The sequence below is a fragment of the Kordiimonas sp. genome (assembly GCF_048260245.1).
GTDB lineage: Bacteria > Pseudomonadota > Alphaproteobacteria > Sphingomonadales > Kordiimonadaceae > Kordiimonas.
The window spans coordinates 1-57,671 of the sequence record NZ_JBLXGZ010000005.1; the positions used below are offsets into that span (position 1 = coordinate 1).

Genomic DNA, 57,671 nt, shown 5'->3' on the forward strand with positions numbered 1-57,671 from the left:
AGCACTCCAGCCCTGCCCCACACCCTGCTGCACCGCTTCCTGTGACAGCACCAGCGCCAGCGCATCAGTGGCAAACGCCCGCGCGTCATCCCTGAACATGTTGCGCGGAAACTGATCCAGCACGATAATCTCGGCCAGCCTGCCCTCAGGCCGCGCGCGCCAGCGCCACAACTCGCCCTTTGCCGCAGCACCGTAAAGCGCACCAAACCGCCGCCTGATCAGATCGTCAAACGCCTTTGATTTTTTCCACCATGCTTCCGGCCCGGCCTCCGTGAACCAGAAATAGAGAATATCATCTGCTGTCATGGTCTGCTCCCTCGCGTCTTGCGCTGTTTTTGCGCCCGTTTTGGCACAAGGCGGATGATCGCCTCGCCAAAGCCTGCGGCCTCTTCCACCCGGTCAAGGTCCACCTTTTCCACGCTGTCTTCCATGGTGTGGATATGCGGCATATGGCCGTGCTCGTCATAAGCCGCAAGTGTCAGTGCGGAAATACCGTCCCGCACAAACCACACGCTGTCAAAGTCCCCCACCTTGTGGCGCGCGGGGCCGATATGCTCAAATTTCTTGTTTAGTTTCACCAGTGCGTGGGCGGCATGTGCCAGCGGTGTGTCATAATAAACCGGCGTAAAGCCCCCGCTTTCCACGACATACCCCAGCCTGCCAGAACCTACGGTGTCGAAATTCAGCACATGGGTATCACGCGTATGCAGTTCTTCTTCATGCTGTTCCCAATAATGCTGTGCGCCCAGCATGCCTGCTTCTTCCGCAGTGGTGATAACCAGTCGCACCTCGGCATCATCGGGCATATTGGCCCACAGACGGCTTGCTGCTTCCGTCGCAGCGGCAACACCTGTCAGGTTGTCATTGGCGCCGGGCGTATAGCCAAAACGCCAGCAATCAATGCTTGCCATCACCACCTGCGCCAACAGCGCAAGCGCACAAAAGCCCTGCACCGCCATGGGCACATCAATACCCGACAGGTCCGCCAACGGCACACACACACCAAAGGAGACAATACCAGTCGCCAGCCAGATATTAAGCTTGAAGTGTTTCACCTGCTGCGGCCGGTAGGCAAAGGACGCCGGGGCGCTGTCGATATGCGCCATCAGGATGAAAAGTCGCTGGCCCGCGCCCTTGCGCGCCACAAGGTTCGCCGTTGTGGACCGCGCTGTCAGCCACACAAGCCGCGCCACGCGCCAGTCAAAAAACCACAGGTGACTCAGAAGCAGCATTAACCCGCCGACCATCATCACCAGCGGGGCAAAACCCGCCAACAGCACAAAAAAGCATTGGCCCAGGGCGATCAGCCAAAAAAACGGCAGGTAACTGCGCGGGGTGAAAAAGCCTTCTTCATTCACGTCCACATCAATCTCGCCGGACAGCTTCGCCATCAGCATTTCGCGCGCTTCCATTTCCTCTTCCGTGCCCACACCCCGGTGTGGCCATTCACTTAAGGTCTCGAATATATCGCGTGCAGAAAGCGCCACGCCATCCCCCTTGATAAAGCCGCAACCACTATGGTGGTCATGACAGCCTTTTTGGCTTACATATTGGCCCAAAGTCCAGTAAACATGCGCGCAAACTAGGCATGTTTGATGCGAAAAAGAGTAAGGTGTAACGGTATGACAAATGCGTTAAAGGAAATCCACATCATTGGTGGCGGGCTTGCGGGCAGTGAGGCGGCGTGGCAGGCGGCAGAGGCAGGCGTGCCCGCGGTGTTGCATGAAATGCGTCCGGTACGCAAGACCGACGCCCACCACACCGATGGTCTGGCGGAGCTTGTATGCTCGAACTCGTTCCGCTCGGACGACGCCGTCAACAACGCCGTGGGCCTGTTGCATGAGGAAATGCGCCGCCTTGGCTCCATCATCATGACAGCGGCGGAAAAGCACAAGGTGCCCGCGGGTTCCGCCCTTGCGGTGGACCGCGACGGTTTCTCGGAAGAAGTTACCGGCCTCCTCAACAGTCACCCCAATATCACTATCGAGCGTGGCGAGATTGAGGGCCTGCCGCCCGCAGAATGGGACAATGTGATCATCGCCACCGGCCCGCTCACCAGCCCCGCGCTCAGTGAAGCCGTGCTGGAACTGTGCGGTGAAGACAGCCTTGCGTTTTTTGACGCCATCGCCCCGATTGTGGACAAGGACAGCATCAACTTTGATGTCGCATGGTTCCAGAGCCGGTACGATAAGGGCGACGGCGCGGACTATATCAACCTGCCAATGACCCGCGCGCAGTATGAAGAGTTCATCCATGACCTCAACACCGGCGAGAAGACGGACTTCAAACAGTGGGAGAAAGACACGCCCTATTTTGAAGGCTGCATGCCCATCGAGGTGATGGCCGAACGCGGGCCGGAAACCTTGCGCTATGGCCCGATGAAACCGGTGGGCCTCACCTGCCCGCACTGGGACGAAAAACCCTATGCCGTGGTGCAGCTCAGGCAGGATAACAAGCTGGGCACGCTCTACAACATGGTCGGCTTCCAAACCAAGCTGAAGTATGGCGAGCAGCAGCGCATTTTCAAGAAGATCCCGGGGCTTGAAAACGCCACCTTCTTCCGCCTTGGCGGCTTGCACCGCAATACCTTCCTCAACAGCCCCAAGGTGCTGGACGGCATGATGCGCATGAAGGCAGACCCGCGCCTCAGGTTCGCGGGGCAAGTGACTGGCGTTGAGGGTTATGTGGAATCAGCCGCCATGGGGCTTATGGCGGGCCGTATGGCCGCAACAGAGCGCAAGGGCGGTACACCCACCACCCCGCCCGCGACCACGGCTTTTGGCGCGCTTATCAGCCACATCACCGGCGGCGCCGACGCCAAGACCTTCCAGCCAATGAATGTGAACTTCGGCCTGTTCCCGCCCCTTGAAGGCAAGGTCTACAAGAAAGAACGCAAACCGGCGATGAGCCGCCGGGCGCTGGAAGCCCTTGAAGCTTGGAAAGCGACGGTTGAGGGGTAATGGCCTCAGCCACTACTCTCACGTCTTAACCGTCGTTCGTGCTTTTCTTGGTGTCACTCCCACGCCGGCAGGTGTCCTGGCGGGGTTTCCCCTTGGTTCATCTGCCTTTCTCTCTCCGGCATGACGGTGCGAATGTAGCATTCTAGCTCTGATACAGCGCAAAATGGCAGCCAGCAGGGTCACGCAGGACCGCCATGGTGCCGCCGCCTGCACCGCGCGGACCGTCAACGATGGTGCCGCCGGCCGCCTCAGCCACTTTCAGCGCGTCATCCATCGATGCCACGGTGAAATATGGCATCCACCCCGGCGGCACACCCTTGTTGCCGCCACGCGCGTGGCAGATGCCGCCGACGGCGTCGCCCGCGCTATCCATCATGACATAGTCGTCATAGTCTCCCATGCTGACGGCCTCAACACCCCAGCCGACTACATCCTTGTAAAAATCCTTCAGCCCTGACGCGTCATCAGTCGTGATGTCCAGCCAACCAACTTTACCTAATGCATCCGCCATTGTGATCCTCCCTTTTTCCACAAGCCAAACTCCGCCTACATTAACCAAGTTACAAGTCAAACGGTAGACATTGCTCAAGTCTCCCCCCCCACCACGCGCCACTCCCGCGCAGGCGGAAGACCAGACGATGTTTTCGTCCCGCCCCATGCCGACCATTCTGGATACCTTTCACACGCGAGCATGATGGCTGGTAAGGCCTCGGTACATAAGGCCGGGGGCTTCTCACACCCTCGTGATCATCCCGCTCTCTTGACCATCCCCCATTTCCACGCCACTCTCCCGTCTTTCTTGCACAGACAGATTGAGGGCATTCATGACAATGAAAAATATTCTGACGGCAGCCGCGCTGAGCATGGCACTGGGCGGCATGGCGACCGCGGCAGAGCTTGTGCCACTGGCCGATGAAAGTGTCGAAACAGCCAAAGTGCTGCGCGACAAGGCGCTGGAGAATGACGAGGCCTATGAGCTTCTGGCCTCCCTGACCACCGAGGTGGGCGCGCGCCTGGCCGCCAGTCCGAAGGAAGCCGAAGCGCAAGCCTGGGCCGTGGCCAAATTCCTCGAACTCGGGTTTGACCGGGTTTGGAAAGAACCGGTGATGGTGCCCAAATGGACCCGCCTGTCTGAGAGCGCCCATGTGGCAGAGCCGTTTGCGCAGCCGCTGACGATCACGGCGCTTGGCAAGTCTGTCTCCACGCCCGAGGGTGGTGTGCAGGCCGAGGTGGCGCATTTCGCCACCTTTGAGGACCTCAAGGCCGCCGACGCATCTGAGGTTGAAGGCAAGATCGTTTTCATCTCCAACCGTATGGAACGCTTCAAGACTGGCGCGGGCTACGGCCCTGCCGTCAGGGCACGTGGCGCCGGGGCGTCCGAAGCCGCCAGAAAGGGGGCCAAGGCCATCCTTATCCGCTCAATCGGGACAGACACACACCGCCTGCCCCACACAGGCGGCGTGAACTATGAGGAAGACGCTCCCAAAATTGCGGCAGCTGCGCTCTCCAACCCCGATGCAGACCAACTGGTGCGCATCCTCGGCTATGGTGAGACCGTCCAGCTGGACCTGACGATCCAGACAACGATGGAAGAGCCGGTTGAGATGTTCAACGTGATCGGTGAGGTCACCGGCAGTGAAGCACCGGACGAATTTGTTGTGCTGGGCAGCCATCTGGACAGCTGGGACCTGGGCACCGGTGCCATTGATGACGGCGCGGGCGTTGCCATCACCATGGCCGCCGCCAATCTCATCCAGGATATGGCGCCAAAGCGCCCGCGCCGGTCTATCCGCGTGATTCTGTTCTCGGCTGAAGAGCTGGGCCTTATTGGTGCACGCCAATATGCCGAAGCCCATGAAGGCAAGGACATCGACAAGCACATCATCGGCGGTGAATCCGATTTTGGTGCCGGGCCTGTGTGGGCTTTGGCCTCAACCGTGAACCCCGCCTCCTTGCATGTGGTGGACAAAATGGCCGCACTCATGGGGCCCCTTGGCGTGGTGCGCGCGGACCGCAAGGCATATGGCGGGCCTGACGTGGGCCAGCTTGGCAAGGTCGGCATGCCGGTTGTGGACCTGATGCAGGACGGCACCGACTATTTTGACCTGCACCACACCGCCGACGACACGCTCGACAAAGTGGACCCGGTCGCGCTCCGGCAAAATGTAGCGGCATGGGTAGTGTTCACCTATCTCGCCGCTGACTGGCCGGGCAGTTTCCGCTAGGTCTTTTAACGTAAGAAAAAAAAGAAGGCAGCTTTTGCTGCCTTTTTTTTGTGACATTATCCGCTTGCCTGCTACCATAGGAGGAATGAAAGCCAACTTACCGTGAGGAAAATGCGTCCACTACCTGAGACATGGCCCACCATGCCTATAAACCTGTGCCGCTTCTATGATGTCTGGCAGGCCGCGCGCGAGGCTAATCGCGGCGGCATTCCTCATCGTCATCAATTGGGCTTGCCTCAACTCAGAGCGCTAACCTCAAACCTTATGATTTATGAACGCGTCGCCTCAGGGAATCTACAGATTAAAATGAGCGGTACAAATCTTGATGCACAATTTGGGCGTAATCTAACCGGGGCTTGCGGTCACGAAATGGCGGAGCCAGAAGCCAACGCTGCTATGACTGCATTTCATCAAGCTCTTATTGATCACCCAGCGGGAGGACACGCGCAGGATATTCTCGTTAATCAGGTAGGAAAACGCGTTAAGGCAGAATATCTTATTCTGCCTTTGCTGAACCGCGAAGGAAAGAGGATTCAGTTTGCTTCGATGTGCGAAGCGGAAACTCAGGGCTTTGGCCAACCTGCGGACAGACCCGGCACCCGTATCACCTATAATGAGCTATTGAGTGCTCGGCATCTGGACATCGGGTTCGGTATTCCCGATTATAATTTCTTGATCACAACGAAGACTAACTCAATGAGCGAGGCGTAATGTTTTGGTCTTCAACTTTAAAAAATATGTTCGTGTACGAGACTATGACTAAACCCTTTGGGCACCTGTGAGGTAAAAATGCATTCACTGGCACCATTACCCGCCAAACTACAGATCTTTTATGAAGTTTGGTCAAAGGTACGAGACGGTAATCAAGGGGAAATACCCTTTCGTCATCAGCTCCAGATCAAGCACTTGTATAGCTTGGCATCAAACATGTTGGTCTACTGCCGCCTTCCTGATCGCGACCTTCAGGTCACCATGAGCGGTACGGCCTTTGATGAGAAATACGGACGTAATCTCACAGGCATGAATATTCAGCATATGGCGACCCCACGAGCTGCTAAAGCTTTCATCGCCTTTAACGGACCACTGCTGGAGTACCCAACGGCTGGATACACATGCGATACACTTGTTACCAAAAGCGGCAAACGCCTGAGGGATGAATATCTAATGCTGCCGCTACAAGATAAAAATGGGAAACGAACAGTGTGTGCGATGGTGTTTGAGACCCAGTCCGTAAGCTATGGCCTTCCCCCCGAGGGAAAGCATACTCACGCCACCTATGACGAACTGCAGGTCGCTCGACATATAGACATCGGATATGGAATTCCTGGTTGCGATTGCCCGATATTACGCGAAAATAACGCGGTCAACTCCGAAGTTAAAAAATCGAACCCAATTGTAAGTTAGCCGTTTTACACGTAGATAATATGCACCTATGTATTTCAGGTATTTACCATCATTCATCTAAGGTGTAACCGGCAGAAGTTGCCAGCATAACAAGATGAACATCGGGTTTTAACTGGAATACTGCTGCAGATTAGCCTTCGCTGGCCAAATCTGCACTAGCCTGCCTGGCACGGTATTCTTCAATAGCGGTGCTGACGGCCTCAAGCTCTGCGCAACCGCTCTGACACAACCGTGCAAGCTTTTCCCTGTTACCTTCAGCTTTTGTAGCCAGGTTGCGCTTCAAGAATGCGATTGCCTGCACTTCAAGAGCATCTTTATCGTTGGGCTCAATCTCCAGAGCCTTACGATAATATTTCAAGCCACTGCCGACATGTCCCTGCGCTTCGTGTGCACGGCCAAGCCCAATCAGTGCGTCAACATTAGCTGGATTGGCAACCAAGGCACGCTCATACAGAGCTTGAGCTTCCTGAGCTTTTTCTGCAGTCAGCGTTACTCGAGCTTCGACCACCAAGTCATTGGATAGAATGCGGTATCTCTCAGCGGTTTGCGCAAATGCACCACCGCCGGTGTGTACTAATATCGCAATCAAAAAGAAGTGCCTGAAACGCATACTTACCTCACTACTGATCTAATTTCACAGCCTACCCGCAATAACACGTGTTGTCTTCTCTTTTAGATAAAACGTGCTTATCAAGCGATAAAGTCACTATTTCTTGAGTGTATGCTGGATAGTCCAAAGAATTGGTAAACGAAGCGCTCTTATTAAGGATATTACTGGCGCTCCAGAATTGCGATGAAAAATCCATCTGTATCGTGTATATGCGGAACCAACTGCAAACACTTCAGCTCTAGGGCTGACGTATCCGGCCGATTACCGTCAAAAACTTTTCGCCAAACATCCCTATAGTCAAGAAGCTGCCAATCATCCTTGCTTTGTTCTATAAAGCTTTGAACTATATGCTCATTTTCTGATGGCAAAACGGAACAGGTCATGTAAACAAGCCAGCCCCCTACTTTAACCAAAGCTCCACCTTCCCGTAGCAAGTCGGCCTGCTGGACGTTTAATTCGGCAAGAGCCTTGTTGTTGTAACGCCAGCGCTGATCCGGATTGCGCCGCCATGTACCCGTGCCGGTACAAGGCACGTCCACCAACACCCGGTCCGCTTTACCCTGCAGACCATTTATAGCGGTTTTCCTGCCTTCACCCTGTGGCGCGATACGTGTCACCTGTATATTGCGCGCCCCAGCTCGCTGGATACGGGCGCGGAAGTTCGCAAGGCGCTTGCCGGATATATCAAATGCGTGAATTTGGCCTCTGTTTGTCATGTCAGCCGCGACCGCAAGGCTCTTGCCGCCGCCGCCGGCACATTGGTCTATAACCTGATGTCCAGGCTGCGCCGCCACCAGCGCAGAAGCGACTTGTGCCGCTTCATCCTGAATTTCCACAAGACCGTCGCGGTAGGCTTTTTCCGCACCAAGATTTACTCGGGTCGCAATGCGATATCCAAATTGAGAATACCTATTTTTTTCAATATATTTTGCAGAAACATTAATGTTTTTACTTAAATCAAAATCAACATTTTTCAACGCATTGATGCGAACGTCCAATGGTGCCGAGCGCAGGAACGATGCCATTGCCACGGCAAAATCATCTCCAAAACGCTCCTTGAGGCCTGACACGGCCCATGCTGGCACATTTAATTGCGCTTCAACGGGCGCAGTAGCCCAATCGAGGTCAAGCAGCTTGCCAACGGTGAGCGCCTCGTCTTCGGTGATAGCCACAGGTGCAAACTTGTCTTCCGCCCCGAAAAGGCCTAGCATTTCAGCATCATGATGCGCCAAATAGGCAAGTAACAGTGCACGCGCCTCAACAGGCAAGCCCACCGTCTGAAGCCCCCATGAGAGCCACTCGCGCTCTCGCAGAGTGGCATAGACAAGGTCGGAAATGGCGCGCTTGTCCTTAGAACCTGCAAAACGGCGGGCGCGGAAATACTCAGCGCTAATGCGATCGGCAGGTAAGCCCCTCGACACGATAGCAGCCTCGATTGAAGCCAATATCTCGATAACGGCAGCAAGTCGCGCTGAGAGTTGCATTCTATTCGCTTATTTTGCCGGGTAATTAGGCGATTCACGTGTAATGGTAACATCATGCACGTGACTTTCCTTTAGACCCGAGTTGGTAATACGCACAAAACTGGCGTTTTTGCGCATTTCATCCACGGTACGGTTACCCGTATACCCCATGCTGGCGCGCAAGCCGCCCACAAGTTGATGAAGCACATTAGCGGCAAGGCCCTTGTAGGGTACCTGCCCTTCAACGCCTTCCGGCACAAGCTTCAGCGTGTCCTTCACGTCGTCCTGGAAGTAACGGTCTGCGGAGCCCCGGGCCATCGCGCCCACAGAGCCCATGCCGCGATATGCCTTGTAGGAGCGGCCCTGATAGAGGAATACCTCGCCCGGCGCTTCTTCTGTACCCGCGAGCAGCGAGCCGACCATACAAGCGCTTGCGCCAGCAGCAATCGCCTTGGCAACGTCACCCGAGGTGCGCAAGCCACCATCCGCAATTATGGGTATGCCGTGTTTTGCGGCCACGCCTGCAACGTCACTGACAGCGGTAAGCTGTGGCACACCAACGCCTGCCACCACACGTGTCGTACAGATAGAACCCGGACCTATACCCACCTTAATGCAGTCCGCGCCCGCACCGATAAGTGCTTCAGCGGCCGCAGCTGTCGCCACATTACCTGCGACAAGTTGCACATGGCCCCAGGTTTTCTTAATTTTTTCGACTTGCTCGATCACGCGGGATGAATGACCATGTGCTGTATCAAGCACGATCAGGTCACATTCCGCGTCTGCCAGCATGCCAGCGCGCTCATAGCCCTTGTCACCCACTGTGGTGGCAGCCGCGACCCGGAGGCGACCCTGCGCGTCCTTACAGGCGTGCGGGTTTGCGACTGCCTTTTCCATGTCCTTCACGGTGATCAGGCCCACACAGCGATAGTCGTCATCAACGACAATGAGCTTTTCAATGCGGTGATGATGGAACAGCCGCTTTGCCTCCTCAGAGGAAACCCCCTGTTTGACGGTCACAACCTCGCGAGTCATAAGCTCGGAAACCGGCTGGTCCATATGGGTCGCGAAGCGCACGTCGCGGTTGGTGGCGATACCAACCAGTTTTTTTGGGCCAGCCCCTTCCGCGCGCTCCACGATCGGAATGCCGGAAATCTTGAACCGGGTCATCAACTCCATCGCGTCAGCCAGCGTTTGATCAGGGAACATAGTCACCGGATTGACGACCATACCGGATTCGAACTTCTTGACCTGACGAACCATCTCGGCCTGTTCTTCTTCTGTCACATTGCGGTGCAGTACGCCAATACCACCAGCCTGCGCCATCGCAATTGCCATAGGCGCTTCTGTTACCGTATCCATCGCCGCACTCAGGAGCGGCATATTAAGTTCGATTGACTTGGTGATTTTAGTGCGAACGTCAACTTGTGCCGGCATCACATCGCTGGCTGCGGGGACAAGAAGAACATCATCAAAAGTAAGACCGAGGCGAATATCCATTAGCTTTCCTGCTCATCAGTGGGCGCCGTAGGAGGCGCGTGACCAAGCCACTTTTGATGCGACTTCAGGCCAACCCTGGTTCGAGATATTCGCCGTTCAATAACCCCAAGCTGAGACAAAAATCAACGCTAAACTTGTTACTGGGGGAAACTAATGCGGCCAGAAGCTTTTCAGGTACCTCGTTCGTCTTGCTTTTCCCCTGGGGCGTGCCGCCGAAAGCCCTGCGCCACAACAAACCATTCTACACTATCCTGTCTACTGGCTGGCGGTTTCGTATGTTTAACCTTACGAAAATGGCGCCGCATCCTCTTCATCAGTTCATTGTCAGAGCCACCTTGCAGCACCTTGGCCGCAAAAGTTCCACCTTCTGCCAATACCTTGATCGCAAAATCAAGCGCTGCTTCACACAACGCCATAGTACGCATATGATCCGTCTGCTTGTGCCCTGTTGCCGAGTTCGCCATATCTGAGAGCACGATGTCCGCAGGGCCATCCAGAGCCTCGATCAAACGCTCTTCTGCTCCCTCGTCCAAAAAGTCCATCACCCAGATATCGGCTCCAGGTATCGGCTCCACTTCCTGCAAATCAATCCCGACAACCTGCGCGCCTTTAGGACACCGTTCGGTAATCACTTGGGTCCATCCACCAGGAGCACAGCCCAGATCCACAATGCGCATCGCCCCTTTTAGAAGGTCATAACGTTCATCAAGCTCTGCGAGCTTGAACGCCGCTCGGCTGCGATAGCCCAATCTGCGAGCTTCCGCAACATAGGGATCGTTGAGCTGTCGCTGGAGCCAACGGGTAGAAGAACTCTTGCGGCCCCGAGCGGTTTTCACTCTTACCTTGGCCCCACGGGCACGACTACGTGTATTCGATTGTGTGTTCCATCCCTTAGACATTCGTTTTTACCTTGTCTTGCCGTCTGCCACCCTGCCCGCGGCGACGGTTCCGGTGCCGCTGTGGCGGTTCGTCAAATTGCATCATGCCGCGCAGGATACCTTCTCGAATACCTCTGTCCGCCACCCGCAGGCTCGGTACATTCCACATCCCAAGGATCGCCTCAAGGATTGCACATCCCGCGACAACCAGATCCGCGCGCTCGGGCCCTATGCATGGCTGTTCGGAGCGTTCCAGATGAGTCATCTCTGCAACCTGTCGTGAGAGAGCATGAATATCACGGGACTTCATCCAGGCGCCGTCCACCTTTTCACGCATATACCTTGGTAGCTTAAGGTGTAGGCTCGCTAGGGTAGTCACCGTGCCAGATGTACCCAAAAACTGGGTTTGGCGCCGCGTTACCACCTCAGAGACACGGTGCGCATCTTCAAAAGCTTTCAAATGTCTCTCAACAATGGAAACCATTTGAGCGTAATTCTCCGGTGATACAGTTTGTCCAACTGTACCATAGCTTTCCGACAAGTTGACGACGCCCCATGGAATCGACATCCAACCGGTAATTTCTGATTTGTTCCCAGGCAAGACTCTTACCCATATCAGTTCCGTGCTACCGCCACCGATGTCAAACACCAGCGCATGCCTATTGCCTGGCGCGATAAGGGACTGACACCCCATAACGGCTAGCCGAGCCTCCTCCTTCGCGGAAATGACGTCGAGATTCAGACCCGTTTCTTCTTTAACCCTTGCAATAAATTCTTGAGAATTGTCCGCTACACGACAGGCTTCGGTAGCTACATGGCGCATACAGGTTACACCGCGCCGGCTGATTTTATCCGCACACACTTTCAGTGCCTCTATGGTGCGCTCCATCGCGGCATCCGACAGCCGGTTGCCGTTAGAAACCCCCTCACCTAGGCGTACAATCCGCGAAAACGCATCAATCACACGAAAACCGCCCTTGGTGGGGCGTGCAATTAGCAGGCGGCAGTTATTAGTGCCTAGGTCAATCGCACTGTAGATGTTCCGTGGTGGCCCCGTCACGTGCCGGCGTTGTTCATGGTGCGATCTCTGCCGTTGTGTTGCATTAGCCACAGTAGGCTGGTGAACCATGGTTTTTTGTTTACCGGAAAGTGAGGCCGATTGTTCAAGGCTCTGCTTATCAAACGACAATGCACCGCGCTCAGCCAATTTTCCGTCCGTGGGTTGGTTTGCCGTACTCCCCACAACTTCGGAAGCTGACACAGCTTCTTTCTTCGGGCTCCGCCTACGCGACCGACGCTTACGACGTTTATGGACATTACTCTTGGCGTGCTGGCGGTTTTCTTCTTTGCCTTCAACCGCCTGCCCTGGGCCTGCTGCCCCTGGGTCTAACGACATATTTTATCTCATTTTATAATTTTTATCACTGCTCACCGGCAGCTCACTTGGCTCCTGTCTATCATCCATTGACACATATATACAACAAAATTGCGCGGAGCATGAACGTGCAGCCGGATATATGTTCACATTTTGTTCTTGACACGCTCAACCCCAAACGTATAGAACATTTCAAGAACGGAGACCGAAATGACAGACTTATTTCACATCGTCACATTGCTGCTATTCGTCCTGATTGGTGGTGCAGGTATGGCCTCTATGCAAGACGGGGCCTCCTTGGTTCACCGCAGGCTAATGATGCTGTTTCGTAAACATCCCGACACCCAATCTTTTGATACCATACACCCTCAGAATGGGTTCATCGCAGATTAGACCACATATATTATCCGAGAATCCCTGCTACGCATTTACATAGTCGCGGAAGGGCTCAATCATTACAATCAGCTTGGAAATGGCATTGCCCTAAATGACGAAAGGCGCGGCGAACAACCAATATATGGTCGTAACACCGCGCCTAATCCGAGCGAACCCCCAGGTATGCCCGGCCTGCGCTATTCAGTGGCTGCTCTAAAGCGCCTTGGTCAGTCGCACCTCCCCAAGTTGACTAACCACGCCTGAGTGTAGCGAAGGTTGCAGCATCCGACAAGATTTGCAGCTTTCTGTCAAGGGTGCATGCACGATCAATTGCGATTTAATGACATTTTTTTGAAAATGCCCGCAAAAAAGGGGCATTTCAGCCCCTTATAATACTTATAGGTCAGATTTATTGACATTTAATCAATAGGTTCGCCTTGATACTCGGACACACGACAATACTGCTCACCACCTGTTTCACGAATACGGTTGCAAAGGCTCTCTGCAGCGCTTTCGCTTTCAAGGGGCCCCACGATAAGACGCAAGAAGGTACCAATGCCCTCCTGGCTTTGGGTGTAAATTACCGGATTGAGGTCTTTCAACGGTCCGCTAAAGGCTTTGAGAAGGCTGTTCCATCCCGATGCAACCTGATCCTTCGAACGGTAAGACGCCAGATGGGCACCATAGTATATCTTTGTTTCGGCAGGCGCACTATTTTGAACTGGCGTAGGAAGAGATGAGCCTGCGTTACCGGTCATTGGACCGGGAGCAGCATCTGCTCCTGTCTGAGAAACTCCCGTCGGAGCAACAGCGTCGTTACTCTTGGAGAGATATGCAGCCTGCCTGTCTGTCACCTCAACTGAATAAAGACGATTTTCCATAGCCTTGATGTTTTTGCGAACAGTATCCAACTCGCCTTTGACCCTTGTTAGGCTTGCGGCAACTTCCGGATCTTTCTGAAAGTTGGCGAGTTTCTGATCGATGACTTCGAGATGCTCGCTCTGGCTACGTACGCTCCGAACAAGATCAACATACAACCGCTCAAGTGCGTTGAACCTGTCTTTCAGCTCCCTATGGTTTTCGGACACATTCCCAACACTGAGCTCAAGTGTCGTTTGCCTAGCTTCAACCAACACTTCTTCGCCCTGCCATAAATCCTCGGTGGATTTGCACCCTGCAAGGGAAAATGCAAAACAGGCAACTATTGCCGCTTTGGAGACAGGCCCGGCGGGAAATTTATTTGCTGCGATCATTTTCTGTACCTCTTTTCAATCTTTCCATCAGGCACAAGCTGTATTTTGTGCGGTGCCAACGGAAAGTCAGATGACTTATGACAAGCAAAGCAAAATAAGTGCCAATTATGGACAACAACCAACAATGATGGCCAGCATCTTTACATTGCTTAAAAGGTCCCCACCTCATATATCTCTAAACGATATAATAATTTTGAAGGCAGTCATGGATATACGCACCCTATGCCTCGGCATCCTTAGCCTTGGCGACACAACAGGATATGATATCAAGAAAATGGTCGCTGAAGGAGCCTTCAGCTTTTTCTCCGAAGCTAGTTATGGCTCGATTTATCCGGCACTCACCAAGTTGACAGACGAAGGATTGATTGATTGCCGTACCGAATTACAAGACAATCGCCCGGATAAAAAAATATACAGTTTGACGGCTGCTGGGCGCAGCGCACTTGAGGCGTCCCTAACCCACACGCCAAAACCGGACAGAAACCGCTCAGAATTCCTCGCCGCACTCCTTTTCGCCGAGGCCGTCTCACCCAACCGAATTGATGCTTTGATCTCTGACCGGATCAACCATCACCACGCCCAGATCAAAATGCTGCAAGCCCTGCTTGCCAAGGAAGACGGCAAAGCGGCTCAGTTTGTACTGCGGTACGGAATTGTAATGCAAGAAGCTGCAACCCGGTTCCTAGAAGAGTACGGCACCGAACTCCAGAACTGATACACCCATTCTACACGCCTCCATCACGATGGTTTCTGTCAGTCCATCCGTTTATGTTTCAGGCGCTTCTCGTAAGCCATATAAGACCACGGCATACTGGCAACATAAATACCTGCAATAATGATGAGCACCAACCATGTGCGTACGAACAATCCAGCAATAACGATGCCGATCAGCAACATGACAGGTACAAACCACTCACGCCGTATACGCAAGGCTTTGAGCGAAACTGTCGGAATTGTAGAAACAATAAGCATGGCGACCAACACCGCATATATAGACACGGCTGCGCCTAAGTCCTTAAGAAAATTATCACCAAGCGCAAAGTCCAGCATCAGGGGAATAAGCATCAGCGCAGCCCCCATGGGCGCAGGAACGCCGGTCAGGAACCCTAATCGCTTCCTTGGCTCTTCTTCATCATCCAATCGAGCGTTGAACCGAGCGAGCCGCAATGCCATTGCAGTTGCATAGACAAGAGCAACCCCCCAACCGAGGCGGTCAAGACCCTGCAGCCCCCAGAGATAAAGAACAACAGCAGGCGCCACACCAAAAGCAACGACATCGGAGAGCGAGTCGAGTTCAGCACCAAAGCGACTAGTGCTCTTCAGCAAGCGCGCTACGGTACCATCAAGACCATCAAAAACGCCTGCCAGCAGGATGGCAAATACAGCAAGCTCCCATTTCTCTCCAAGGGCGAAGCGGATAGAAGTCAGACCGGCCATAAAGGCAAACAGAGTCACCGCATTCGGTAGTATCGTCCGAATAGAAAATGCTTTGAACAGCAATGCTTTTTCTTCAGCCAACCTGCCCTCCTTCTACGCGCAATGGTGACACCTTCAAACCTACTATAGAGCAATCCGTGCAATCACGGTTTCTCCACCGATCATTGTCTGTCCCACCTTTACAGTAGGCACAAGAGCCTTGTCGAGGTAGACATCTGTCCTGCTACCGAAGCGAATAAGGCCGAAATGCTCACCTCGAGCCACTGTCTGACCAATTTCAAGGTCACAGAGAATGCGCCTTGCCACAAGTCCGGCCACCTGCGCATACGCGATGTCATGGCCATCAACTGTTGTCATGCGAATAAGCTGACGCTCGTTCTCCTCACTGGCTTCTGTAGCTGCGGCATTCAGGAACTTACCTGGCACATGTGCAAGGCCGGTAATGTCACCGGAAGCAGGTGTGCGATTAACGTGAACATTAAAAACCGACAAAAATATCGACACACGCATCCGCGGCTCATCCCCCATGCCCAGCTCGGCTGGCGGTGCGGCTTCGCATATAGCACATACGGTTCCATCAGCGGGACTTACGAGCACCCCCTCTTCATCCGGGATCACTCGCTCAGGGTCGCGGAAAAAATAAAGGCACCATCCAGTGAGAATCAATCCGATCCATCCCAGCGGCTCAGCAAGAAAAAACAGGCCAAACGATATGGCAAAAAATATTACTACAAAGATATGCCCTTCCTTATGGATTGGCGTCATCACGACATCTGTTGCCTTCATTTTTAGACCCTCTAGGTAACTGAAATTGCGCACACACTGGCGATTTGCACCCTCCCCGTCAAGTCGTGCCTGAGCGAGGCGGGCGTTTTAATATCCAGCAAACAATCGTTTGCGCTATTGCAACTGTATAGTTCAAAACAGAAAGATACTGTCATTAACACTTGCTTAAACAGAAGGCGCGATTTTAATTGGTAAAGCACTCTATATTTGTGACGAGGGATATCAGGCGCGATGAAATTGCACGAAACGCTGGAAAAGGTTCAAGGGCATCTTGATAATCTCGACAATCCACAATTCGATAAAATCGACTTTGAGTGGGAAGGCATCAAATTCCATGCCTATGCTGGTGACGATGCCGATGGCGGAAAAATTTATCTTTCTGCAAAGCTAGGTAAACTGTATTTCTCGATTGAAGACTCTGTCCAGCGAACCATGGCAATAGAGCGTATCTATGCAACCAATCGCGGCATAGACGGCGCATATCGAATAGAAAAAAATGGGACGATCAGTTTCAATAGCATCACGAGCACCGATAAAATGCTCACGGGGGCTGGTCTAATGGGCGCCCTTACGCTTATTTTGCTCGAATCGGAGACCCATCTCCGAGCACTCAGAGCCCATCTCAAGCCGCAGGATCTAGACCCTTAGTTCGCTGGCTTCATCGGGGCGTTTCAGTAGTCTGATTTGGCAGCCTAAAGATTTGCCCCGGATAGATCAGGTTCGGATCTCGGATCTGCTCGCTATTTTCCTTAAAGATAACAGTATACCGAACACCTGAGCCATAAAGCTGTCGAGCGATCTGCCAGAGCGTGTTCCCTGGCTTGACAAAGACGCCCCCCTCTGCAGATGAAGGGTCTATTGGCGTACCTGTTTCGAAGGGCTGTTCAATACGCAACTGGACTTGACCGTCACCTATTGTCTGGTCAACTCGGATACTGTGCGAGCCGCTTTTTAGCACTTTTCCCGCCAATGGAATGGTCCAGCGTCCGTCATCAGTAGCCCGCACACTACCGACATAGTCGCCATCAAGATATAGACGCACATCAACCCTGGGGAGCGAACGACCCGCAAACACGGCTGCGCCGCCGTCCCCATAATCAATGGTGTCAACACTCAAGCTTTCCCCAACCTCGCCAAAAGCCGCAACCCCGGGCTTTTGCAGAACTGTACTCGCGCCTTGGCCGCTTTTAGGGGTTAAAACCGCGACCACGCCGTTTTGTTCACGCTCTACAAATCTTTTATCGTCACGCTCCGGGACCGACACAACGACGACGTTATCCGCTTCAGCAATCTGATTTTTGTTCTTGTCGACGGCCTTTAGGTTGAGCTCCACAGATCCTGCTTCAAGGGGCTCCTGCAGGATCATTACCCATTCGCCATCATCATTCGCCACTACCTCAGAAATTTTCCGGCCATTGGCGTATAATTCCACCCGCGCACCAGGTGTCATACGCCCTGCTATCACACCGGTACCACCACGCGATATTCGTACAAGGTCAAATTCGGGTACAACTTTATCAGGCGTGATCGCTTTCAGGTCGGAACCGGCTTGCTCATGGGGCGTTGGTGCCGTCTCATTTTCCGGCTTAGGGCCACCACCAAATGCAACGTACAGAATTGCAGTAATGGCGACCAATACGGTAATCGCTATAATCGCTATCCTGCGCATGTCGTCACTTTTGCTTTCCAGTGGACCCATATCACACCATACTAGTCTTTCCACAAAGCCTTAACAATCGGGCCTTTATAAAGAAAGATGATTTTACTAAAAACATGTCAAAACTTTGTTCGAAATCATTTTCTCTTCTTCTATATCTGTGAAGGATAAAAAAGTGCAAGTCTTGTCCAGTGTATCTGCATCATCCCACACCAATATCAAAACAGTATGTGTTTATTGTGGATCGCGCATGGGGAAAGGGCGCGAATACGAAGCGTTGGCCAATAAACTGGGCACCCTTATTGCCTCAAATAGAATGAACCTCGTGTATGGAGCAGGCAGCATCGGCCTGATGGGCGTTGTGGCGCGGGCCGCGCGAGATGCCGGCGCCGATGTCATCGGCATCATACCGGAACACCTTGACGCGATTGAGATTACACAAGATGGGCTTACTGAGCTTCACGTCACACGTAACATGCATGAGCGTAAAAAGATGATGTTTGACCGCTCTGATGCATTTGTTGTTCTACCGGGTGGCCTGGGTACACTCGATGAAACGCTGGAGATAATGACATGGGCGCAACTGAGCCTTCACAAAAAGCCCATAATTTTATTGAATCACAAGAATTATTGGTCACCTTTAATCCAGTTGGTTGATCATGTTGTCAAAGAGGGTTTTGCAGCAGAAGAAAACGCGAAGTTATTGCAGTTGGCTGAGACCGCTGAAGAAGCTGTCGAGATTCTGGCGAGTGCCTCGGCGGAAAATGCACCTTCCAGCAGCGAATTGATGTAAAAAGAGATTGATCAGTAAAATTTGCCCGTGTTCACTCTTCAACTATATGAATTGTGATGATAGGGTGCGCGCAAATTTCGCGCCGACTTCTCCAGGGCGCACAGTTACCCCATGGGACAAAAACTAGCTTGAGGGACCAATGAGCAAAATTACCGTAAAAAATCCTATTGTGGAAATCGATGGCGACGAGATGACACGGATCATCTGGCAATGGATCAGAGAGCGTCTTATCCAGCCATATCTTGATGTTGATCTTCTTTACTACGACCTATCGGTTACCAAACGCGATGAAACAGACGACCAGATCACAATCGACGCAGCAAACGCGATCAAAGAACATGGAGTTGGTGTAAAATGCGCCACCATCACACCAGACGAACAGCGCGTTGAAGAGTTTGACCTCAAGAAGATGTGGCGTAGCCCGAACGGTACAATCAGAAATATCCTTGGAGGTACCGTTTTCCGTGAACCAATCATCATGAAAAACGTCCCCCGGCTGGTCCCAGGCTGGACCAAACCGATCGTGATTGGCCGCCATGCTTTTGGTGACCAATACCGCGCAACCGACTTCTTGGTACCCGGCGCCGGCAAGTTAACCATGAAGTTTGAGCCTACTGATGGCGGTGAGTCCATTGAGCGTGAGATATACGAATTTGAAGAGGCCGGCGTTGCGATGGGTATGTATAATGTGGATGCTAGTATCCGCGATTTCGCCCGCGCCTGCATGAACTATGGCCTCAATCGTCAGTGGCCGGTTTACCTCTCCACCAAAAACACCATCCTAAAAGCTTACGATGGCCGCTTCAAAGATTTGTTCATGGAAGTGTTTGAAAACGAATTCCAAGACAAGTTCAAAGATGCCGGCATCACCTATGAGCATCGGCTGATCGATGACATGGTAGCATGTGCCATGAAATGGGCAGGTGGCTTTGTCTGGGCATGTAAGAACTATGACGGCGACGTACAGTCTGACACCGTAGCGCAAGGTTTTGGCTCGCTGGGTCTGATGACTTCCGTTCTGATGACACCCGATGGGAAAACCGTGGAATCCGAGGCTGCACATGGTACGGTAACACGTCATTACCGCCAGCATCAGGAAGGTAAGGAAACCTCCACGAACCCGATCGCTTCAATCTTTGCCTGGACCAGAGGGCTGAAATACCGCGGCAAGATGGACGGTACGCCCGATGTGGTTAAATTTGCAGAAGCCGTTGAAAGCGTCTGCATCAATACGGTGGAAACCGGCAACATGACCAAAGACTTGGCCTTGTTGATCGGACCAAACCAGTCTTGGATGACGACCGGCCAGTTCTTTGACAAAGTCGATGAAAATTTGAAAGCCGCGCTCGGCTAGCCCTCAATTCCAATACAGGATCATAAAAGCCACTCCAAGCCGGAGTGGCTTTTTTTATTGCTTACCTGCCATTACTGGCATTTGCGCTGCTCGCATCCATTCCGCCTGATGCCCTCTCATATCCTCCACAACGCTTTCCTCCAACAATCCCTCCCTGCAAAATTCGCCGAGCCGACGGGCGCAATGCTCTTGCACTTGCCGGGCAAATTCGGGATAGAGCGACAAGAGCACATGTAAGTCTGTGCTTTCAAGCCACAACACCCGAACCCGGGACTTCGCGACAGTAGCAGGCTGATCTCCAATCAAATTTAATAAGCCACACTCACCGAAAAAGTCTCCTGTTCGGAACGGTATCGCTTGGTGTCGGAAAAAAGCATCCATTTCACCGGAAATGATAAAGTATAGACCGTTATCTCGGTCCATCCGATGGGTAAGAATGGTGCCAGGCCTAAGTGAAAGTGAGCGAAGTCGGGCACTAAGCTCGACAGCAGCCTGCCGGGGTAAGCGAGAAAACAGTGGAATATCTTCCACGAGACTAACGGGAACAAGAAACTCACGCCTGTGCACCTCATCAGAGAAGCCTGAAGCAATGATCCCGATAGGCAGGGCATAAAATCCCAAGCCAATCACCATAATGACCCCGGCAACCAGCTTACCCAAGCCCGTAATCGGCACCACGTCACCGTAACCCACAGTAGTGAGCGTCGCGAGTGCCCACCAGAACGCATCAGGTATGCTCCCAAATTTCGCAGGCTGCATGCCACCTTCAATATAATACATCAGGGTCGAAGAAAAAAACAGCAAGCTGGCCATAACGATCATGGTGGCAAACAGCGCTCTTTGCTCAGCCATAATCACCCGGCCAAGTGACGCCAGGGCAGGTGAATAACGCACAAGCTTCAAAAGCCTTAGCAAACGGAATATTCGGAGTTCTCTGAGGTCTACGTTCAAAAGCGGTGCAATAAACACAGGGAGGATAACAATCAGGTCTAACAATGCGAGCGGCGACACCATATACCGCAATCGCCGCTGGATAGCTGTATCACCTGCAACGAGTTCCCGCTCGGCGCTTGCCCAAACACGAGCAAGGTACTCAACAATGAAAACACCAAGGGAAACTCGGTCAAACGCTTGAAAGTAAGGGTGAAAGTTTTGCAGCAGGGATGGGACAGTCTCAAGAGCTACAGCCACTACATTGGCTACAATGAGTGCAACCATAAATGCTTCAAAGAACAGGGCCCACCTGCTGCCGAAGCTACCGAGCTCAAGAAAGTCATATGTTTTGCGGCGGAGCGTGTTGTCCTTCATTGTCTCAAAACTCCGCCGTTTTCCCTAGAGCGCTGTCAACGCAGCCTCAATCGCAGCTATAGCCTCCGGTGCCTTGTCGGCATCCGGACCACCCGCCTGCGCCATATCAGGCCTTCCGCCGCCACCCTTACCGCCCAATGCCTCGGCGCCCGCACGCACGAGCTCCACAGCACTAACTTTTACGGTCAAATCATCGGTTACCCCGACAAGAATAGCAGCTTTACCGTCATTAGTCGCAACCAGTGACACGACACCACTACCAATAGATTTTTTTGCCTCGTCAGCCAGCCCCCTCAAATCCCGGGCCTGCACGCCATCAAGAACTTGGCCAAGAAATTTTATTCCGGCGATATCCTTGACCGCCGGACCACCTGTACCGCCGCCAAGCGCCATTTTTTTCCGCACCTCATTCAGCTCTTTTTCAAGAGATTTACGCTCGTTTTGAAGTGCAATAACGCGTTCAGGGAGATCAACAGGGGTCACTTTCAAGCTCGAGGCGGCCTCCTTGAGAATCTTCTGTTGGGTCAGAAGGTACTCAAGCGCTGCTGCGCCTGTCAGCGCCTCAATCCGGCGCACCCCGGCCGATACAGCACTCTCCCCAACGATGGTGAAAATCGCTATATCGCCAAGCCTATCGACGTGAGTACCGCCACAAAGCTCAACTGAATAGTGCGGTTTTTGCCCTACTTTGTCAGCGCCCATGGATACTACACGCACTTCGTCGCCGTATTTCTCGCCAAACAGCGCCATCGCGCCGGCTTCTATCGCGTCGTCATAAGAAAGCAACCGTGTTTCCACCACTGCATTATCACGAATGATACTATTCACTTCACGCTCAACGGCGGCAAGTTCGTCCGCAGTAATGGCTTTCGGGTGCGAGATATCAAAACGTAGTCGGTCCGGCGCAACCAAGGAACCCTTCTGAGTTACATGTTCACCGAGTTGCCGACGCAAAACCTCGTGCAGCACATGAGTTGCAGAATGATTTGCGCGCAGCCTGTTACGTCTATCGGTGTCAACCGCCATATCCAAGGCATCCCCGACCTTAATCACGCCTTCTTGCACTTTTGCTTTATGCACATGCAGCGCACCGACCATTTTCGCGGTGTCGGAAACGGACAGCTTGACACCTTCGGCCCTCATGGTACCGCTGTCACCCATTTGGCCGCCGCTTTCGCCGTAAAACGGGGTCTGGTTGGTTACAACCATCACCCCATCGCCTGCATTGGCACTTTCGACACGCGCCCCATCTTTAACCAAGGCGACCACCTGCCCTTCGGCCACCTGCGTTGTATACCCTACAAACTCAGTTGCGCCTTTCTCGTCCTGAATGTCGAACCATACCTGCTCGGTCGCAGCGTCGCCGGAGCCCGCCCACGCTGCACGCGCCTTAGCCCGCTGCTCCTCCATTGCAACGTTGAAACCGTCCACATCTACATGACGATCTTGACCCCGCATATGGTCCTGCGTTAAATCCAGCGGAAAACCGTAGGTGTCGTAAAGCTTAAAGGCGACATCGCCGGGAAGCGCTGCATCATCCGCTATTTTGTCCAGTTCGTCTTCAAGCAAACGAAGGCCTTTATCTAGCATCTGACGAAAGCGAGCTTCTTCGAGCTTCATGGTTTCCTCAATAAGCCGCTGCGCACGACCCAGCTCAGGGAATGCCTGGCCCATCTCACCGACCAAGGTTGGGGCAAGTTGATACATAACCAAGTCCTTGGCACCAAGAAGATGAGCATGGCGCATAGCCCGGCGCATAATACGGCGCAGAACATATCCGCGACCTTCATTGGATGGCAAAACACCATCAGCAATAAGAAAACTGCAGGCTCTCATATGGTCTGCAATCACACGATGTGACGCTTTGTTCTGCTCAGTCTCGCTCGCACCGGTCGCCTCAACTGAGGCCTCAATCAGCCGTCTGAAAGTATCAATTTCATAATTGTCATGGGTGCCCTGCATAACGGCTGCAATGCGCTCAAGTCCCATCCCGGTATCGATACTAGGCTTCGGCAGGTCAACACGTTCGCCGGTCGAGAGTTGTTCGAACTGCATGAACACAAGGTTCCATATTTCAACAAAACGGTCGCCATCTTCTTCAGCAGTACCTGGAGGGCCACCCCATATGTGATCACCATGGTCGTAGAAAATTTCGGAACATGGCCCACATGGACCAGTATCCCCCATCGACCAAAAATTATCCGATGTAGCTATGCGGATGATGCGTTCTTCAGGTAAACCTGCAATTTTCTTCCAAAGGTTAAAGGCCTCATCATCTTCATGGTATACAGTGACGGTCAGTTTATCTTTACTAATACCATACTCTTTGGTGATCAGATTCCAGGCAAACTGAATGGCCTCGTCCTTGAAATAATCGCCGAAGGAAAAGTTGCCCAGCATCTCAAAAAAAGTGTGATGTCGCGCAGTATAACCAACATTATCCAGGTCATTGTGTTTTCCGCCGGCACGCACACATTTCTGCGATGAGGTCGCGCGCCTGTAATCCCGGGCTTCTGCCCCAGTGAACACGTTTTTGAACGGCACCATACCGGCATTAATAAACATCAAGGTCGGATCATTGATCGGCACAAGCGGGGCCGATGGAACACGTTCATGCCCCCTAGAAGCAAAGAAGTCCAAAAAAGTCTTACGGATGTCGTTCGCACCTGCCATAGGTATCGGCCCTTAGTTTTGATTACAATTCCGCCTCGCAAAGTCTGGGCGAATGGTTCAATTTAAGCTTCTGGCCCTTGTAACGACAGGCACTAACGCTGTCCAGCCAATGTCTCGCGCTATAACAGCATTTTTGCACATCGCAAAACGCCAAAAAGGCGACCCAAAGCCGCCTTTTCACTATATTATCCAATATTGCTCAAATCTAAACTTTATCAGTCACTCTCTTCGCCTGGTGCAACTAACATTGCTTCGTTCACCAAACCTGCGTTTTGCCGAATAGCTCGCTCTATTTCATTGGCAACATCGGCATTCTCCAGCAAAAATCGTTTGGCATTTTCACGGCCTTGCCCGATGCGCTGACTGGAATAACTATACCAAGAGCCAGATTTTTCCACGACACCTGCTTTCACACCAAGGTCAAGAATTTCACCGGTTTTCGAAACACCCTCACCATACATAATGTCAAACTCAACCTGTTTGAAAGGCGGCGCAAGCTTGTTCTTAACCACCTTGACCCGGGTCGCGTTCCCGACGATTTCATCCTTGTCCTTAATCGCGCCAACACGGCGGATATCAAGCCGAACCGAGGCATAAAACTTCAGTGCGTTACCACCAGTTGTTGTTTCGGGGCTACCGTACATAACACCAATCTTCATGCGTATCTGATTGATGAAAATGACAATGGTATTTGACTTTGAAATTGATGCAGTCAATTTGCGGAGCGCTTGACTCATCAAGCGCGCCTGAAGCCCCACGTGGCTATCGCCCATCTCCCCTTCAAGCTCAGCCCTCGGAGTCAGCGCGGCTACGGAATCGACAACAAGAATATCAATCGCACCAGAGCGCACAAGGGTGTCGGCGATCTCGAGTGCCTGCTCACCTGTATCTGGCTGACTGATGAGAAGCTCGTTAACATCAACGCCGAGCTTACGTGCATAAACTGGATCAAGCGCGTGTTCAGCATCTACGAACGCTGCGATCCCACCCTTTTTCTGGGCTTCAGCCACAGCATGCAGCGCAAGCGTGGTTTTACCCGAGCTTTCCGGCCCATATATCTCGACGATGCGGCCCTTTGGCAAACCGCCAATACCCAGAGCAATATCCAAGTTTAAAGAGCCTGTTGATATGACCTCAATTTCAATACCACTCTCGCGTTGACCGAGCTTCATAACCGAGCCCTTACCGAAGGCCCGATCAATCTGGCCTAGCGCCGCCTCGAGTGCTTTTGTCTTATCCATGGATGTTCCCTTTACCAACTGCAGTTCCGGCATTGACATGATTGAGCCCCCTTATTCCACAGGCGTTAATCCCTTGCAATGACCGTTTTGTACTATTTTTGTTCCATAAAGACAACACATATTCTCTTTTTGTTCTCACCCTCAGGCATCCAGAAGCTCGACCTAGCCAAGGATGCCTTTAACCTGTTCGGCCAACTCCTTGAGAGAAAAGGGTTTTGGCAAGAAAAGAAATTTATCGTCCTCAAGGTTTTGTCGCACCATGTCTTCGGCATACCCAGAAACAAATATGACGGGAAGGTCAGGAAACACCTGTCGCGCTTCTTTAACCAGAGTGGGGCCATCCATATTCGGCATAACCACATCAGATATCAAAAGATCAATTGTTTCCTCGTCATCCATAAGAATTTCCAGACCCGCCTCCCCCGAGGCGGCCTCGAGAACTCTATACCCCTTGTTGCTGAGTGCGCGACTGGCGAACATACGCACTGGGTCTTCGTCCTCAACGATCAGGATTGTACCCTTGCCTGTCAGGTCTCGCGCTGGTCCTTCAACCGCTTGCGCAGCCTCCTGTGTCTCGTCGTTTCCACCAAGATGGGCTTTAAGAAAAAGACGAAAATTACTGCCAACACCTTCTTCCGATTCCACGAACACAAAGCCCCCAGTCTGCTTTACGATACCATATACGGTCGCGAGCCCAAGCCCTGTGCCTTGCCCAACTTCCTTTGTCGTGAAAAAGGGCTCAAAAATCTTTGCCTGATTGTCTTTCGAAATCCCACACCCAGTGTCGATCACCTCGATCAATACGTAGTCGTCCGGAACAATCACGTCATATTGTTCAATGAGCTTGTGGTCCGGCCCTACCATGCTTGTCCGGATTTCCAGCCTGCCGCCACCGGGCATAGCGTCCCGCGCATTGACAGCCAGATTTATAATCACCTGCTCCAACTGGCCCTGATCAACTTTCACGGGCTGCAGGTCACGGCCATGCATAACCTGAAGCTCTATATTTTCACCGATTAGCCGGCGTATCAAATTCGATAATTCTGCAAGAACATCCGTTATCAAAAGTACTTTAGGACGAAGGGTTTGCTGCCTTGAAAAAGCAAGTAACTGGCGCACAAGGTTTGCGGCGCGGTTAGCATTCTGCTTTATCTGAATGATGTCCGAAAACGACTGATCCCCAGCGTCATGGCGAACAAGGAGCAGATCGCAAAAGCCTATAATAGCCGTAAGCAGGTTATTAAAATCATGCGCAACTCCCCCCGCCAACTGTCCGACAGCTTGCATTTTCTGCGCTTGAACAAACTGTCGTTCGAGACTTTTCTCTTGCGTGGTGTCCATCAGATATAAAATTACAAGCATCTCGCCTTCTGCAGTCACCGGAGACGACACCACCCGCCCAACCCTCTCCGGCTGGGCATTATAGATGACGTCCAATGGCATTGAGGCTGGTTTGCCTGCGCAGCCATTTTCTATAAGTGATTTAAGCTCCTCACGATCATCCTGTTTGACAAGTTGCAGGATACTGCCCCCTGGGCTAACCGTTTTACCTGCCGGATGTAGTCGCAGAGGTTTATTAAATTCCAGCACCTCTGCCTTTCGATTGACCACAGCTACGGCAATAGGAGCGCTGTCAAAGATAGGATCAACAAGTATCTTCTGGCCATCCTTGAAGTGACCTATTCCGGACCTGCTCGATTTCTGCATGAAACGATATCGTCCAATTTCCCGGCTTTGCTCGCGCGTCCGCAAAGGAACATCAATGACATCAACATCAATGCGCTGATTATTGCCAAGAAGGAGTTGGCTATCACCCGCTCGCAACTGAACTTTTATCGGTAGCTGGCCGGCCGGCAGCCCCAGCCAGTCCCGCATCACTTCGTTTATGTAGTGAGGTTTTCCCTCACTGTCTTCCAGCGCAACTGCGCAGCCAAGCTTCTCAAATACCGGCACGTCCCAGCTACCGATAATTGATCGTTCATGCTCTAGGCGCTGCAGGTCCCCGTTAAGCGCCACATGCCACATCATATGCCGCTTTACCCGTTTCCCGGAAACGCACAATAAAGTTCCCTTTTCGTCACCTGTTTCAAACTCCCGCTCGCCAAGGCCCGTGTTCAAAACACTTGAAAGAAGACTCCCAAGGGCGGCCTCCTCCTTCTTACTACGGCACAAATCCTGGATATGCCGGAGGGGACCAAGAGCCAAACGCTCAAAGGCAGCATTTGATGCGACAACATCCCCACCAAGGTCGGTGATAACCACAGCGCGACGCTCAAGTGCGATGAGAGCGTTAACCAACTCTTTGTCTGCAGCCTCTCGGCGGCTGGGAGAATGACCAACCTGCCCCATCGCCCTCAGAAGGGTGAGCGCCGTAGCGATCAATAACGCGCCACAAACGGCAAATGCTACGGGTCCGCCCCATGCAAGCCAAGCCAGGGCGCCTACGCCTGCCGTGCCCACCAACGCCGCAAGGGCAATGGAAAGCAACTTGATACCGGACTTCGCTTCACGATCGACGAGAGCTTCCTTTACAGGCAGTGGCAGGCGGCTTTCCATATATCTTTCCCTCTCCGTTCCTTGTCGAACTCTAGGCTGGAAGCTCAGTAAGGTTCAAGCCCCCTCAGCGACGCTTGCCGGAGAAACCAGCCCGCCTCAACTTCATGATGTAACTGATGACGCCAGCAACAGCTTTGTAATGTTCTGGAGGGATTTCTTCGTCAATTTCAACACTGGCGTGCAGCGCACGAGCAACAGGAGGATTCTCAATTATGGGAACACCGTTTTCTTCAGCCAGTTCACGGATTTTAAGGGCAATTGAGTCAACACCTTTGGCCACGAGTTTCGGAACATCCATTGTGCCATGTTTGTATTCTAGCGCGACAGCATAGTGGGTCGGGTTGGTGATAACCACGTCTGCATTGGGAATATTGGCCATCATGCGCTGCATCGCGCGCTCTCGTCGAATAGAGCGCAAACGCCCCTTCACATGTGGATCACCATCAGACTGTTTACGCTCGTCTTTGACCTCTTGCTTGGTCATACGCAACTTCTTGATATATTGGTACTTCTGGTACGAGAAGTCGATTGCAGCAACGATTGTCAAGAAAATCAGCACAGCAATCATCAGGCGCACCGCCATCGTATAGATGAGATCCATCATATCCATCACCGACATCAGCATGATGGTATCGATCAGCTCTCTCTCTGGCAGAACTACGATCAGAACCGCCGCGCTAACCCCCGTCAGTTTTAGCGTAATTTTGATGAATTCGATGAAGATGCGCGTAGAAAAAATCTTCTTGGCCCCCTTGAGCGGGGACAATTTGGAAATATCAGGTTTAAACTTCTCAAAACTGAAGGTCGCGCCGTGCTGCACAAGGCTTGCAGCTAAAGCCACAACGACAAATACAAAAAAAGGAATAATAAGAATAAAAAACACTTCACGGACCAGAGAAACGACGTTGGCCATTGCCCCCACCTGCTCCGTATTCATAAGGTGGACTGTTCCCATAAAAGCCTGCAGGCGACGGGTGACCGCAAGCGCTATCATTGGCCCCATGCCCGCGACCACTGCCGTGGCCGCTGCGATCATAAACCAGGTTTTCAACTCCTGACTTGAAGCAACCTCGCCTTTTTCCTTCGCGTCTTGCAGCTTCTTCGCAGTTGGTTCCTCGGTTTTTTGACTTTCGTCTTCGTCAGCCATGAATCATCCTAAAAACCCCAGCAATAGTTCGCGGAAGCGATCAAGGAACAACTGCATCATCCCGCCAATCAGGATCATCATAAGGGAAAAACCAATAAAAATATTTACTGGCATACCAATGAAAAACACTTGAAACCCCTGAACCATCCGCGAAATCAAACCAAGGCTTAGGTTAAAGATCAGACTGTAAACGATAAAGGGTGACGCCATGTGGAAACCAAGCAAAAACGAGTCTGACACCATCTCGGTAATCAGTGTCGCATAGTCAGCATAGGCAAGAATTTCTCCCACAGGGAATTTCTGATAACTGTGCGCCATACCCATTATCATCAGGTGGTGAAGGTCGAGAACCACAATCATGGTGATCGCAATATAGGTCATAAACGCTGCCACCAAGGCACTCTGAGATCCTTGGGCAGGGTCAAATGACTGAGCGGCTGACAAGCCTGTCTGAAATGCGATGACAGTCCCCGCCGTATGCGTGGCAGACATCAAAATCCGCGTTGCAAGACCAATAATCAATCCCACCAACAACTCACGGACCATGACAACCAGTAGACCAAAAACGTTATCTGGGATTGGTGGCAGCATTTCCCTGACACTGCTGTAGACAATCAGCGATATGGTAAGGGCAAGGCCTGCCCTTATACGCCGCGGCACCGACGCCTCGCCAAGGATTGGCATGACCATGACTAGCGCGGCGAGCCGGATAGTGACAAGCAGGAAACCGAACGCCTCAGCGGGCAACACCTCGCTCAGCATAAATCACCCGCCCGAAATGATACGCTCTGATATCCTTAACATAAAGGCTGAAAGGTTTCGCCCCATGTAAGGCAGCGCCATTAATAGAACCGTGAACACAGCTATAATTTTAGGTACAAAGGTGAGGGTCATTTCCTGCAGCTGCGTTAGCGTTTGAAAAAAAGCAATCGCTAGACCAACAACCAGACCCACGCCCAAGATGGGACCCGCGGTCAGAAGTAAAACGGTCAATGCATCTCGTGCGACCTCAAGGACATCCGGACCGGTCACCTTACCCCTCCCAAACAGTGTGAACGAACGCCTAGATCGGCATCTTCAGAATGTCATTATAAGCTGAGATTACCTTATCACGCACACTGACAACGGTATCCACCACCATTTCCGCATTTGAAACAGCGGTCACAACATCGACCATATCCGCTTGGTCAACCAGCGCCTTGGCACTCGTTACTTCTGCGCTCTCTGTTGCCTTCTGTACATTCCCAACGGCCTGATCTACCAACGAGCCAAATGCCGAGTCTGTCTTCAGACCATCAGAGCCATCTCGCGCTCCCAGCCCGCTTGGCTGCATCTGTTTGGTTGCGTGTGAGTAAGCGTTGACGGCATCAAGTTGCTTGATATTCATATCTTTTCCTACCTCAGCAAATCAAGTGTCATGGTCGCCATACGCCGTGTAGCCTCAAGGGCATTCAGATTAGACTGATAGGTACGCTGCGCTTGCCGCATATCCATCATTTCAATCAGACCGTTGACATTTGACGTCTTGATGTAGCCGGCTCCATCTGCTGCAGGATTGCCTGGATCGTATTTCTTGCCAAACTCTTTCTGATCGTATGCTACAGTACCAGACTTAACCAGTGTTACCCCATTGGCACGGTCCAGTTCAGTTTCAAAAGTCACAATTTTACGACGATATGGGTCGGCCCCAGGCTCCATCGCGATAGAATCCTGATTGGCAATATTCTCTGAAATAACCCGCATCCGAACGGACTGAGCTCGCAGCCCCGCCGCTGATGCCATCATGGCTTTTTGTAAATCCATTGCCTGCCTCTTATTCCGCTAAAGTTAAACAGTGGCCGGTTTCTACCGTCCGCCGTCCTTGCCGATAGCTTTTTTCAAAAGCCCAAGGTTCTTTTTATAGAGGTTGACCACCATACCGTATTTCATCTGATTATCGGCCAAAGTCATCATCTCTTCCTCAAGGACGACTGAGTTGCCGTTCGGTGATTCTTCTCGACCCTTCATTTCCCTGATACGAGACGTGTCCGCCGCACCACCGGATATATCCATGTGTCGGCCACTATTCGCCTTCATCTGCACACTACCACTTGCCCCGCCCGACAACTCATCGACAAGCCCGGAAAACTGCTGTTTCTCCAGCTGCTTAGCCCTATATCCCGGCGTATCAGCATGCGAAATATTTTCCGTAATCACTGCTTGGTTGTTGTTCAGCCATGCAAGCCGCTGCTTGAGCGCGGCCATGATCGGTATATTGGTTAAATCCATTGTCTCTCCGGGCATATAGCCTGAATTAAACTTCTACTGACTATAACATGACCTAAAACGTGTTAACAAGTTGCAAACAATCCTATATTTTCTTGAACTGTGGCTGGCCTAATGCACTTGCATTTTAAAAGAAACTGTCGCTGAATACCCATATGAACAAATCAAGTGACACACCTGTTCCAGGCACCAAGGCCGTCGCGGTCACCCAGCATCATGAGGGCAGTGCTCCACAAATTTCGGCCAAGGGACACGGTTATGTTGCAGAAAAGATCTTGGACATTGCCTTTGCCGAAGGCGTTAAGGTCCGCCAGGATACAGATCTCGTCGAACTGCTTGATGCCTTTGATGTTGACTGCCCGGTTCCCCTGGAGGCCCTACACGCTGTTTCACAAATTCTGGATCGGGTTTATGCTGAGAACCGCCAACTAGAGGAAAGCGCGCCTGCGCCCAAACGAGATGTGATTGATGCAGTGGTCGCAACGACTATGACGGACACGGACTATTGATTATGGAATATCTAGGGGTTTTTTCCGTACTGTTTCTCATGCTTGGGGCGCTGGCATTAATGGCTTGGCTTGTAAGGCGATTTGGCCTTTTGCCGGGCGCTCACCGCTCGAAGCCCGCAGATAAAGAACTGGAGGTTGTCGCCAGTCGGCTTCTCGACGCCAGAAACCGCTTGGTGGTGGTACGCTGGCATGGCAAGGATTACCTTATCGGCACGGGAGCCAACGGCGTTACCCTCATTGATACACATCGGCCCGATTTTGCCGATATGGTGGCCAATACCGGCAAGGAAAAAGGGTAGGAAGATGTTTGGTAATCGCGCGCTGCACCACAAGCTGATAGTTCGCACATTTCTCTTTCTGATCCCTCTCGGTATTGCCATAACCCTTGGCATGACATCACCGGTGTTGGCGCAATCTGTTAACATCGATCTTGGACAGTCCGGCTCACTGAGCGGCCGAGTGGTGCAGTTGATTCTGTTGATGACAGTGTTGAGCCTTGCCCCCAGCATTCTTGTCATGATGACCAGTTTCACCCGAATGGTGATTGTTTTTTCGCTGCTCCGAAGCGCGATGGGGACACAGCAATCACCACCTAATATCGTAATCGTATCACTAGCTCTGTTCCTAACTGGCTACGTTATGATGCCGACTTTTACCGCAGCATGGGAACAAGGGATCCAGCCGCTGATCAATGAGGAAATTGATGAAGTGGAGGCGTATAACCGGGCGTCGGTCCCGATGCGAAATTTCATGCTGTCTCAAGTAAGGGATAAAGACCTTGAGCTTTTCATGAACCTGGCCAATGACCCAGTGACAGCGGGTCCACAGGCGGTTCCCATGACAACCCTTGTTCCAGCCTTTATGATATCAGAAATTCGGCGCGCATTCGAGATTGGCTTCCTGCTTTATGTACCTTTTGTCGTCATAGATATGGTCGTTGCGTCCATCCTGATGTCGATGGGCATGATGATGCTGCCACCGGTTATGATTGCCATGCCGTTCAAACTGATATTTTTTGTTCTGGTTGATGGCTGGAATTTGGTGGCAGGCTCATTGGTCCAAAGCTTCGGAAACGCACCGCCTCCGGGCGTAGGCTGACAAAGCAGCAATTATATTAGCCAGGCTAACAATTTAAAAGACGCATCCCATAAACGGCTGGGCACTAGCCAGTGCCCTCATCGTCAAGGATAGGAGCTTCTCCAATCTGCTCCCAAAGCTCGATCTTGGTTCCTTCCGGGTCTAGAATCCAGGCAAATTTGCCGTATTCATACTCCTCCATTTCCCCGATCTGTTCGATACCTGAAGCTGCTAGTCGCTTGAGCAATACTTCAAGGCCTCGCACACGCAAGTTGATCATGAATTCGCGGCCAGACGGGCGGAAATACTCTGTCTCTTTTTTGAACGGCCCCCAGACAAAATAGCCTGCCTTTTCAGGGGCATCATCTTCGCGGAATACAAAACTGGCACCTGTTCCGTCAAACGGAAAACCGAGTTTGTCACGGTACCAGCCAACAAGGCTGTCTCGGTCGCGACATTTAAAGAATATGCCACCAACACCGGTGATGACGCCCTCTTGCTCGCTCATTGGTTCATTCCCTCCGTCGATCATTCAGAAGAGAGTAACCCGAGGGGCCGCCTTTGACGACCCCGGATTTCACAGCAAGGTCGCCTTAGAATACTTCTTCTTTGGTCTTGAGGAAACGTAGCGAGGGAAAATCCTCCTTTGCTTTATCAAGATGCCAATTGTTGCGCGCCAGATAAACCGGTGCTCCCGCATGATCAATGGCCATAGATGCGCGGTTCTGATCCGCGAATTTCTTAAGTTCCCTAGCATCACCTTCCACCCATTCGGCGGTCATCAGCGTTGTCGGCTCAAACCGGCAAGGAATTTGGTACTCTGTGCGGATACGGTCCGCCAGCACGTCAAACTGCAGCGGCCCAACAACCCCAACAACCCAGTCACTGCCCAGGTTCGGCTTGAAGACGCGTGCCGCCCCCTCTTCCGCAAGCTGCTCAAGCGCCCGACCAAGGTGTTTGGCTTTCATCGGGTCATCGGCGCGGACCTTTTGCAAAATCTCGGGCGCAAATGAGGGAACGCCGGTGAAATGAATGACCTCGCCTTCGGTAAGGGTGTCACCAATACGCAGGTTGCCGTGGTTCGGGATACCGATGATATCACCCGCGTAGGCTTCTTCAGCGACCTCACGGTCCTGTGCCAGAAAAAGTTGGGCATTATGAATGGCCATGATCTTACCGCTACGAACATGCTTCATCTTGATGCCTTTCCGGAAACGGCCGGACACAAGACGTACGAAAGCGATACGATCCCGGTGTTTGGGATCCATGTTCGCCTGAATTTTAAAAACAAATGCAGACACCTTCTGCTCGTCGGGCTCAACAGTGCGTTCCAACGATTTTCCTGCCCGTGGTTTTGGTGCAAAATCAGCCAAGCCCTCTAACACCTCACGGACACCAAAATTGTTGATAGCGGAGCCAAAAAACACTGGTGTCAAAGTCCCTTCAAGATAGGCTTCACGGTCAAAAGCCGGGCACAGTTCGCGCACCATTTCCACGTCCATGCGCAGCTTCTCAACTGCGTAATCGGGGAGAAGTTCATCCAGCTTCGGATCATCAAGCCCCTCGCATTTGATGCCTTCGGTCAAAAGGTCGCCTTTTCCACGATCGAATAGGATCAGTTGATCATGAATAAGGTCGTAACAACCTTTGAATTCGCGGCCCATGCCGATCGGCCAACTGGCTGGCGATACATCCAGGGCGAGGGTCTGTTCTACTTCATCCAGCAGCTCAAACGGGTCCTTGGCCTCACGGTCGAGCTTGTTGATAAAGGTGGTGATTGGCATGTCTCGCAGGCGGCAGACTTCAAAAAGTTTTCGTGTCTGCGCCTCTATGCCCTTCGCGCTATCAAGGACCATCACGGCACTATCAACGGCAGACAGCGTGCGGTACGTATCCTCGGAAAAGTCTTCGTGTCCTGGCGTATCGAGCAGGTTGAAGGTGCGGCCCTCATAATCGAAGGTCATTACAGACGAGGCAACCGAGATCCCGCGTTCCTGTTCAACCTTCATCCAGTCAGACCTTGCCCGTCTGCGTTCGCCGCGCGCCTTCACCTCACCTGCAGCCTGAATTGCGCCACCGAACAGCAACAACTTTTCAGTCAGTGTGGTTTTACCCGCATCCGGGTGCGAGATAATGGCAAACGTACGCCGCCGGTCAATATGGCCGCCTAAAGTCATTACGAATCGTCCAAAAAGAGCCCCCAAATGGTAGAGGCAGGTGCAAATGCTTGGCGCACCCTAGCGTTTTTTTTGCTGAAGGGAAGATAATTTAAAGACAATTTTAATCAATTTAAAGGCATATGCGCCGTTAAGTTGCATGTATGCGTCGTTTAATTGACCTCGCTCTAAACACTACTTGCAACCTAAGCGCATTTCATGTACTGGCGCGTCCATTAACCATATAGGTGGCAGGCACCATCTGTAAGGCGCAGTATTCTGCGAAATATGATCAGGCAACTTGTATCAACCACGTTAACTATGAGGCTGCCCGTGACTACCTTACATACACTTTCATACGACGACACCCATTTTCACAGTTTCTCTTTTGAGGGCTTTCCAATCCACCTGAAGGAATATTCGAAGGGGCGCACAGACATCCCCCTCGTATTCATTGGCGGCGCTTTTCAGAACATCAACCAGGTTGAGAAACTGAGCACCGCACTTGCTAAGGAAAGCTGGGTTATCGTCATCGACACGCCTGGCAATGGCGATACCGGCGTATTGCCTCACACCTTCTCGTTCGAGTTTATTTGCCGGGCCATTCACTTTGGCCTGAAGCGTCTGGGCGTTGATGTGATCAACCTGCTTGGCTGCTCCTACGGCAGCATTATCGCCATGCGCTATGCACAGATGTATCTTGGGGTGGAGAAACTCATCCTGGCTTCGGCAATGGAGAAATTACCTGACGATCTGGTATATGAATTCAATCTGCTATTGTTCCAGCTTGAATGGAACCGGATGGAGGAATTCGCCACAGGCTTCACTGGATTGATGACTAACCCCAGCCTGCGTGAAACCAACAAGCTTTGCCGTATTACGGCTAGCAAACTGGAAAACGCCCTCCTAAATGCAACACCCGGCATCAAGGAGCAATTCCGTCATAACACGCTACGTATTCTGCGAGACGGCAAGACGGACCTTTCCCTGATGCCCGATGTTGATGCTACCGTGTTTACCGGAGAACACGACCATTTCGTACCGGTCGCTGCCAACCAACGTGTCGCCGACAGCTTCAAGCGCGGGCGGTTCATCGCAGTCCCTGATGCAGACCACATGATCCATGTGGAAAAATTCCGCACCATGATTGACATTGTGATTGGTGCCGTCCAAGCGGACCAGAATGCACAAGAGGCAACTCCGGTAAAAGAAGCCGCATAAAAGTTGGCAATGCACGAATGACAAAAAGCCGGGAAGACGGTGCCAGCCACCTTCCCGGCTTTCGCCATTTAATACGCCTACCCTCTTCCGGGCTGAGGGGAAAGGGGGAGGGAAAATTCACCCAAAATCCGGCATTCGTATCATCTACGTATTAACTCAGGCAACCTGCCGCCAAAGGCGTACTCGTTGCCCGTAAACACATTAATAGACTACATAGTCTAGTTAAATTATTTAGCAAGCCTCGACACCGCCTTTTTTGGTAAAAAATTCACATTTTGGCTTAACGTCTTGAAAATATTGACAGCGCTGCCAATTCAATAATACTGCGGGTTACGCTATGTCTGAAAATAATTGCTTTTGTGATTTTCCGGTGGCAGTAGATGAGCAATTAACGGTGCCTATAGCTGCAAATATTACCCCCGCAATCAAAGGGAGCATTCCCGTGAACACCATAACCATGATCGGCCTTCTGGCTGGTAGCCTGACAACCATCGCTTTTGTACCGCAGGTGATCCATGCATGGCGTACCCGGTCAACCAGGGACGTATCGCTCAGCATGTTTACTATCCTATGCGCCGGCATCTTTATGTGGATCGTCTACGGTTTTATTATCGGTGACCTACCTGTCATCGTCGCCAACGTCATCACCTTTGGGCTCGCCAGCTCGGTTATCGTCGCCAAACTGCGTTTCGGTTAAAAAAAGACCGGCAATACGCCGGTCTTCTCATTGCCCTCAATCAAGTTGAGACTTACTTGAGCGATCTTTCAAAAAAATCAAACGCCCTGCCATAGAGATGAACCTGCACATCCCCGCGAATACCATGCTTTTTGCCGGGATAGGTCATCAGCTCAAAAGGCTTGTTCTTATTTTGCAGCACTGACATCAGCTTCACAGAATTGTCGAAAAACACATTGTCGTCTGCCATGCCGTGAATAAGCAGCAAATCGCCTTTGAAGCCATCCACATAGGGAAAGACGCTGGATTTGTTATAGACATCACCCGGTGCATCCGGGTGTCCCAGATAACGCTCGGTATAGCCGGTATCATATAGCCGCCAGTCGGTTACCGGGGCCACAGACACCCCTGCTTTGAACACGTCCGGCTCCTTGAACAGCGCCATCAAAGTCATATAACCGCCATAGGACCAGCCCCAGATGCCCACATTATCGCCATCAATATACTCACGCCCCTTCAGGTGGTTCACACCTGTGACCTGATCAGCGATTTCCACCGTGCCCATAGCATTTTTGACATGGCCTTCGAACTTCAGACCCCTGTTCCACATACCCCTGTTGTCCAGCACCATCACCACGTAGCCGTTGCGGGCCAGATAATGGTTGAAGTCCAGCTTCCATTCACGCCGCACACGTTGACCATGCGGCCCGCCATAGGGGGCCATGATGGCGGGATATTTTTTACCCGCCTCAAGCGTGGCTGGACGATAAAGCCGATAATAAAGCGCGGTACCGTCGTCCGCCTCAATGGTGCCGAACTCAGTGGTGACTGAACCAACATTATAAGGCGCGTAAGGGTGCTTTCCGTCTAGATGGTTGGCGAGCACAGAGGATTTGGTCGTGCCGTCTGCAAGTGAACGCACCAAAACCTGTGGCGGCTGTTCAGGGCTAGAGAATTTGTCGACAAAAATGCCGTCACCCACTTCCACGTCGTGCCAGCCCGCTTCGCGACTGATACGCGTGACCTTGCCGCCGTCAAGAGGGACAGAATATAGCTGCTGTTCAATCGGGCTGTCCTTGTAGCCTGTGAAATATACAACACCTGCGGCGACATCCACTTTTTCTAAGGCATTCACGACCCAGTCGCCACTGGTCAATGCGGCAATTTCCTCACCATCTGCTGCATGCATATACAGATGACGGTAACCAGTTTTTTCACTCGTCCAAATAAAACGACCGTCAGAGAGGAAGGTCAGGTTATTGTGCAAGTTGATCCAGACATCGGACTTCTCCGTCAGTAACGTCGTCGGCTTACCGTGATCGCTGGTGGCAATCAAATCGAGCTGGGTCTGTGCCCGATTCAGACGCTGAAGCACCACCGTGCTGCTGTCCGGTGTCCAGCCAACGCGACCAAGGTAGATATCCTTATCCTCGCCAAGTGAGAGCCATTGGCTTTCACCTGTTGATACTTGGGCAACCCCCAGTTTTACAGTTACGTTAGCACTTCCCGCTTCCGGATAACGTTGCTTGAGGGTCACAACACTGCCATCCGGCTGGACCTCATAGCGGTCTTTGACAACCACGCCACTTTCGTCAAACTGCTCGAACGCTACTTTGGTTTCATCTGGTGACCACCAGTATCCTGTGTAGCGACCAAGTTCTTCCTGTGCGATGAACTCCGCCATGCCATTGGCAACCGTCTCGCTCGCGCCGGTGGTGAGCTTTTTCTCTGAGCGGGTTTCGACATCAACCACATAAAGTTCGCGGTTGCGGATAAAGGACACATAGGTACCCTGGGGGCTGAACTTGATATCGGTTTCATACTCAGGGGTTTCAGTCAGGCGTTTCACCGTGCCGCCCAAAGGCAACACAAAAACGTCTCCCCCAAGCGGGAACAAAAGGTTATTGCTGTCCTGAGACCAGAAATAGCTGAGAATTCCAGATTTGCCAGTGAGACTACGGTTGCGCTCACGGCGGGCTTTCTCTTCCTCGCTCAGTGCTTCCGTCTCCCCACCCAGCAGGACATCCGAGTCAACAAGCAGGCTCACACTACCTGTTGCCACATCGAACTCCCACAAGTCCAATTGCGCCTGTCTTTCTTCCTTCCCGCGCAGGAAGGTAACGCGCTTGCCATCGGGTGACAGCTTCAGACCCTGTACCGTGGGGCCGCTCAAGCTCGGGCTACCCAGCAGGCGCTCGATGGTCAACTCGTCAGCCTGCAGGTTCGCTGTCACCAATGTTGCGGCACCCAAAAGCGCAGCGGCTATTGTCTTTTTTTTCATTCTTCGACCCTCTTTATGGTTCCCATACTGGTGGCGTGAGACGCCACTCTCTGTTTTATCAGTTCTTGTTCCTGTTTTTCGGTATACAAAGTTGCCTGAAACCTGCGGCAACAAAAGGCACCATGCGCTCATAAGCACTCACCATATCCTCAGATTTCGCAACGCCATCTGACAATTGATCGATGCGGCCCGTATGGGCAAACGTGAGGGTCAAGGCACCGGAAAGGAAATGATAGCTCCAATATATATTTTCCGGCTCTGCGTCAGGCAGCGCGCGTTTAAGCGCATCCATGAAGCGGCGGACAAGCGGGTCAAAATATTTCGTCATAAGTTGCCCACCCCATTCGGGCGAGTTGTTGATCTGTGCAATCAGCTCAAAATAATGCAACCAGCCTTCATCTTCCTGATAGCCATGCGCCAGAAGTGGCTTAAGAAAAGCGTCAATGATCGCCTCAACCGACGGACCAGCGTCACCCGCTTCCGCCTCGCATTTCTCCAGCGCTTCGAGCCGGGTGGTGTTCAGCACCTCGGCTCGGCGAAGCAATACCGCGTCAAAAAGCCCCCGCTTGTTCCCAAAATGATAACTGGCGAGCGCAAGGTCCACCTTCGCACGATCTGCGACCATACGCATGGAAACGCCGTCGAACCCGTGTTTTGCAAACAAGGCCTCTGCAGCGTCCAGTATTCTATCTTTACGTTTAACCCGCCGGTTAGGTGTGGTTTTAGCCACGCATCCCCTCCATTTCCTTCACTCTTAACCCAGGCATGCCGTCGGCGTAAATCCCAATAGCGCCAAATTCAATGATCGTTGAATTTTTGTATTGACATTTCAACGATTGTTGAATTTTAATAACGCCAAGGTCGATAAATCTACTCACAACCCTGGGGAGGGAAATATGAGAGTATCTAAAGCACTACGCGTTGCTCTAATGGGCTGCGCAGGTTCCGCTGCAATGGTAATCGCCAATCCGACACTAGCCCAAGAAAGCGCCGATGCTGGCGTTAAAGCGCTGGAAGAAATACAGGTGACGGCACGCCGGCGTACAGAAAGCCTGCAGGATGTTCCGATAGCTGTTTCTGCTTTTTCGGGGAGTGATCTGGCTTTGCGCGGTGCTGCTGACATCACCGAACTGGCGCAAATGGCACCAAGCGTCACGCTTGAGCCGTCCCGCGCCACAAGCTCCACGCTGACTGCTTTCATCCGTGGTGTCGGCCAGCAGGACCCGCTGGCCGGTTTTGAGCAAGGCGTTGCGCTTTATCTGGACGATATTTACATGGCTCGTCCTCAAGGCGCCCTTCTGGACATTTATGATGTAGAGCGCGTTGAAATCCTGCGCGGACCACAAGGCACACTATATGGCCGTAATGCCGTGGGCGGCGCCATCAAATATGTCACCAAGCGGCTCGGCGATGAACCGGAGTTTGGCCTGAAGCTATCTTACGGCAGTTATAATCAAGTTGACGCTGTCGCCAAAGCGGCCATGCCGATCAGCGACAAAGTTCGCGTTGGGGCAACGGTTGCGTCCCTGAATCGCGATGGTTTCGGTGAAAACCTGACCACAGGCGAAGAACACTACAACAAACAGATACTCGCGGCCCGCGCGAGCATTGAGTTCCTGCCAAGTGATGACCTTTTCATCCGGGTATCCGCGGACTATACCGACGACGACTCAAATTCTGTCGCTGGACATCGTCCCTACGCCGGTGCCGTAAGCGGCACACCCGTAACCGACAGCGTCTATGACACCTATGCCGGCGCCACCGAAAATGGTTCCACGAGTGGCATCGATGGGAATAACGAAGTTACCGCCAAAGGCATTCAGGGCACGATCGAATGGGCGGCCAGCGACACGGTAACCCTGAAATCCATCACCGCCTACCGCGAGGACTATACAGAATCGGTAATCGATTTTGACAGTCTTGCCGTCGATGATATGGATGCGCCGGTTATTTACGATAACGAACAGTTCAGTCAGGAACTCCAGCTTCTGTATACGGGCAACCGCCTTTCGGGCGTGTTCGGCTTTTATTATCTGGATGCAAGCGCCTCGAACGACTTTGATGTGGTTCTGGGCCAGCTTGGGCGGGCTTTTTACGGCAGTGAACTGGTAGCCTATACCGGCGGAACCGTCGACACCAAAGCATGGTCATTATTCGCAGACCTGAGCTATGAAGTGAACGACGCCGTGTCGCTTTCGGTTGGCGGCCGTTACACCAACGATAAAAGGTCGGCCGATATCTTCCGTGCCAACTATCTTGGACAGGGATCGCCGTTTTTTGGCTTCGAGAACAGCATCTTCCTCGCGGCATCAAGTGATTTTGAATCCGAGCGCACCTTCAAGGACTTCTCGCCGCGCATCGCGCTTGACTATAAAATCAACGAGGATGCACTTGTTTACGCCTCCTTCAGCCGGGGCTTCAAAGCAGGCAGTTTCGATCCGCGTGGTGCCAACCTCACTTCACCAGAGGTGGAAGACGGTTTCGATGCCGAAACGCTGGACAGCTACGAAATCGGCCTGAAGTCCACATGGCTGGATGGTCGCGCCCGTACTAACCTCGCTGTCTTCTACAGCGACTATAAAGATATGCAGATCCCGGGCTCGCTGCCCATTGACACCGACGGTGACGGCACGAATGACGGCTTCGTCGGCACGGTGACTAACGCTGGCAAGGCAACAATCAAGGGTATCGAGTTTGAGGGTACTTTCCTGCTCAGTGATAACCTGACCCTGCAAACCTCGCTGAACCTTCTCGATGCCGAGATCAAGGAATGGCTGCTGAACGGCGTCAATGTTGCCGACCAGCGCGCCGTGCAAAACACACCTGAATTCATGTCCTATGTCGGCATGACCTATATGTGGCCGATGTCAAACGGCAGCACCATCAGCTTCAACGGAAACTGGTCCCATAAGGGCTCCATCGTTCAGTTTGAAACGCCGGTCACGGAGATTGATCAGGATGCCTACAGTCTCTTTAACGCCAGCATCGTCTGGACGTCGGAGAACGGCAACTACTCCCTTGGCCTGCATGGCAAAAACCTTGGCAACAAGGAATACAAAACTGCGGGTTACAACTTCCCGACCCTCGGGCTTGAAAACAATATCACCACCTTCTACGGCCCGCCGCGTACTATCACCGCGACACTTGGCCTGAAGTTTTAACCCCCCAGGTAAGGGGCCGGAGATCAAGGTCACTCCGGCCCCTGCCCGCCGCCACATGCGGTATTCATTTCAACTTTGATGTGGGATTGTCAAATGGCTGCATTTGATACCAGTGCTCCGCTATTGCCCGAAATCTTCTCGCTTCACGGCAAGTGGAAAGACAATAAACCGGCACTTGTCTGTGAAAACCGTATTGTGTCATGGCGGCAGTTTGAAGCGAACACCAACCGCATTGCCAACGCCCTGATATCGCGCGGTGTATCACGCGGGAAAATGGTCGGCGTGGTCATGAGTAACGGCATCGCCATGGTCGAAGTGCTTGTTGCCGTCATGAAATCAGGCGCTTGTTCGGTACCGATCAACTTATCGGTAAGCGACGAAGCGCTTGAAGCCATGCTGAAAGACGCTGACGTCAACGCCGTTTTTTGCACCACAGACCAACAGGCGCGGCTTCAACCATACCTCACGGCGCAGAGTAGCGTTTTGGCGGTGTCTGACGAGGAACTGGCTGACTTCTCCAAAGCGGCGTCAACTTGCCTGCCAAGTGTAGGGCTTGAGGACAACGACCCGCTCAATGTCATATATAGCTCAGGCACCACCGGTATGCCCAAGGGCATATTGCATACCCATCAGGGCCGGCGTGACTGGGCCTATGATCTTGCCATTGCGCTTAGATATCATTCGGCGGCCAGGACGCTCTTTTCCATCGGACTTTATTCCAACATCAGTTGGGTCGGTATGCTCTGTACCCTGCTGTCCGGAGGCACCATGGTTATTGCGCCGAGGTTTGAGGCGCATGAGACATTGCAGACCATTCAGGATCAGGGCATCACCCATTTTGCCATGGTCCCAATTCAGTATCAGCGCCTGATGGAAGTGCCTGATCAAGACGCATTTGACCTTTCTACCATCGAAGCGGTGATGAGTTGTGGCTCCCCACTGCATGCTGACCTTAAAAAAACACTGTTCCAGCGTCTAGGGCCCAGGGCGGTGATTGAGCTGTTTGGCCTTACCGAGGGTGTGATCACCACGCTTGACCCCGAAGAGGCTGAGGGTCGAATGGCTTCGGTCGGCAAGCCGTTGATCGGTACCGACATCCGGATCATCGGGGATGACGACAAAGAAGTGCCAAATGGTCAGTCTGGTGAGATTGTCGGCTGCGGCCGTATTGTCATGCCCGGTTACCTGAACCGCCCTGACGCAACAGCCGAGGCCACATGGACCGACGCAAATGGCAAGGCGTGGCTCAGAACCGGTGACATTGGACAACTGGACGAGCAAGGCTATCTCTATATTGTCGACCGCAAGAAGGACATGATCCTTTCGGGCGGGCAAAACATCTACCCGCAGGATATCGAAGCGGTACTGATAAAACATGAAGCCGTGAATGAAGTGGCGGTGATTGGTATACCCAGCGCGCGCTGGGGCGAGACACCGCTGGCGATTGTGGTGCCCGAGCCGGGAAAAACCATCGACGAGGCAGCGCTGGTAGACTGGGCCAACGCGCAACTGGGGAGGCAACAGCGTATCTCAGGTGTGGCCCAAACCGATGCCCTGCCCCGGAACGCCAACGGTAAAATTTTGAAGCGAGAGCTTCGCGAGATATATGGGGGAAACTGACGTGAGCCTTTACGTCGACTGTTATTTCACCAATCCGGATGGTTTGAAACAGTATTACCGCGACTATGATAACGCGGGACCTAGGGCACCAGTTGTGCTGTGCATGCCCGGCCTCACGCGCAACCCGAAAGACTTTGATGCAATCGCGGAACATCTCGCTGATCGCTGCCGCGTCATTGCTGTGGCCAACCGCGGACGCGGCTTGTCTGACTATGACCCCGACCCAAGCCGCTATACGCCCCTCACTTATGTATCCGATGTCATGGCACTCCTTCGTCACCTAGGTGTGAAAGAGGTTATCGCCCTTGGCACGTCGCTTGGCGGCTTGATGACCATTCTCATTCAGGCAATGCACCCCGGCACATTGAAAGCAGCGATAATCAATGACATTGGCCCTGAGGTGGACCCAAGGGGCATTGCCCGCATCAAAAGCTACGTTGGCAAAGGCACCCCGCCAGAGACCTGGGAAGCGGCCATCAAGGCTGTGAAACAGGCAAATGCGGGGGTCTACCCCAATTTCTCCGATGCAGACTGGGAGTGGTACACCCGAAACCTCTACGCTGACGACGCGGGTAAGCCCAAAGTACAGTATGATCCGGCCATCAGCCAAAATTTCGAAAATGCGGACGACCAGAGCGCGCCGGATCTGTGGCCAGCCTTCGCTGCCATGCACAGCATCCCAACAGTAGTACTAAGAGGTGAACTGTCTGATATTCTTTCAGAGGAAACGCTTGACCGCATGGCGGCGGAACACCCGGACCTTGTGCCGGTTATAGTGCCCGGCCTCGGTCATGTGCCGTTGATGAGCGAACAGGTCTGCAAGGACGCAGTTGACACCTTGATAGCCCGGCTCCTGTAATAAATTCCAGCTTTTTATGGACACAAGATACGGTCTGTGGCAAAGCTGCGGACCGTATTTTTATTTCGTGGAGTGACCCGTGAGTGAACAATTATTGCCCATTAACGCTCAGGATGTTTATGATGCTGAAAAGGCAATCAGCGGCAGCGTCAAGCGCACGCCGATGGAAAAATCTCAAACTCTCTCCCAGATTACCGGCGCTGAATGCTGGTTCAAATTCGAGATTTTCCAGTTCACAGCGGCTTATAAGGAGCGCGGGGCGCTAAACAAGCTGTTGTCATTGCCCAAAGATACAAAAGGCGTGATAGCGGCATCTGCAGGCAACCACGCGCAGGGCATCAGCTATCATGCCGGGCGGCTTGGTATCCCGGCGACGATTGTCATGCCTGAGGGCACTCCGTTCAACAAAGTAAGCCGCACCGAAGAATTAGGTGCGCGTGTTGTGTTGACCGGTGCCAACTTTGAGGAAGCCACCAAGGCGGCCTATTCACTGGCAGACGAGGAAAACCTCACCTTCATTCACCCTTTCGACGACCCTCTCGTGATGGCCGGACAAGGCACCGTCGGGCTTGAGATGCTTGAAGACGTGCCTGATCTCGACACTCTCGTCGTACCCATTGGCGGCGGCGGGCTCGTGTCGGGCATTGCCACGATAGCCAAACATATCAATCCTAAAATTCGTATCGTCGGCGTGCAGACCGAAGCTTTCCCTGCCATGAAGGAAACCATTGAGGGAAAATCCCTGCGCGGTGACAATATTTCCATCGCTGAAGGCATTGCGGTTAACAAACCGGGAAAAAAAACCGAGAATGTGGTGCGCTCGCTCGTAGATACCATCGTCACCGTGCCGGAACGCCACATTGAAGCTGCAATCATCACCATTATGGAAATTGAAAAAGTGGTGGTGGAAGGCGCTGGCGGCATTGGTCTTGCCGCTGTGATGCATCATCCGGAGCTTTTTAAGGGCCATAAGGTGGGTATTGTGCTGTCTGGCGGCAATATCGACAGTCGGCTGCTGGCCAGCGCCATCATGCGCGGCATGGCACGCGACGGCCGCCTTGCCCGCCTGCGTATCACCATGATGGACCAGCCCGGCGCACTTGCAAAGGTGACAGATGTCGTTGCTCGCGTTGGTACCAACATCATCGAGATGCGCCATCAGCGCGAATTTGGCGCGCTGTCACTCAAGCAAACCGAGATGGAACTGGTTATTGAAGCCAAGGACCGCGACCATGCCCAGGCTCTCGTCGACGCCTTGGAAGATACAGGCTTCAAGGTGGATTTCGCCAAAACAGTTTAAGCCTAGCCAACCACCATACCCAATTAAAAAGCCGGGAAAGTGACCCTTCCCGGCTCCACTTTCGTCTAAAGTCAGCGTCATCCTATTCTGCTGGTATGCCCTTGGCTTCCTTTTCTTCGATCTCACGCAGTTTCGCAGCCACATAGCCCGGTGACTTCGTATATTTCGCGAACATATCGTAGAAAACCGGCACGATGAAAAGTGTGAAGAAGGTGGCCACGATCACACCGCCAAATACCGTCACCCCGATGGTCTGGCGGCTTGCGGCTCCAGCGCCCGATGCTATCATCAGCGGTACAGCCCCCATAGCGGTAGAGAGACCCGTCATCATGATAGGGCGCAGGCGCAGGGCTGATGCTTCAAGCAGCGCCTCGCGGATTTCCTTGCCTTCATCCCGAAGCTGGTTGGCAAATTCCACAATCAGAATACCGTTTTTGGCGGCAAGGCCAATGAGCATGATCAGGCCAATCTGGCTGTAGATATTGAAAGTACTGCCCGCCAGATAAAGCCCGAGCAGGCCCCCCAGCACCGCCAGCGGTACCGTCAGCATAATGACAAACGGGTGCACAAAGCTTTCAAACTGTGCAGCAAGGATGAGGAAAACGACCACAAGTGCGAGTGCGAAGATGAAATAAATATCGCTGCCAGCTTCCTTATATTCCCGCGTTGCACCCTTATAGTCGATACTGGTCACATCGGGGATCACCTCGCGCACAAGGTTCTCCATATATTCGGTAACTTCACCAATGGTGTAACCAGCCGCAACATTTGCAGAAACGGTCAAGGCCCTTACGCGATTAAAGCGGCGAAGGTCACCCGCGCCAGAATCCTCCGCCACATTTACGAGGTTGGTCAACGGAATCAGGTCGCCTGTGCGGCCCGACGCCACATAAATATTTTCCATGTCAAGCGGTTGGCGACGGTCGGCCTCCTGCGCCTGCAAAATCACGTCGTATTCCTCGCCATCATCGACATAGGTTGTGACTCTTCGTCCTCCCATCATTGTCTCAAGCGTTCGGCCAATTTCACGAATGGAAACGCCCATATCGGATGCGCGCTCACGGTCAATACGCACACGATACTGCGGCTGAGTTTCCTCATAGTCAGTATCCACATTCACGAGGCCCGGATAGTCCACCAATTCATCCAGAACGATTTGTTTGAACCGGCCTAATTCTTCATAGGTAGATCCCCCAATCACAAACTGGAAACTCTCTGACCCGCCACCACGGCTCAGGCCTGAGCTTTCAATCGGGATCGCTTGTGCGCCTGGTACATTATTCATCAGCTTGGGACGGAGCTCTTCAAGGATTTCGGTTGACGAACGCTCCCGCTCATCCCAAGGAGAGAGGATAATAAAACCCCAGCCGCCGCCGCCATCAACGCGCAGCAGCAGACGTTTAAGTTCTCCGGTTTCCAGAAGTGGCAGTACCTGAGCCTCAACCTTCAAGGCTTGCTCGACCATGAATTCATGGCTGGCACCCTCAGGGCCCTTGATACGCATGAAAAGGTTGCCACGGTCTTCGATAGGTGCAAGCTCGCTCGGGATGCGGCTTTGAAGCCCCGCTATCAGGGCAAAACACACAACAAAAGTCATCGTTACCAACACCTTGTTTCCAAGGCAGACAAGCAGCAAACTTGTGTAACCACTTTGAATACGCTTGAAGGTACGGTCGAGCCAGACGGCAAACGCAGGCTTTTTATTACGCCGCCGCACGAGCAAGGAACACATCATCGGGGTAAGCGTCAGGGCCACGAGACTTGAAAAAGCGACCGCAGCAGACATCGTTATTGCCAACTCACCGAATAACCGCCCGACGTTGCCTGTCAGGAACATGATGGGAACGAAAACGCCGATGAGTACCAGCGTTGTCGCGATGACAGCGAAGCCTACCTGCCGCGCGCCGCGATAGGCTGCCAGAAGGCCCGGCTCTCCCTCCTCTACCCGGCGGTAGATGTTTTCCAGCACAACGATGGCATCATCCACCACAAGCCCAATCGCCATGACCAGACCAAGCAGCGTGATAAGGTTGATAGACACGTCAAAAAGGCTCAGCACCCAAAAGCTGGAGATAATACAAACTGGTACAGTAACGGCAGGCACCAGAACGGTCTTGATGTTACCAAGAAACAGGTAGAGAACCAGCACCACCAGAGCCATCGCAACAAAAAGCGTGAAATAGACTTCCTCGATCGCTTTCTCGATAAACACGGATGTATCGAAAGCAACGATAAGCTCCATGCTCTCTGGCAAAGTCTCGCGAATACGTTCCGCTTCGGCCTTCGCAGCACGCGCAACCGACAACGTATTGCCCTTTGATTGCTTGACCACACCAAGGCCGATAACCGGGTTGCCATTACCGCGGAAAGTCCGCTCATCCCGCTCGGCCCCCAACTCCACTGAAGCTATATCAGCAAGACGAACAAAGCCGCCGTCATCGCCTTTTCTTATCACCATGGTATTAAAGTCAGTCGGGTTGGCATATTCACGGTTGAGGCGCACGATGGTATCGCGGTTGAGCGATTCAATCTTGCCGGCGGGCAACTCCACGTTTTCAGATCGCAGGACGTTTTCGATGTCAGTTACCGTAATGCCTCGTGCCGCCATCGCCTGACGGTCCAGATTGATCCGGATTGCATATCGCTTCTGACCGCCAATGCGCACGCCGGACACGCCATCCACCACAGAAAGGCGGTCAACAATATTGCGCTCGGCATAATCGGTAAGTTGCAGCACATCCATTACAGGGCTTGTGAGGTTAAACCAAAGTACCGGGCGGGTATCATTATCGGCTTTGGAAATCTCCGGGGGTTCTACCTCCTCGGGCAAATTATTCAGGACACGGCTAACTCTGTCGCGCACATCGTTTGCTGCCGCATCGATATCCCGCTCCAGCATGAATTCCACGTTAATACTTGAGCGGCCGTCATTGCTCGTTGACTCAATTGTCTTGATCCCCGGCACGCCCGCAATGGCACTCTCGATAATTTGCGTTACGCGGGTCTCTACGACTGCGGCATTCGCGCCAGGATAATTGGTCCGCACACCTACGATTGGCGGGTCAACGTCCGGCAATTCCCTCACAGCAAGTTGCTGGAAGGAAAGTAAGCCGAAAGCGATCAGCAACATGCTGACCACAACAGCAAATATAGGTCGTTTTACCGAAACATCAGATATAATCATGACGATGCTCCATCCGCGACGTCAGTTGCCATATCACGAACCTTCACACCTTGCCTGCCCAAACGAAGTGTGCCTTCAACCACCACGCGGTCACCGGCTTTGATACCCTCAAGTACTTCGACATATCCCGGACGGCGAAGGCCAAGCTTGATCTCACGCCTCACTGCTTCGTCACCCTCGACAACAAAGACAAACTGACGCCCACCGCTCGGGACAACAGCTTCCTCGGGCACTGACAAGCCTTGCCAAGCTTTACTCAAGACCTGGACCGTCATTAGCAAGCCCGGCCGCAGCAGGTTTTCACCGTTGGGTACCTCAGCGCGAACAATGACGGATCGTGTAATTGGATCAACACGGCTGTCAATCGTTGTGATCACCCCCTTGAAGACGCGCCCGGGATAAGCAGAGACCTTGGCCTCTACGGTCTGCCCCTGTTTGAGCGTGGCGATGAAGCGTTCCGGCACCGAGAAATCGAGTTTTATCATGTCAATAGCATCGATGGTGGTAATCGCCTGATTAGAAGAAAGTAACGACCCCTCGCTGACCTGCCGCAGCCCCAACATTCCATCAAACGGGGCCACAACGCGTTGGTCTTCCAGACGAGCCTGTACGGCCTGCAGCCGGAAACGTGCCTCATCCAGCCGACGCTGTTCGGTATCAAGGGCTGCGGTCGACGCATTTCCCTGTCGCACAAGGTTTTTTATCCGCTCAAAGCTGCGTTCCGCCTCTTTCAGGTTGGCTTCCGCCTCCCTAAGTTGGGCAAGTTCTTCTTCATCTTCGAGCTTGATCAGAATGTCGCCTTTTTTGACAATCTGGCCGTCATCAAACTGCACACTGCGAACCGTGTCTGACACGCGCGCTGCCAAGGTTACGGATTCACGTGCCCGCGCCGTGCCCAGTGCCTCGACCACATCTTCAAACTCTTTTGTTTCCACAGGTTTACTGACGACGGTGACCATCCGCCCGCCGCGCATGTCACGGTTTTCGCTCATTCCGTCGCCGTATATAAGCCAGGCGGCGGCACCGGCCAGAGCGATAAATACCGCGATCAATACTATACGGCCAGATTTCATGCCATCCTCGTTCATTTCGACCCCTTGGAAACTGTGCACAGTCAACTGAAAAATTCTACATACTATACAGATGTAGCAACGATAAACCTTCGAAAAATAAGGAGGTTATTCACTCTCTACGAAATTTAGCTGGTTCGGTTTGCCACAAAACAATCTGCGAGATAATCGCTTTTTTTCAAAAGCCGGTCATAACACCGTGATACTTACTTAATACATTGGTTTACAACGTCTGTTACCGGTACTTCTTTCAAACATATCCACCCCAGCAATTTTCGACGTGCCGTTCAAAATTGGCGGCGAGTTGAGTTGTTCCCGCAGCAAGTTGATAGCGGGGACGGAAAAGCGCCAGCTTTCGGTGGTAGTCAAATCCGCTAAGGTTAACCGCCCGCACCCGATCGTCGACGAGACTTTCAGGCACTACGGTCCCCCCGATGCCAGCTGCCACCATCGCGATGGCACGGCTATCGTTGGGCGTCCGGTATACAAGTCTTGGACGCACATTCTGGTCGGTAAAATATCGGCTCGTCTCTGACAAAACCTCGCAGCGGCTACGCACGATCATATAGTCTTCCGCGAGGTCCGCTGCACCGACAGAGCGTCTGCTGGCAAGGCGGTGCTGGAGTGGCAGGATAAACACGTACTTTTCATCGAAAAGCGGGAGCGCCTTGTCCTTGGTCTCGCCCCGGTAGACCGACAGCGCATAATCAAGGCTCCGGTCGTCCAGTCTGTTTGTCAGTTCCTGCTCTGTACCATCATAGACCTCAACCGTTACCTTTGGCTCAGCCTCCTTGTAAAGGGCCAGAAGCTCCCCAACTGCCCTGCTGGACAATGTCGTCAACACCCCCAGCCGCAAAACGGGCGTAGTCGCAGTTTCTTCAAGTGCCTGCATGGCCAAATTGCATTCATGAAGAATAGCCTTCGCGCGTGGCAGGAATCGGGTACCCGCGTCGGTCAGGAATACCCGCCTGTTGGAGCGTTCAAACAGAGGCTGGCCAACCTGTGCCTCAAGTTTCTTGATGCCTGCCGACAGTGTCGGCTGCGTCACGAATGTACGGTCGGCAGCGCGGGTGAAACTGCCTGTTTCCACGACGGCGAGAAAATAGCGAAGAAGGTATAAATCCATCATAGACGTTATCTATGGTTTCCATTTTATCAATCAATTTTACCAATACCACCCTTTTCCATATATTGCCACCGAACGCAAGAGCAATGCCCGGTCCCCGGGCAGACAAAAGTGTGCGATTTCAGGAGACAGTTTATGGCCGTGATTACCTCCGGCATCCACACCGGTACACCGGACTTTGAAGCCAATGCCGCGCATATGGAAACGCAAGTTGCCGATCTGCGTGCCAAGGTCGCAACCATAAGCCTTGGTGGGCATGAACGCGCCCGTGAGAAACACGTATCGCGCGGCAAGCTGCTACCGCGTGAGCGCGTGAACACACTGCTTGACCCGGGCACCCCGTTTCTGGAGCTGTCCCAGCTCGCCGCTTACGGCATGTATGACGCGGATATTGCCTCCGGCGGGGTGATCACCGGCATTGGGGTTGTCGAGGGCACCGAATGCATGATCGTCTGCAACGATGCCACGGTAAAAGGCGGCACCTATTACCCGGTAACCGTGAAAAAGCATCTGCGCGCTCAGGAAATTGCGCGGGAAAACCGCTTGCCCTGTATCTATCTGGTCGACAGCGGCGGCGCCAATCTGCCAAACCAGGATGACGTATTCCCGGACCGTGATCATTTTGGCCGTATTTTCTATAATCAGGCCACCATGTCGGCCATGGGTATCCCACAGATCGCGGTTGTGATGGGTAGCTGTACCGCAGGCGGTGCCTATGTGCCTGCCATGGCGGACGAAAGCATCATCGTACAAAATCAAGGCACCATCTTCCTCGGCGGTCCGCCGCTGGTGAAGGCTGCCACTGGAGAGGTGGTAACAGCCGAGGACCTCGGTGGCGGTGATGTGCATGCGCGCACATCCGGCGTTGTCGATCATCTGGCAAAAGATGACTATCACGCGCTGGCGCTCGCCCGAAAAATTGTATCCAATCTCAATCATGGCAAGGAACTGCCGCTCAGGAAACGCGAGAGCGTCGAGCCGCTATATAGCCCTAAAGAGGTTTACGGTGTTATCCCGAAGGACACGCGCCAGCCCTATGATGTGCGGGAGATCATCGCCCGGGTGGTTGATGGCAGTGAATTTGACGAGTTCAAGAAGCTTTACGGTGAAACACTGGTGTGCGGCTTCGCCCACATCCACGGCTTCCCGGTGGGTATTGTTGCCAACAACGGCGTTCTGTTCTCGGAAAGCGCGCTCAAGGGGGCGCACTTTGTTGAACTGTGTGCACAGCGCGGTATTCCGCTGGTATTTCTGCAGAATATCACCGGCTTCATGGTCGGCCAGAAGTATGAGAACGGCGGTATCGCCCGTGACGGCGCAAAAATGGTCACAGCCGTCGCTTGTGCCAATGTGCCCAAGTTCACCATCCTGATTGGCGGCAGTTTCGGCGCCGGCAACTACGGCATGTGCGGCCGCGCCTACCAACCGCGTTTCCTTTGGATGTGGCCTAATGCCCGTATTTCCGTGATGGGTGGTGAACAAGCGGCAGGCGTGCTTGCCACCGTCAAGCGTGACGGCATGGAAGCCCGTGGCGAGGCATGGTCCGCAAAGGAAGAAGACGCTTTCAAGGCCCCCATTCGCGAGATGTATGAGGAACAGGGCCACCCCTATTACGCCAGCGCCCGGCTTTGGGACGACGGGGTAATTGACCCCGCAGACACCCGCCGTGTGCTGGGCCTTGCGCTTTCCGCCAGCATGAATGCCCCCATTGAGCCGACGAAGTTCGGCGTGTTCCGGATGTAAGGAGTATCATGATGGTAGACACACTTCTCACCAGCATTGATGAACGCGGCGTCGCGACAGTTACCTTGAACCGCGCCGATGTACATAATGCTTTCAATGATGACCTGATCTGGGAACTCAACAACGCCTTCGGCAAGCTTGGTGCCAACGATGATGTACGTGCGATAGTGCTGACGGGTGCAGGGAAAAGCTTCTCGGCAGGCGCTGACCTCAACTGGATGAAGGAAGCCGCGCACTATTCCGAAGAGCAGAACATGCGCGACGCGCTCACACTCTCTGGCATGCTGTCCACGCTCAACAATTGCCCCAAGCCGACAATCGCGATTGTCAATGGCGCCACTTTTGGCGGCGGTGTGGGTCTGGTCTCCTGCTGCGACATCGCCATTGCGGTGGAAGGGGCGAAGTTTTCGCTCTCTGAGGTTCGGCTGGGCCTGACACCGGCTACAATCTCGCCCTATGTAGTGGCTGCAATTGGCGCCCGCGCTGCGCGGCGTTATTTCCTGACGGCAGAACGCTTTGACGCCGACGAAGCCCGGCGTATAGGCCTTGTACATGAAATGGCACCATCCCTGCAGGATGCCTTCAGTCTCGCGCACGTGTTTCTTAAAAACATCCTCGCTGGCGCCCCTGTCGCTCAGCAGGAAGCCAAGGACCTTATTTCCGCTGTTGCAGAGCGAGAGATTACCGAGGAACTGCGCACCGATACTGCCCACCGGATCGCAGCGCGCCGCGCCAGCGATGAGGGCCGTGAAGGACTGTCAGCCTTTCTGGAGAAACGTAAACCGGTATGGAGTGTTGACGCATGAGCAACCGCATCAAAAAACTGCTGATCGCCAACCGGGGTGAAATTGCCTGCCGGGTTATCTCAACTTGCCAACGCATGGGCATTAAAACCGTCGCTGTCTATTCTGACGCTGATGCAAAGGCCCTGCATGTCGAAATGGCGGACGAAGCCGTCCATATCGGCCCGGCGCAAGCAACAGAGAGCTACCTGAAAGCAGACAAAATCTTGAACGCCTGCAAGGTTACCGGCGCGGACGCCGTGCACCCGGGCTATGGTTTCCTGTCGGAAAACCCTGCATTTGCAGAGGCATGTGAGGAAAACGGCATTATCTTTGTCGGCCCTTCTGCCGCTTCTATGCGCGCTATGGCGCTCAAGGGTGCTGCGAAACAGTTGATGGAAGACGCAGGTGTGCCCGTCGTACCCGGCTATCACGGTGAAGACCAAATGCTGGAGACCCTCACCCGCGAGGCAGAACGCGTGGGCTACCCTGTCCTGATCAAGGCTGTCGCTGGCGGCGGCGGCAAGGGCATGCGCAAGGTGTTTGACGCCAAGGATCTTCCGGCTGCCATTGAAGGTGCCAGGCGCGAGGGTAAAAACTCCTTCGGTAACGAAACGCTCTTGATTGAGAAATATATCCAGAAGCCACGCCATATTGAGCTTCAGGTTTTTGGCGACAGTGAGGGCATAGCCGTTCACCTGTTTGAACGCGACTGTTCCCTTCAGCGTCGCCATCAGAAAGTGGTGGAAGAAGCCCCTGCCCCCGGCATGAGCGTTGAGATGCGACGTGCGATGGGGGATGCTGCCGTCCGTGCCGCAGAGGCCATCGGCTATCAGGGTGCAGGCACGGTCGAATTTATCGTTGATGTCGCCAATGGCCTTGACGATGCGCCTTTCTTCTTCATGGAAATGAACACTCGCCTGCAGGTGGAACACCCGGTGACCGAGATGATCACCGGGCAAGACCTTGTTGAATGGCAAATCCGCATTGCGGAGGGCAACCCGTTGCCCCTTAGCCAGGACGAAATCGACGTGCTTACCGATGGGCACGCGGTCGAAGTGCGCCTTTACGCGGAAGACCCCTATAATGACTTCCTGCCCGCCACCGGCAGGGTCGGGCTGTTTGACCCATTCGCAGACCCCGGTCCCACGGGCCGTATCGACGCTGGAGTGCGTGCTGGCGATGAGGTTTCCATCCACTATGACCCGATGATCGCAAAGCTGATCGCATGGGGTGAAGACCGCCAGCAGGCCATCGATGCTCTCCGGAACCTTGTGCAAGAAACCCCGGTAACGGGTTTGAAAACAAACAGGGATTTCCTGTTGGCCGCCTTGTCAGAACAAGACTTTGCCAACGGCGACGTGCACACAGGTTTCATTGAGGAGCATAAAGATACGCTGCTTAAAAAACCTGTCCCGACAAACAGGGATTATGCGGTCGCATCCTTCGCCATAGTGGCGGCCCGACAGGAGCGTGCGGGCGGCGATGATCCATGGGCCATTCTCGACGCTTTCCGCATGAACCTGCACGCCAGCGAACAGCTATGGTTTGATGCGGGGGAAGACGATGTCCTGACTGTCAAAATGCGGGAGGATGGCACACATCTGACTGCAGAAATTGGCGCTGCAAGCTTCGCAGCCGATATTGTCAGTTTTGCGGATAACGTGTTCACCTATGTGATGGAAGGCCGCCGGGAGCGCCTGTTTGCCGAGGTGGACGATAAACACGTCACCCTTGTCAAGGGTGAAGCCACCCTCACCCTTGCCCGACATGCCCGTGACGGCGGCGGTGATGACGAAGCCGACGGCCCCGGCACCATCCTCGCGCCCATGCCTGGAAAAATCCTTGATGTGAAGGTCGCCGATGGTGACATCGTCGAAAAAGGCCAGCCTCTTCTGGTGATGGAAGCCATGAAGATGGAGCAGACCATCAACGCACCGCGCGACGGCAAAGTCGCAGGCCTTGGCCTGAAGGCCGGCGATCAGGTCACCGGCGGTGCTGTGCTGCTGAACATCCAAGATACAGAATAAAAAACACCCCCAGAAGGAACCCCCGAGAATGTTTGAGTTTCCGCATTTAAAGTTTGGCCACGGTGAAGAGATTGAGATGCTGCGCGAAAGCGTGTCACGTTTCGCCCGTGACGAAATCGCCCCACGTGCCGCAGAAATTGACGAGAAAAACCTTTTCCCATCAGACCTTTGGCAAAAAATGGGTGAACTGGGCATTCTCGGCATGACCGCCCCTGAAGAACATGGCGGCGCTGACATGGGCTATCTCGCGCATGTGGTGGCTATGGAAGAAATCAGCCGAGCATCAGCCAGCGTTGGTCTCAGCTACGGCGCACATTCAAACCTGTGTGTCAACCAGATCACCAAAAACGCGAACGCGGTGCAGAAGGCGAAATATCTGCCCAAGCTGATCTCCGGCGAACATGTTGGTGCGCTAGCGATGTCTGAGCCCGGCGCCGGATCCGACGTGGTTTCCATGCGCCTGAGAGCCGAAAAGACCGATGATGGCTTTGTTCTTAACGGCAACAAAATGTGGATCACCAATGGCCCGGACGCCGATGTGCTGGTGGTTTACGCCAAGACGGATATGGATGCCGGCCCGCGCGGTATTACTGCTTTCATTGTTGAAAAAGGTATGAAGGGTTTCTCAACCGCGCAGAAGCTGGACAAACTTGGCATGCGTGGGTCCAACACCTGCGAACTGGTGTTCGAGGACTGTTTTGTGCCCTATGAGAATATCGTTGGAGAGGAAGGCCGCGGCGTAAACGTCCTGATGTCAGGCCTTGACTATGAACGCGTTGTGCTTTCCGGCGGCTCGCTTGGCATTATGCGCGCCTGTCTTGATACGGTTGTGCCCTATGTGCATGAGCGCAGCCAATTCGGCCAAGCCATTGGAACCTTTCAGCTAATGCAAGGTAAGCTTGCCGATATGTATTCCACCTGGGGTGCATCCCGCGCCTATGTTTATACCGTGGCGGCCGCATGCGATCGGGGAGAAACCACGCGCAAGGACGCCGCTGGCTGTATCCTGTTCGCCAGTGAAAAGGCTACATGGATGGCGGGTGAAGCAATCCAGACACTTGGCGGTAACGGCTATATCAACGAGTATCCGACCGGTCGCCTGTGGCGCGATGCCAAGCTTTACGAGATTGGCGCAGGCACCAGCGAGATCCGCCGTATGCTGATTGGACGTGAACTGTTCAACGAAACAGCCTAAAATTCAAGGCCGGCACACATTGCACATCTGGCACAATTTTGTGCCGGATGTGTGTCTGATCTGAGCAGGATCTGTGAAGACTTTGAGCAAGGTTTGCGCAGAAAAAAGCTGACCTTCCGCACGCATTTCGGTGCGCCAGAGTCACCACAATGTGTCTTTTACGCACCACCCAGACCCTTTTCCCGCGACCGCTTCTGAGAATGACTTGCAGCACCTTAATGTCAATGCTAGCAGCAAGCTAACTTTGCAAGTCATTCTGAATAACGGAGCAACACATGCGCGTGCGTCAATTCACCGGTGTTTCCACCCTCGCCCTCCTGATCGCGGCGCCAAGCGCTGTTCATGCCGATGCAGTAGCGATCGATTATATTGACATCGAACGCATTCAGGTGGTGGGGAAACACACTGACCGCGCGAACAT

The 57,671-nt window shown here is 53.0% G+C and carries 51 protein-coding genes (1 of these 51 running past the window's edge); 22 read left to right on the forward strand and 29 right to left on the reverse strand.

All coding sequences use genetic code 11. From position 1 onward, the window contains the following. The coding region (locus ACN0VM_RS04145) for a DUF924 family protein (RefSeq protein ID WP_417449583.1) at positions 1-306 on the reverse strand (306 nt) is incomplete at its 3' end. Continuing rightward, positions 303-1,487, reverse strand: a complete 1,185-nt coding sequence (locus tag ACN0VM_RS04150; RefSeq protein ID WP_417449584.1) for a M28 family metallopeptidase — start codon at positions 1,485-1,487, stop codon at positions 303-305. The genes ACN0VM_RS04145 and ACN0VM_RS04150, both read right to left, overlap by 4 nt. Positions 1,488-1,622: 135 nt before the next feature. Between ACN0VM_RS04150 and trmFO the strand changes: the two genes are divergently transcribed. Continuing rightward, complete coding sequence (gene trmFO / locus ACN0VM_RS04155) at positions 1,623-2,960, forward strand: methylenetetrahydrofolate--tRNA-(uracil(54)-C(5))-methyltransferase (FADH(2)-oxidizing) TrmFO (protein ID WP_417449585.1); 1,338 nt, start codon at positions 1,623-1,625, stop codon at positions 2,958-2,960. 142 nt (positions 2,961-3,102) lie between these two features. Here the strand turns inward: trmFO and ACN0VM_RS04160 are convergent, their stop codons facing one another. After that, entirely contained in the window at positions 3,103-3,471 is a 369-nt protein-coding gene (locus ACN0VM_RS04160; RefSeq protein ID WP_417449586.1) for a VOC family protein, read from the reverse strand. A gap of 313 nt (positions 3,472-3,784) precedes the next feature. Here ACN0VM_RS04160 and ACN0VM_RS04165 point away from each other — a divergent pair, with 313 nt between their 5' ends. From ACN0VM_RS04165 to ACN0VM_RS04175, 3 genes are all read left to right on the forward strand, one after another. Beyond that, positions 3,785-5,185: a M20/M25/M40 family metallo-hydrolase gene (locus ACN0VM_RS04165; RefSeq protein ID WP_417449587.1), complete on the forward strand. Its 1,401-nt coding sequence runs from the start codon at positions 3,785-3,787 to the stop codon at positions 5,183-5,185. Positions 5,186-5,326: 141 nt separating this feature from the next. Beyond that, a complete protein-coding gene (locus ACN0VM_RS04170) occupies positions 5,327-5,896 on the forward strand; it encodes a PAS domain-containing protein (RefSeq protein ID WP_417449588.1) in 570 nt (189 codons plus the stop codon). A gap of 78 nt (positions 5,897-5,974) precedes the next feature. Continuing rightward, positions 5,975-6,589, forward strand: coding sequence for a PAS domain-containing protein (locus ACN0VM_RS04175; RefSeq protein WP_417449589.1), 615 nt, complete (start codon positions 5,975-5,977; stop codon positions 6,587-6,589). A gap of 130 nt (positions 6,590-6,719) precedes the next feature. Here ACN0VM_RS04175 and ACN0VM_RS04180 read toward each other — a convergent pair whose 3' ends face one another. From ACN0VM_RS04180 to ACN0VM_RS04205, 6 genes are all read right to left on the reverse strand, one after another. Beyond that, a complete protein-coding gene (locus tag ACN0VM_RS04180; protein ID WP_417449590.1) occupies positions 6,720-7,199 on the reverse strand; it encodes a tetratricopeptide repeat protein in 480 nt (159 codons plus the stop codon). A 161-nt stretch (positions 7,200-7,360) separates the two neighbouring features. Beyond that, positions 7,361-8,371, reverse strand: a complete 1,011-nt coding sequence (locus ACN0VM_RS04185) for an RsmB/NOP family class I SAM-dependent RNA methyltransferase (RefSeq protein WP_417449591.1) — start codon at positions 8,369-8,371, stop codon at positions 7,361-7,363. Positions 8,372-8,692: 321 nt separating this feature from the next. Beyond that, complete coding sequence (guaB, locus tag ACN0VM_RS04190) at positions 8,693-10,162, reverse strand: IMP dehydrogenase (RefSeq protein WP_417449592.1); 1,470 nt, start codon at positions 10,160-10,162, stop codon at positions 8,693-8,695. Positions 10,163-10,332: 170 nt separating this feature from the next. Continuing rightward, entirely contained in the window at positions 10,333-11,061 is a 729-nt protein-coding gene (locus tag ACN0VM_RS04195; protein WP_417449593.1) for an RlmE family RNA methyltransferase, read from the reverse strand. Continuing rightward, positions 11,054-12,436 (reverse strand): Ppx/GppA phosphatase family protein, encoded by a 1,383-nt coding sequence (locus ACN0VM_RS04200; RefSeq protein ID WP_417449594.1) that lies wholly within the window; start codon positions 12,434-12,436, stop codon positions 11,054-11,056. The genes ACN0VM_RS04195 and ACN0VM_RS04200 overlap by 8 nt, the downstream gene beginning before the upstream one ends. 773 nt (positions 12,437-13,209) lie before the next feature. After that, positions 13,210-14,043, reverse strand: coding sequence for an SPOR domain-containing protein (locus ACN0VM_RS04205; protein ID WP_417449595.1), 834 nt, complete (start codon positions 14,041-14,043; stop codon positions 13,210-13,212). Positions 14,044-14,113: 70 nt separating this feature from the next. Here ACN0VM_RS04205 and ACN0VM_RS04210 point away from each other — a divergent pair, with 70 nt between their 5' ends. After that, on the forward strand, positions 14,114-14,758 hold the full coding sequence (locus ACN0VM_RS04210; RefSeq protein WP_417449596.1) for a PadR family transcriptional regulator: 645 nt from the start codon (positions 14,114-14,116) through the stop codon (positions 14,756-14,758). Between the two features lie 38 nt (positions 14,759-14,796). Here the strand turns inward: ACN0VM_RS04210 and ACN0VM_RS04215 are convergent, their stop codons facing one another. Together ACN0VM_RS04215 and ACN0VM_RS04220 are read right to left on the reverse strand one after the other, a co-directional pair. After that, positions 14,797-15,561, reverse strand: a complete 765-nt coding sequence (locus tag ACN0VM_RS04215) for a CDP-alcohol phosphatidyltransferase family protein (RefSeq protein ID WP_417449597.1) — start codon at positions 15,559-15,561, stop codon at positions 14,797-14,799. Between the two features lie 42 nt (positions 15,562-15,603). Next, entirely contained in the window at positions 15,604-16,266 is a 663-nt protein-coding gene (locus ACN0VM_RS04220; protein ID WP_417449598.1) for a phosphatidylserine decarboxylase, read from the reverse strand. A 231-nt stretch (positions 16,267-16,497) separates the two neighbouring features. Here ACN0VM_RS04220 and ACN0VM_RS04225 point away from each other — a divergent pair, with 231 nt between their 5' ends. After that, entirely contained in the window at positions 16,498-16,914 is a 417-nt protein-coding gene (locus ACN0VM_RS04225) for a hypothetical protein (RefSeq protein ID WP_417449599.1), read from the forward strand. A gap of 10 nt (positions 16,915-16,924) precedes the next feature. On the opposite strand, the gene ACN0VM_RS04230 is transcribed toward ACN0VM_RS04225, so the two are convergent. Further along, a complete protein-coding gene (locus ACN0VM_RS04230; RefSeq protein WP_417449600.1) occupies positions 16,925-17,965 on the reverse strand; it encodes a LysM peptidoglycan-binding domain-containing protein in 1,041 nt (346 codons plus the stop codon). Between the two features lie 85 nt (positions 17,966-18,050). On the opposite strand from ACN0VM_RS04230, the gene ACN0VM_RS04235 reads away from it, so the two are divergent. Both ACN0VM_RS04235 and ACN0VM_RS04240 read left to right on the forward strand, forming a co-directional pair. Continuing rightward, positions 18,051-18,716 (forward strand): TIGR00730 family Rossman fold protein, encoded by a 666-nt coding sequence (locus tag ACN0VM_RS04235; protein WP_417449601.1) that lies wholly within the window; start codon positions 18,051-18,053, stop codon positions 18,714-18,716. A 139-nt stretch (positions 18,717-18,855) separates the two neighbouring features. Further along, positions 18,856-20,070 (forward strand): NADP-dependent isocitrate dehydrogenase, encoded by a 1,215-nt coding sequence (locus tag ACN0VM_RS04240; protein WP_417449602.1) that lies wholly within the window; start codon positions 18,856-18,858, stop codon positions 20,068-20,070. A gap of 54 nt (positions 20,071-20,124) precedes the next feature. On the opposite strand, the gene ACN0VM_RS04245 is transcribed toward ACN0VM_RS04240, so the two are convergent. The 10 genes from ACN0VM_RS04245 to flgB form a co-directional block, all read right to left on the reverse strand. Continuing rightward, the gene (locus tag ACN0VM_RS04245) at positions 20,125-21,378 is read right to left on the reverse strand and encodes a cyclic nucleotide-gated ion channel (RefSeq protein WP_417449603.1); all 1,254 of its coding nucleotides are present in this window, start codon (positions 21,376-21,378) and stop codon (positions 20,125-20,127) included. A gap of 24 nt (positions 21,379-21,402) precedes the next feature. After that, positions 21,403-24,051, reverse strand: coding sequence for an alanine--tRNA ligase (gene alaS, locus ACN0VM_RS04250; protein ID WP_417449604.1), 2,649 nt, complete (start codon positions 24,049-24,051; stop codon positions 21,403-21,405). A gap of 215 nt (positions 24,052-24,266) precedes the next feature. Beyond that, on the reverse strand, positions 24,267-25,331 hold the full coding sequence (gene recA, locus ACN0VM_RS04255) for a recombinase RecA (protein WP_417449605.1): 1,065 nt from the start codon (positions 25,329-25,331) through the stop codon (positions 24,267-24,269). Positions 25,332-25,454: 123 nt separating this feature from the next. Further along, positions 25,455-27,848, reverse strand: coding sequence for a response regulator (locus tag ACN0VM_RS04260; protein ID WP_417449606.1), 2,394 nt, complete (start codon positions 27,846-27,848; stop codon positions 25,455-25,457). A 64-nt stretch (positions 27,849-27,912) separates the two neighbouring features. Then, a complete protein-coding gene (gene flhB, locus ACN0VM_RS04265) occupies positions 27,913-28,995 on the reverse strand; it encodes a flagellar biosynthesis protein FlhB (protein WP_417449607.1) in 1,083 nt (360 codons plus the stop codon). A gap of 3 nt (positions 28,996-28,998) precedes the next feature. Next, positions 28,999-29,757 carry a flagellar biosynthetic protein FliR gene (gene fliR, locus ACN0VM_RS04270; RefSeq protein ID WP_417449608.1) on the reverse strand — a complete coding sequence of 253 codons (759 nt, stop codon included), beginning with the start codon at positions 29,755-29,757 and terminating at the stop codon, positions 28,999-29,001. 3 nt (positions 29,758-29,760) lie between these two features. Then, the gene (gene fliQ, locus ACN0VM_RS04275; RefSeq protein ID WP_417449609.1) at positions 29,761-30,027 is read right to left on the reverse strand and encodes a flagellar biosynthesis protein FliQ; all 267 of its coding nucleotides are present in this window, start codon (positions 30,025-30,027) and stop codon (positions 29,761-29,763) included. Positions 30,028-30,058: 31 nt separating this feature from the next. Then, positions 30,059-30,382: a flagellar hook-basal body complex protein FliE gene (locus ACN0VM_RS04280; protein ID WP_417449610.1), complete on the reverse strand. Its 324-nt coding sequence runs from the start codon at positions 30,380-30,382 to the stop codon at positions 30,059-30,061. 8 nt (positions 30,383-30,390) lie between these two features. After that, complete coding sequence (gene flgC / locus ACN0VM_RS04285) at positions 30,391-30,798, reverse strand: flagellar basal body rod protein FlgC (protein ID WP_417449611.1); 408 nt, start codon at positions 30,796-30,798, stop codon at positions 30,391-30,393. A 42-nt stretch (positions 30,799-30,840) separates the two neighbouring features. Beyond that, positions 30,841-31,263: a flagellar basal body rod protein FlgB gene (flgB, locus tag ACN0VM_RS04290; protein WP_417449612.1), complete on the reverse strand. Its 423-nt coding sequence runs from the start codon at positions 31,261-31,263 to the stop codon at positions 30,841-30,843. A 152-nt stretch (positions 31,264-31,415) separates the two neighbouring features. On the opposite strand from flgB, the gene ACN0VM_RS04295 reads away from it, so the two are divergent. Genes ACN0VM_RS04295 through fliP form a run of 3 tightly spaced genes read left to right on the forward strand, consistent with a single transcriptional unit; the run spans position 31,416 to position 32,867 of the window. After that, positions 31,416-31,769 (forward strand): EscU/YscU/HrcU family type III secretion system export apparatus switch protein, encoded by a 354-nt coding sequence (locus ACN0VM_RS04295; RefSeq protein WP_417449613.1) that lies wholly within the window; start codon positions 31,416-31,418, stop codon positions 31,767-31,769. Positions 31,770-31,771: 2 nt separating this feature from the next. Continuing rightward, positions 31,772-32,068, forward strand: coding sequence for a flagellar biosynthetic protein FliO (gene fliO, locus ACN0VM_RS04300; RefSeq protein WP_417449614.1), 297 nt, complete (start codon positions 31,772-31,774; stop codon positions 32,066-32,068). 4 nt (positions 32,069-32,072) lie between these two features. Beyond that, complete coding sequence (fliP, locus tag ACN0VM_RS04305; RefSeq protein WP_417449615.1) at positions 32,073-32,867, forward strand: flagellar type III secretion system pore protein FliP; 795 nt, start codon at positions 32,073-32,075, stop codon at positions 32,865-32,867. Between the two features lie 64 nt (positions 32,868-32,931). On the opposite strand, the gene ACN0VM_RS04310 is transcribed toward fliP, so the two are convergent. Together ACN0VM_RS04310 and ACN0VM_RS04315 are read right to left on the reverse strand one after the other, a co-directional pair. After that, a complete protein-coding gene (locus ACN0VM_RS04310; protein ID WP_417449616.1) occupies positions 32,932-33,354 on the reverse strand; it encodes a VOC family protein in 423 nt (140 codons plus the stop codon). Positions 33,355-33,439: 85 nt separating this feature from the next. Continuing rightward, positions 33,440-35,023 carry a peptide chain release factor 3 gene (locus tag ACN0VM_RS04315; RefSeq protein ID WP_417449617.1) on the reverse strand — a complete coding sequence of 528 codons (1,584 nt, stop codon included), beginning with the start codon at positions 35,021-35,023 and terminating at the stop codon, positions 33,440-33,442. A 312-nt stretch (positions 35,024-35,335) separates the two neighbouring features. On the opposite strand from ACN0VM_RS04315, the gene ACN0VM_RS04320 reads away from it, so the two are divergent. Then, complete coding sequence (locus ACN0VM_RS04320; RefSeq protein ID WP_417449618.1) at positions 35,336-36,223, forward strand: alpha/beta fold hydrolase; 888 nt, start codon at positions 35,336-35,338, stop codon at positions 36,221-36,223. Between the two features lie 442 nt (positions 36,224-36,665). Continuing rightward, on the forward strand, positions 36,666-36,920 hold the full coding sequence (locus ACN0VM_RS04325) for a SemiSWEET transporter (protein ID WP_417449619.1): 255 nt from the start codon (positions 36,666-36,668) through the stop codon (positions 36,918-36,920). Positions 36,921-36,972: 52 nt separating this feature from the next. On the opposite strand, the gene ACN0VM_RS04330 is transcribed toward ACN0VM_RS04325, so the two are convergent. Beyond that, positions 36,973-39,180, reverse strand: a complete 2,208-nt coding sequence (locus ACN0VM_RS04330; protein WP_417449620.1) for an alpha/beta fold hydrolase — start codon at positions 39,178-39,180, stop codon at positions 36,973-36,975. Between the two features lie 58 nt (positions 39,181-39,238). Beyond that, positions 39,239-39,910, reverse strand: coding sequence for a TetR/AcrR family transcriptional regulator (locus ACN0VM_RS04335; protein WP_417449621.1), 672 nt, complete (start codon positions 39,908-39,910; stop codon positions 39,239-39,241). Positions 39,911-40,076: 166 nt separating this feature from the next. On the opposite strand from ACN0VM_RS04335, the gene ACN0VM_RS04340 reads away from it, so the two are divergent. The 4 genes from ACN0VM_RS04340 to ACN0VM_RS04355 all read left to right on the forward strand — a co-directional run bounded on the left by ACN0VM_RS04340 (position 40,077) and on the right by ACN0VM_RS04355 (position 46,120). Beyond that, a complete protein-coding gene (locus ACN0VM_RS04340; protein WP_417449622.1) occupies positions 40,077-42,341 on the forward strand; it encodes a TonB-dependent receptor in 2,265 nt (754 codons plus the stop codon). A 93-nt stretch (positions 42,342-42,434) separates the two neighbouring features. Next, on the forward strand, positions 42,435-43,961 hold the full coding sequence (locus ACN0VM_RS04345; RefSeq protein WP_417449623.1) for a class I adenylate-forming enzyme family protein: 1,527 nt from the start codon (positions 42,435-42,437) through the stop codon (positions 43,959-43,961). A 1-nt stretch (position 43,962) separates the two neighbouring features. After that, positions 43,963-44,820 carry an alpha/beta fold hydrolase gene (locus ACN0VM_RS04350; protein ID WP_417449624.1) on the forward strand — a complete coding sequence of 286 codons (858 nt, stop codon included), beginning with the start codon at positions 43,963-43,965 and terminating at the stop codon, positions 44,818-44,820. A 79-nt stretch (positions 44,821-44,899) separates the two neighbouring features. Then, positions 44,900-46,120 (forward strand): threonine ammonia-lyase, encoded by a 1,221-nt coding sequence (locus ACN0VM_RS04355; protein ID WP_417449625.1) that lies wholly within the window; start codon positions 44,900-44,902, stop codon positions 46,118-46,120. A gap of 82 nt (positions 46,121-46,202) precedes the next feature. Here the strand turns inward: ACN0VM_RS04355 and ACN0VM_RS04360 are convergent, their stop codons facing one another. The 3 genes from ACN0VM_RS04360 to ACN0VM_RS04370 form a co-directional block, all read right to left on the reverse strand. Then, complete coding sequence (locus ACN0VM_RS04360; RefSeq protein ID WP_417449626.1) at positions 46,203-49,304, reverse strand: efflux RND transporter permease subunit; 3,102 nt, start codon at positions 49,302-49,304, stop codon at positions 46,203-46,205. Beyond that, complete coding sequence (locus ACN0VM_RS04365; protein WP_417449627.1) at positions 49,301-50,392, reverse strand: efflux RND transporter periplasmic adaptor subunit; 1,092 nt, start codon at positions 50,390-50,392, stop codon at positions 49,301-49,303. Before ACN0VM_RS04365 ends, ACN0VM_RS04360 begins: the two co-directional genes overlap by 4 nt. A gap of 232 nt (positions 50,393-50,624) precedes the next feature. Further along, complete coding sequence (locus ACN0VM_RS04370) at positions 50,625-51,503, reverse strand: LysR family transcriptional regulator (protein ID WP_417449628.1); 879 nt, start codon at positions 51,501-51,503, stop codon at positions 50,625-50,627. A gap of 132 nt (positions 51,504-51,635) precedes the next feature. Between ACN0VM_RS04370 and ACN0VM_RS04375 the strand changes: the two genes are divergently transcribed. The 5 genes from ACN0VM_RS04375 to ACN0VM_RS04395 form a co-directional block, all read left to right on the forward strand. After that, positions 51,636-53,243 carry a carboxyl transferase domain-containing protein gene (locus tag ACN0VM_RS04375; protein WP_417449629.1) on the forward strand — a complete coding sequence of 536 codons (1,608 nt, stop codon included), beginning with the start codon at positions 51,636-51,638 and terminating at the stop codon, positions 53,241-53,243. Between the two features lie 11 nt (positions 53,244-53,254). Next, positions 53,255-54,049, forward strand: coding sequence for an enoyl-CoA hydratase/isomerase family protein (locus tag ACN0VM_RS04380; protein ID WP_417449717.1), 795 nt, complete (start codon positions 53,255-53,257; stop codon positions 54,047-54,049). Then, positions 54,046-56,055: an acetyl/propionyl/methylcrotonyl-CoA carboxylase subunit alpha gene (locus tag ACN0VM_RS04385; protein WP_417449630.1), complete on the forward strand. Its 2,010-nt coding sequence runs from the start codon at positions 54,046-54,048 to the stop codon at positions 56,053-56,055. Before ACN0VM_RS04380 ends, ACN0VM_RS04385 begins: the two co-directional genes overlap by 4 nt. Positions 56,056-56,083: 28 nt before the next feature. Further along, positions 56,084-57,250, forward strand: a complete 1,167-nt coding sequence (locus ACN0VM_RS04390) for an isovaleryl-CoA dehydrogenase (protein ID WP_417449631.1) — start codon at positions 56,084-56,086, stop codon at positions 57,248-57,250. 275 nt (positions 57,251-57,525) lie between these two features. Continuing rightward, positions 57,526-57,671: the beginning of a TonB-dependent receptor family protein gene (locus ACN0VM_RS04395; protein WP_417449632.1), read on the forward strand. The gene runs 2,077 nt beyond the window's last position; 146 of the gene's 2,223 nt are visible here — the first part of the coding sequence; the start codon lies at positions 57,526-57,528; the stop codon falls past the right edge of the window.

Coding starts and splice junctions, on each gene's coding strand:
- ACN0VM_RS04375 (WP_417449629.1), top strand. CDS start 51,636: ATGGCCGTGATTACCTCCGGCATCCACACCGGTACACCGGACTTTGAA.
- flhB (WP_417449607.1), bottom strand. CDS start 28,995: ATGGCTGACGAAGACGAAAGTCAAAAAACCGAGGAACCAACTGCGAAG.
- ACN0VM_RS04210 (WP_417449596.1), top strand. CDS start 14,114: ATGACTTATGACAAGCAAAGCAAAATAAGTGCCAATTATGGACAACAA.
- ACN0VM_RS04195 (WP_417449593.1), bottom strand. CDS start 11,061: ATGTCTAAGGGATGGAACACACAATCGAATACACGTAGTCGTGCCCGT.
- ACN0VM_RS04280 (WP_417449610.1), bottom strand. CDS start 30,382: ATGAATATCAAGCAACTTGATGCCGTCAACGCTTACTCACACGCAACC.
- flgB (WP_417449612.1), bottom strand. CDS start 31,263: ATGGATTTAACCAATATACCGATCATGGCCGCGCTCAAGCAGCGGCTT.
- alaS (WP_417449604.1), bottom strand. CDS start 24,051: ATGGCAGGTGCGAACGACATCCGTAAGACTTTTTTGGACTTCTTTGCT.
- ACN0VM_RS04175 (WP_417449589.1), top strand. CDS start 5,975: ATGCATTCACTGGCACCATTACCCGCCAAACTACAGATCTTTTATGAA.
- ACN0VM_RS04330 (WP_417449620.1), bottom strand. CDS start 39,180: ATGAAAAAAAAGACAATAGCCGCTGCGCTTTTGGGTGCCGCAACATTG.
- fliR (WP_417449608.1), bottom strand. CDS start 29,757: ATGCTGAGCGAGGTGTTGCCCGCTGAGGCGTTCGGTTTCCTGCTTGTC.
- ACN0VM_RS04360 (WP_417449626.1), bottom strand. CDS start 49,304: ATGATTATATCTGATGTTTCGGTAAAACGACCTATATTTGCTGTTGTG.
- ACN0VM_RS04295 (WP_417449613.1), top strand. CDS start 31,416: ATGAACAAATCAAGTGACACACCTGTTCCAGGCACCAAGGCCGTCGCG.
- ACN0VM_RS04240 (WP_417449602.1), top strand. CDS start 18,856: ATGAGCAAAATTACCGTAAAAAATCCTATTGTGGAAATCGATGGCGAC.
- ACN0VM_RS04225 (WP_417449599.1), top strand. CDS start 16,498: ATGAAATTGCACGAAACGCTGGAAAAGGTTCAAGGGCATCTTGATAAT.
- ACN0VM_RS04365 (WP_417449627.1), bottom strand. CDS start 50,392: ATGAACGAGGATGGCATGAAATCTGGCCGTATAGTATTGATCGCGGTA.
- ACN0VM_RS04390 (WP_417449631.1), top strand. CDS start 56,084: ATGTTTGAGTTTCCGCATTTAAAGTTTGGCCACGGTGAAGAGATTGAG.
- ACN0VM_RS04340 (WP_417449622.1), top strand. CDS start 40,077: ATGAGAGTATCTAAAGCACTACGCGTTGCTCTAATGGGCTGCGCAGGT.
- trmFO (WP_417449585.1), top strand. CDS start 1,623: ATGACAAATGCGTTAAAGGAAATCCACATCATTGGTGGCGGGCTTGCG.
- ACN0VM_RS04385 (WP_417449630.1), top strand. CDS start 54,046: ATGAGCAACCGCATCAAAAAACTGCTGATCGCCAACCGGGGTGAAATT.
- fliO (WP_417449614.1), top strand. CDS start 31,772: ATGGAATATCTAGGGGTTTTTTCCGTACTGTTTCTCATGCTTGGGGCG.
- ACN0VM_RS04165 (WP_417449587.1), top strand. CDS start 3,785: ATGACAATGAAAAATATTCTGACGGCAGCCGCGCTGAGCATGGCACTG.
- ACN0VM_RS04315 (WP_417449617.1), bottom strand. CDS start 35,023: ATGACTTTAGGCGGCCATATTGACCGGCGGCGTACGTTTGCCATTATC.
- ACN0VM_RS04345 (WP_417449623.1), top strand. CDS start 42,435: ATGGCTGCATTTGATACCAGTGCTCCGCTATTGCCCGAAATCTTCTCG.
- ACN0VM_RS04370 (WP_417449628.1), bottom strand. CDS start 51,503: ATGATGGATTTATACCTTCTTCGCTATTTTCTCGCCGTCGTGGAAACA.
- ACN0VM_RS04260 (WP_417449606.1), bottom strand. CDS start 27,848: ATGGAAAGCCGCCTGCCACTGCCTGTAAAGGAAGCTCTCGTCGATCGT.
- ACN0VM_RS04170 (WP_417449588.1), top strand. CDS start 5,327: ATGCCTATAAACCTGTGCCGCTTCTATGATGTCTGGCAGGCCGCGCGC.
- fliP (WP_417449615.1), top strand. CDS start 32,073: ATGTTTGGTAATCGCGCGCTGCACCACAAGCTGATAGTTCGCACATTT.
- ACN0VM_RS04380 (WP_417449717.1), top strand. CDS start 53,255: ATGGTAGACACACTTCTCACCAGCATTGATGAACGCGGCGTCGCGACA.
- ACN0VM_RS04310 (WP_417449616.1), bottom strand. CDS start 33,354: ATGAGCGAGCAAGAGGGCGTCATCACCGGTGTTGGTGGCATATTCTTT.
- ACN0VM_RS04180 (WP_417449590.1), bottom strand. CDS start 7,199: ATGCGTTTCAGGCACTTCTTTTTGATTGCGATATTAGTACACACCGGC.
- recA (WP_417449605.1), bottom strand. CDS start 25,331: ATGTCAATGCCGGAACTGCAGTTGGTAAAGGGAACATCCATGGATAAG.
- ACN0VM_RS04230 (WP_417449600.1), bottom strand. CDS start 17,965: ATGGGTCCACTGGAAAGCAAAAGTGACGACATGCGCAGGATAGCGATT.
- guaB (WP_417449592.1), bottom strand. CDS start 10,162: ATGGATATTCGCCTCGGTCTTACTTTTGATGATGTTCTTCTTGTCCCC.
- ACN0VM_RS04200 (WP_417449594.1), bottom strand. CDS start 12,436: ATGTCGTTAGACCCAGGGGCAGCAGGCCCAGGGCAGGCGGTTGAAGGC.
- ACN0VM_RS04205 (WP_417449595.1), bottom strand. CDS start 14,043: ATGATCGCAGCAAATAAATTTCCCGCCGGGCCTGTCTCCAAAGCGGCA.
- ACN0VM_RS04245 (WP_417449603.1), bottom strand. CDS start 21,378: ATGAAGGACAACACGCTCCGCCGCAAAACATATGACTTTCTTGAGCTC.
- flgC (WP_417449611.1), bottom strand. CDS start 30,798: ATGGATTTACAAAAAGCCATGATGGCATCAGCGGCGGGGCTGCGAGCT.
- ACN0VM_RS04220 (WP_417449598.1), bottom strand. CDS start 16,266: ATGAAGGCAACAGATGTCGTGATGACGCCAATCCATAAGGAAGGGCAT.
- ACN0VM_RS04160 (WP_417449586.1), bottom strand. CDS start 3,471: ATGGCGGATGCATTAGGTAAAGTTGGTTGGCTGGACATCACGACTGAT.